The 55,828-nt window shown below is 72.0% G+C and carries 43 protein-coding genes, 2 tRNA genes, 1 other RNA gene and 3 pseudogenes; 23 read left to right on the top strand and 26 right to left on the bottom strand.

Features of this window, described 5'->3' with window-relative positions:
* Positions 1-186 precede the first annotated feature (186 nt).
* The 9 genes from ABZ809_RS30075 to ffs form a co-directional block, all read right to left on the bottom strand.
* Positions 187-1,290: an oligopeptide/dipeptide ABC transporter ATP-binding protein gene (locus ABZ809_RS30075; protein ID WP_357565988.1), complete on the bottom strand. Its 1,104-nt coding sequence runs from the start codon at positions 1,288-1,290 to the stop codon at positions 187-189.
* Complete coding sequence (locus ABZ809_RS30070) at positions 1,287-2,420, bottom strand: ABC transporter ATP-binding protein (protein WP_357565987.1); 1,134 nt, start codon at positions 2,418-2,420, stop codon at positions 1,287-1,289. Before ABZ809_RS30070 ends, ABZ809_RS30075 begins: the two co-directional genes overlap by 4 nt.
* A gap of 53 nt (positions 2,421-2,473) precedes the next feature.
* Entirely contained in the window at positions 2,474-3,436 is a 963-nt protein-coding gene (locus ABZ809_RS30065) for an ABC transporter permease (protein ID WP_357565986.1), read from the bottom strand.
* On the bottom strand, positions 3,433-4,437 hold the full coding sequence (locus ABZ809_RS30060) for an ABC transporter permease (protein WP_357565985.1): 1,005 nt from the start codon (positions 4,435-4,437) through the stop codon (positions 3,433-3,435). Before ABZ809_RS30060 ends, ABZ809_RS30065 begins: the two co-directional genes overlap by 4 nt.
* Before the next feature lie 76 nt (positions 4,438-4,513).
* A complete protein-coding gene (locus ABZ809_RS30055) occupies positions 4,514-6,178 on the bottom strand; it encodes an ABC transporter substrate-binding protein (protein ID WP_357565984.1) in 1,665 nt (554 codons plus the stop codon).
* A 317-nt stretch (positions 6,179-6,495) separates the two neighbouring features.
* Entirely contained in the window at positions 6,496-7,089 is a 594-nt protein-coding gene (recR, locus tag ABZ809_RS30050; RefSeq protein WP_357565983.1) for a recombination mediator RecR, read from the bottom strand.
* A 7-nt stretch (positions 7,090-7,096) separates the two neighbouring features.
* Complete coding sequence (locus ABZ809_RS30045) at positions 7,097-7,405, bottom strand: YbaB/EbfC family nucleoid-associated protein (protein ID WP_233600326.1); 309 nt, start codon at positions 7,403-7,405, stop codon at positions 7,097-7,099.
* Positions 7,406-7,598: 193 nt separating this feature from the next.
* Positions 7,599-10,244 carry a DNA polymerase III subunit gamma and tau gene (locus ABZ809_RS30040; protein ID WP_357565982.1) on the bottom strand — a complete coding sequence of 882 codons (2,646 nt, stop codon included), beginning with the start codon at positions 10,242-10,244 and terminating at the stop codon, positions 7,599-7,601.
* A 107-nt stretch (positions 10,245-10,351) separates the two neighbouring features.
* Positions 10,352-10,441: signal recognition particle sRNA small type (gene ffs / locus ABZ809_RS30035), an RNA gene on the bottom strand.
* Between the two features lie 82 nt (positions 10,442-10,523).
* On the opposite strand from ffs, the gene ABZ809_RS30030 reads away from it, so the two are divergent.
* Positions 10,524-10,608: transfer RNA gene (locus ABZ809_RS30030), tRNA-Ser, on the top strand.
* 89 nt (positions 10,609-10,697) lie between these two features.
* Here the strand turns inward: ABZ809_RS30030 and ABZ809_RS30025 are convergent.
* A pseudogene (locus ABZ809_RS30025) lies at positions 10,698-11,039 on the bottom strand (tyrosine-type recombinase/integrase); the annotation flags it as partial.
* A 3-nt stretch (positions 11,040-11,042) separates the two neighbouring features.
* On the opposite strand from ABZ809_RS30025, the pseudogene ABZ809_RS30020 reads away from it, so the two are divergent.
* Together ABZ809_RS30020 and ABZ809_RS30015 are read left to right on the top strand one after the other, a co-directional pair.
* A pseudogene (locus ABZ809_RS30020) lies at positions 11,043-11,351 on the top strand (GntR family transcriptional regulator); the annotation flags it as partial.
* Positions 11,348-11,863, top strand: a pseudogene (locus tag ABZ809_RS30015) (HAD family hydrolase); the annotation flags it as partial. The pseudogenes ABZ809_RS30020 and ABZ809_RS30015, both read left to right, overlap by 4 nt.
* Before the next feature lie 244 nt (positions 11,864-12,107).
* Here the strand turns inward: ABZ809_RS30015 and ABZ809_RS30010 are convergent.
* Positions 12,108-13,361: a type II toxin-antitoxin system HipA family toxin gene (locus ABZ809_RS30010; RefSeq protein ID WP_357565981.1), complete on the bottom strand. Its 1,254-nt coding sequence runs from the start codon at positions 13,359-13,361 to the stop codon at positions 12,108-12,110.
* Between the two features lie 3 nt (positions 13,362-13,364).
* Positions 13,365-14,954, bottom strand: a complete 1,590-nt coding sequence (locus ABZ809_RS30005; protein ID WP_357565980.1) for a DUF262 domain-containing protein — start codon at positions 14,952-14,954, stop codon at positions 13,365-13,367.
* A 701-nt stretch (positions 14,955-15,655) separates the two neighbouring features.
* On the opposite strand from ABZ809_RS30005, the gene ABZ809_RS30000 reads away from it, so the two are divergent.
* The 7 genes from ABZ809_RS30000 to ABZ809_RS29970 all read left to right on the top strand — a co-directional run bounded on the left by ABZ809_RS30000 (position 15,656) and on the right by ABZ809_RS29970 (position 22,890).
* Complete coding sequence (locus tag ABZ809_RS30000; RefSeq protein ID WP_357565979.1) at positions 15,656-16,492, top strand: NPCBM/NEW2 domain-containing protein; 837 nt, start codon at positions 15,656-15,658, stop codon at positions 16,490-16,492.
* A 227-nt stretch (positions 16,493-16,719) separates the two neighbouring features.
* Positions 16,720-17,520 carry a sulfite exporter TauE/SafE family protein gene (locus ABZ809_RS29995; protein WP_357565978.1) on the top strand — a complete coding sequence of 267 codons (801 nt, stop codon included), beginning with the start codon at positions 16,720-16,722 and terminating at the stop codon, positions 17,518-17,520.
* A 413-nt stretch (positions 17,521-17,933) separates the two neighbouring features.
* Positions 17,934-18,548, top strand: coding sequence for a hypothetical protein (locus ABZ809_RS29990; protein WP_357565976.1), 615 nt, complete (start codon positions 17,934-17,936; stop codon positions 18,546-18,548).
* 32 nt (positions 18,549-18,580) lie between these two features.
* Positions 18,581-19,075, top strand: a complete 495-nt coding sequence (locus ABZ809_RS29985) for a hypothetical protein (RefSeq protein ID WP_357565993.1) — start codon at positions 18,581-18,583, stop codon at positions 19,073-19,075.
* Positions 19,076-19,147: 72 nt separating this feature from the next.
* Entirely contained in the window at positions 19,148-19,699 is a 552-nt protein-coding gene (locus tag ABZ809_RS29980) for a hypothetical protein (protein ID WP_357565975.1), read from the top strand.
* 104 nt (positions 19,700-19,803) lie between these two features.
* Positions 19,804-21,930 carry an NACHT domain-containing protein gene (locus ABZ809_RS29975; RefSeq protein WP_357565974.1) on the top strand — a complete coding sequence of 709 codons (2,127 nt, stop codon included), beginning with the start codon at positions 19,804-19,806 and terminating at the stop codon, positions 21,928-21,930.
* Positions 21,931-22,113: 183 nt separating this feature from the next.
* Positions 22,114-22,890: a hypothetical protein gene (locus ABZ809_RS29970; protein WP_357565973.1), complete on the top strand. Its 777-nt coding sequence runs from the start codon at positions 22,114-22,116 to the stop codon at positions 22,888-22,890.
* A gap of 64 nt (positions 22,891-22,954) precedes the next feature.
* Here ABZ809_RS29970 and ABZ809_RS29965 read toward each other — a convergent pair.
* Positions 22,955-23,041, bottom strand: a tRNA-Ser gene (locus tag ABZ809_RS29965).
* 75 nt (positions 23,042-23,116) lie between these two features.
* Between ABZ809_RS29965 and deoD the strand changes: the two genes are divergently transcribed.
* The 3 genes from deoD (at position 23,117) to ABZ809_RS29950 (ending at position 25,048) form a co-directional block, all read left to right on the top strand.
* On the top strand, positions 23,117-23,824 hold the full coding sequence (deoD, locus tag ABZ809_RS29960) for a purine-nucleoside phosphorylase (RefSeq protein ID WP_357565972.1): 708 nt from the start codon (positions 23,117-23,119) through the stop codon (positions 23,822-23,824).
* Positions 23,825-23,945: 121 nt separating this feature from the next.
* Complete coding sequence (locus ABZ809_RS29955) at positions 23,946-24,584, top strand: TetR/AcrR family transcriptional regulator (protein WP_357565971.1); 639 nt, start codon at positions 23,946-23,948, stop codon at positions 24,582-24,584.
* Entirely contained in the window at positions 24,581-25,048 is a 468-nt protein-coding gene (locus ABZ809_RS29950; RefSeq protein WP_357565970.1) for a thioesterase family protein, read from the top strand. The genes ABZ809_RS29955 and ABZ809_RS29950 overlap by 4 nt, the downstream gene beginning before the upstream one ends.
* A gap of 53 nt (positions 25,049-25,101) precedes the next feature.
* On the opposite strand, the gene ABZ809_RS29945 is transcribed toward ABZ809_RS29950, so the two are convergent.
* From ABZ809_RS29945 to ABZ809_RS29930, 4 genes are all read right to left on the bottom strand, one after another.
* Positions 25,102-25,554, bottom strand: coding sequence for a nucleoside deaminase (locus ABZ809_RS29945; protein WP_357565992.1), 453 nt, complete (start codon positions 25,552-25,554; stop codon positions 25,102-25,104).
* Positions 25,555-25,738: 184 nt separating this feature from the next.
* A complete protein-coding gene (locus tag ABZ809_RS29940; RefSeq protein ID WP_357565969.1) occupies positions 25,739-26,266 on the bottom strand; it encodes a tRNA adenosine deaminase-associated protein in 528 nt (175 codons plus the stop codon).
* A gap of 112 nt (positions 26,267-26,378) precedes the next feature.
* Positions 26,379-26,546 (bottom strand): hypothetical protein, encoded by a 168-nt coding sequence (locus tag ABZ809_RS29935; protein WP_176737346.1) that lies wholly within the window; start codon positions 26,544-26,546, stop codon positions 26,379-26,381.
* 108 nt (positions 26,547-26,654) lie between these two features.
* Complete coding sequence (locus tag ABZ809_RS29930) at positions 26,655-26,993, bottom strand: hypothetical protein (RefSeq protein ID WP_357565991.1); 339 nt, start codon at positions 26,991-26,993, stop codon at positions 26,655-26,657.
* Positions 26,994-27,108: 115 nt separating this feature from the next.
* On the opposite strand from ABZ809_RS29930, the gene ABZ809_RS29925 reads away from it, so the two are divergent.
* The 3 genes from ABZ809_RS29925 to ABZ809_RS29915 all read left to right on the top strand — a co-directional run bounded on the left by ABZ809_RS29925 (position 27,109) and on the right by ABZ809_RS29915 (position 32,189).
* The gene (locus ABZ809_RS29925; protein ID WP_357565968.1) at positions 27,109-27,855 is read left to right on the top strand and encodes a M23 family metallopeptidase; all 747 of its coding nucleotides are present in this window, start codon (positions 27,109-27,111) and stop codon (positions 27,853-27,855) included.
* A 217-nt stretch (positions 27,856-28,072) separates the two neighbouring features.
* Positions 28,073-31,015 carry a glycosyl hydrolase gene (locus ABZ809_RS29920; RefSeq protein WP_357565967.1) on the top strand — a complete coding sequence of 981 codons (2,943 nt, stop codon included), beginning with the start codon at positions 28,073-28,075 and terminating at the stop codon, positions 31,013-31,015.
* 103 nt (positions 31,016-31,118) lie between these two features.
* A complete protein-coding gene (locus tag ABZ809_RS29915; protein ID WP_357565966.1) occupies positions 31,119-32,189 on the top strand; it encodes a PHP domain-containing protein in 1,071 nt (356 codons plus the stop codon).
* Between the two features lie 563 nt (positions 32,190-32,752).
* On the opposite strand, the gene ABZ809_RS29910 is transcribed toward ABZ809_RS29915, so the two are convergent.
* Positions 32,753-33,841, bottom strand: coding sequence for a DMT family transporter (locus ABZ809_RS29910; RefSeq protein ID WP_357565965.1), 1,089 nt, complete (start codon positions 33,839-33,841; stop codon positions 32,753-32,755).
* 124 nt (positions 33,842-33,965) lie between these two features.
* Here ABZ809_RS29910 and ABZ809_RS29905 point away from each other — a divergent pair, with 124 nt between their 5' ends.
* Together ABZ809_RS29905 and ABZ809_RS29900 are read left to right on the top strand one after the other, a co-directional pair.
* Complete coding sequence (locus tag ABZ809_RS29905) at positions 33,966-34,559, top strand: Uma2 family endonuclease (RefSeq protein WP_357565990.1); 594 nt, start codon at positions 33,966-33,968, stop codon at positions 34,557-34,559.
* A gap of 52 nt (positions 34,560-34,611) precedes the next feature.
* Complete coding sequence (locus tag ABZ809_RS29900; RefSeq protein ID WP_357565964.1) at positions 34,612-36,282, top strand: DUF885 domain-containing protein; 1,671 nt, start codon at positions 34,612-34,614, stop codon at positions 36,280-36,282.
* A gap of 89 nt (positions 36,283-36,371) precedes the next feature.
* Here ABZ809_RS29900 and ABZ809_RS29895 read toward each other — a convergent pair whose 3' ends face one another.
* The 4 genes from ABZ809_RS29895 to ABZ809_RS29880 form a co-directional block, all read right to left on the bottom strand.
* The gene (locus ABZ809_RS29895) at positions 36,372-37,457 is read right to left on the bottom strand and encodes a DUF3068 domain-containing protein (RefSeq protein ID WP_357565963.1); all 1,086 of its coding nucleotides are present in this window, start codon (positions 37,455-37,457) and stop codon (positions 36,372-36,374) included.
* Between the two features lie 67 nt (positions 37,458-37,524).
* A complete protein-coding gene (locus ABZ809_RS29890; RefSeq protein WP_357565962.1) occupies positions 37,525-38,370 on the bottom strand; it encodes a class I SAM-dependent methyltransferase in 846 nt (281 codons plus the stop codon).
* A complete protein-coding gene (locus ABZ809_RS29885) occupies positions 38,367-42,779 on the bottom strand; it encodes an alpha-(1->3)-arabinofuranosyltransferase (protein WP_357565961.1) in 4,413 nt (1,470 codons plus the stop codon). The genes ABZ809_RS29890 and ABZ809_RS29885 overlap by 4 nt, the downstream gene beginning before the upstream one ends.
* The gene (locus ABZ809_RS29880) at positions 42,776-44,446 is read right to left on the bottom strand and encodes a substrate-binding and VWA domain-containing protein (protein WP_357565960.1); all 1,671 of its coding nucleotides are present in this window, start codon (positions 44,444-44,446) and stop codon (positions 42,776-42,778) included. The genes ABZ809_RS29885 and ABZ809_RS29880 overlap by 4 nt, the downstream gene beginning before the upstream one ends.
* A 248-nt stretch (positions 44,447-44,694) precedes the next feature.
* Between ABZ809_RS29880 and ABZ809_RS29875 the strand changes: the two genes are divergently transcribed.
* Complete coding sequence (locus ABZ809_RS29875; protein ID WP_357565958.1) at positions 44,695-45,852, top strand: glycosyltransferase family 4 protein; 1,158 nt, start codon at positions 44,695-44,697, stop codon at positions 45,850-45,852.
* 55 nt (positions 45,853-45,907) lie between these two features.
* On the opposite strand, the gene ABZ809_RS29870 is transcribed toward ABZ809_RS29875, so the two are convergent.
* Together ABZ809_RS29870 and ABZ809_RS29865 are read right to left on the bottom strand one after the other, a co-directional pair.
* Entirely contained in the window at positions 45,908-46,072 is a 165-nt protein-coding gene (locus ABZ809_RS29870; RefSeq protein ID WP_357565957.1) for a hypothetical protein, read from the bottom strand.
* A complete protein-coding gene (locus ABZ809_RS29865) occupies positions 46,069-47,787 on the bottom strand; it encodes a hypothetical protein (protein ID WP_357565956.1) in 1,719 nt (572 codons plus the stop codon). The genes ABZ809_RS29870 and ABZ809_RS29865 overlap by 4 nt, the downstream gene beginning before the upstream one ends.
* Positions 47,788-47,923: 136 nt before the next feature.
* Between ABZ809_RS29865 and ABZ809_RS29860 the strand changes: the two genes are divergently transcribed.
* On the top strand, positions 47,924-49,819 hold the full coding sequence (locus ABZ809_RS29860; protein ID WP_357565955.1) for a hypothetical protein: 1,896 nt from the start codon (positions 47,924-47,926) through the stop codon (positions 49,817-49,819).
* Between the two features lie 39 nt (positions 49,820-49,858).
* Here ABZ809_RS29860 and ABZ809_RS29855 read toward each other — a convergent pair whose 3' ends face one another.
* Positions 49,859-50,614 carry an FkbM family methyltransferase gene (locus tag ABZ809_RS29855; RefSeq protein ID WP_357565953.1) on the bottom strand — a complete coding sequence of 252 codons (756 nt, stop codon included), beginning with the start codon at positions 50,612-50,614 and terminating at the stop codon, positions 49,859-49,861.
* A 168-nt stretch (positions 50,615-50,782) separates the two neighbouring features.
* Between ABZ809_RS29855 and ABZ809_RS29850 the strand changes: the two genes are divergently transcribed.
* A complete protein-coding gene (locus ABZ809_RS29850; protein WP_357565952.1) occupies positions 50,783-52,030 on the top strand; it encodes a polysaccharide biosynthesis protein in 1,248 nt (415 codons plus the stop codon).
* A gap of 24 nt (positions 52,031-52,054) precedes the next feature.
* Here the strand turns inward: ABZ809_RS29850 and nudC are convergent, their stop codons facing one another.
* Positions 52,055-52,975 (bottom strand): NAD(+) diphosphatase, encoded by a 921-nt coding sequence (gene nudC, locus ABZ809_RS29845; protein ID WP_357565951.1) that lies wholly within the window; start codon positions 52,973-52,975, stop codon positions 52,055-52,057.
* Positions 52,976-53,154: 179 nt separating this feature from the next.
* Here nudC and ABZ809_RS29840 point away from each other — a divergent pair, with 179 nt between their 5' ends.
* Complete coding sequence (locus tag ABZ809_RS29840) at positions 53,155-54,972, top strand: VanW family protein (protein WP_357565989.1); 1,818 nt, start codon at positions 53,155-53,157, stop codon at positions 54,970-54,972.
* Positions 54,973-55,229: 257 nt separating this feature from the next.
* Positions 55,230-55,682: a hypothetical protein gene (locus ABZ809_RS29835; RefSeq protein WP_357565949.1), complete on the top strand. Its 453-nt coding sequence runs from the start codon at positions 55,230-55,232 to the stop codon at positions 55,680-55,682.
* The last annotated feature ends 146 nt before the right edge of the window (positions 55,683-55,828 follow it).

Below are 55,828 nucleotides of genomic sequence, written 5' to 3'. Positions count from 1 at the left end.
GTACAAGGACGACATCAAGCCGGTGCTCGTCGACTCCGGCTACTGGACGGCCGAGGAGGTCGCCGCCGGGCAGGCCAAGGGCTGACCCCGGCCCGGGGGGGCGGGGGGGGGGGGGCCCCCCCCCCCCCCCCCCGGGGGGGGGGGGGGGGCCCCCCCCCGGGGGGGGGCCCCCCCCCACGACCACGGTCAGACGTACGAGCCGGGCTCGCTGGGGGCGGAGACGGTGTGCGGTTCGTCGCCCTCGCCGACCGGGCGGGTGAGCTGGACGCTGACCTTGTGCGGGCGCAGTTCCCCGCTGGCGATCCGCTCGGCGAAGTGGCAGGCGACCCGACTGCCGCCGATCTCCCGCAGCGCGGGACGCTCGTCGGCGCAGCGGGTCGGCTGCGCCCACGGGCAGCGGGTGTGGAACCGGCAGCCCGTGGGCGGGTTGGCCGGCGAGGGCAGGTCGCCGGCGAGCAGGATGCGCTCGCGGCGGTCCTCCACGTCCGGGTCCGGCACCGGCACCGCCGACATCAGCGCCCGGGTGTACGGGTGCAGCGGCTCGGTGTAGAGCCGGTCGCTCGGCGCCTCCTCCACCAGCGCGCCCAGGTACATCACGCCGACCGTGTCGGAGATGTGCCGCACCACCGCGAGGTCGTGCGCGATCACCAGGTAGGTCAGGCCGAGGCTCTCCTGGAGCTCGTCGAGGAGGTTCACCACCTGGGCCTGGATCGACACGTCGAGCGCGGAGACCGGCTCGTCGGCGACGATCAGCTCGGGCCCGAGCACCAGCGCCCGGGCGATGCCGATGCGCTGCCGCTGGCCGCCGGAGAACTCGTGCGGGTAGCGGGACAGCGCCCAGCGGGGCAGTCCCACCGCGTCCAGCGTCTCGCTGATGATCCGCCGCCGCTCGTCCCGGTTGCCGCCGATGCCGTGGGCCTGCAACCCCTCGGTGAGGATCGACTCGACGTTCTGCCGGGGGTCCAGGCTCGACATCGGGTCCTGGAAGATCATCTGCATCCGGCGCCGCATCGACCGCAGCTTGCCCGCCGGCAGCCCCATCAGGTCGACGCCGTCGAACCTGACCTCGCCGCCGGTGGGCGGGGTGAGCTGGAGCAGCGCCCGGCCCAGGGTCGACTTGCCGCAGCCCGACTCACCGACCAGGCCGTACGTCTTGCCGCGCGCGATGCTCAGGTCCACGCCGTCGACGGCCTTGACGTGGCCGACCGTCCGGTCGAGGATCACCCCCCGCCGGATCGGGAAGTGCACCTTCAGGTCGCGGACCTCGACGAGGATGTCGCTCTCGGTCACGGCTTCTCCTCCTCGCGCGGAGCGGGCACCGGGCCCCCGGTCGCCTCCGCCGCCGGAGCCTGCGCGCCGGTGGCGGCCGGGGTCTCATCCGACAAGGCGGCGGGAGCCGGGGCCTCGCCTGACGGGGCGGTGGCCGCCGGTGGGGGCACGCTGCCGGGCAGCGGCGCCGGGTTGACGCAACGGTAGCTGCGGCCGTCGTGGGCGAGCACCAACGCGGGCGGCTCCCCCACGCACTCGTCCACCCGCCGGGCGCAGCGCGGCGCGAAGGCGCAGCCGTCCGGCCAGGGCAGGAGGTCACGGACCGAGCCCGGGATGGGGTTGAGCCGCTCGCCACGCCCCGCGTCCAGGCGCGGCACCGAGCCGAGCAACCCCACGGTGTACGGGTGCCGGGGCTCGCGGAACAGCGGGCGGCGGCGGGCCGTCTCCACCACCCGGCCGGCGTAGAGGACGTTGATGGTGTCGCACATGCCGGCGACCACGCCCAGGTCGTGCGTGATCATCACCAGGGCGGTGTCGGAGTCCCGGACCAGCTCCTTGAGCAGCTCCAGGATCTGCGCCTGGATGGTGACGTCCAGCGCCGTGGTCGGCTCGTCGGCGATCAGCAGCCGGGGCTTGCAGGCCACCGCCATCGCGATCAGGGCCCGCTGCCGCATGCCGCCGGAGAGCTGGTGCGGGTACTCCTTGAGCCGCCGCTTCGGGTCGGGGATGCCGACGCGATCCAGCAGCTCCGCCGCCTCCTTCTCGGCCGCCGCGCCCTTCATCCCCCGGTGCCGCGTGAGCACCTCGGTGACCTGCAGCCCGATCGGGATCACCGGGTTCAGCGAGGACAGCGGGTCCTGGAAGATCATCGCGACGTCCCGGCCCCGGATGTCCCGCCGGGACCGGTCGTCGAGCTGGAGCAGGTCGGTGCCGTCGAAGACCGCCTTGCCGCCGACGCGCAGGCCCGGCTGCTTGGGCAGCAGGCCCATGATCGCCAACGAGGTGACGCTCTTGCCGCAGCCGGACTCGCCGACGAGGCCGACCACCTCGCCGGCGTCCACGGAGAAGGAGACCCCGTCCACGGCGTGCACGGTGCGCTGACCGCGCCGGGCGAAGGTGACGGAGAGCTCGTCCACTTCGAGCAGTGCCATTATCGTCCCTCCGTTCCCGACTGCGGGGACCGCAAGCTCACACACATGGCAACCTACTTCCGCAGCTTCGGGTCGAGAGCCTCGCGCATGGCCTCACCGAGCAGGGTGAAGCCGAGCGCGGTGATGATGATCGCGACCGCCGGGTAGATGGCCAGCCCCGGCCGCACGCCGAGGTACGGCTGCGCGTCGGCGAGCATCACACCCCACTCCGGCACGGCCGTGTCGGGGTTGCCGAGGCCGAGGAAGGAGAGCGCGGCGGCCTCGATGATCGCCGTCGCCAGGGTCAGGGTGGCCTGCACGATCACCGGAGCCAGCGAGTTCGGCACCACATGGGTGATGGCGATCTTCGACTTCTTGACGCCCAGGGACGTGGCGGCCAGCACGTAGTCGCTGTTGGCCTGGGAGATCATCGAGCCGCGCAGCAGCCGGGCGAAGACCGGCACGGAGACCACACCGACCGCGATCATCACGGTGACCAGGCTCGCCCCGAGCAGGGCGGCGATGCTCACCGCCAGCAGCAGGCTGGGCAGCGCCAGCATCATGTCGATGATCCGCATGAGCGCGGTGTCGACCGCCCGGCCCCACCGGCCGCCGAGTCCGGCGGCCGCACCCGCGACCCCGCCGATGAGCGCGCCGACGGCCAGACCGATCAGCGTGGAGAGCACACCGACCAGAAGGGTCTGCCGGGCACCGACGATCAGCCGGCTGAACTCGTCCCGGCCCTGGTGGTCGTAGCCGAGCCAGTGGTCGCCGTCGGCGCCGGGGATGACGCCCGGCCGGATCAGCCCCTCGCGGATACCGATCGTGTCCGTCGGGCTGTAGGGAACCAGGAACGGACCGACCAGCGCCACCAGGACGAAGAGCGCCAGGATGACCGCGCCGATGATGGCCGCGGGGTTACGCCGCAGCCGGCGGAAGGCCTCCTGCCAGAGGCTGACGCCGCGCTCGTCGTCCCGGGCCGCCAGTTCGGAGAGCCGGTCGATCTTGTCCTTCTTCTTGCCGGTGATGATCGTCATCGGACCCTCACCCTCGGGTCGATCAGGCTGTAGGAAAGGTCGACCAGGAGGTTCACCAGCACGTACACCACCGCGATGATCAGGATGAAGCCCATCAGCACCGGGTAGTCCCGCTGGCCGATGGCGTCGTAGATGAACGCTCCGATGCCGCTGAAGGCGAAGACGGTCTCGGTCAGCACCGCGCCGGAGAGCAGGCCACCGGTGAGCAGGCCGATCGAGGTGACCACCGGCAGCATCGCGTTGCGCAGGACGTGCCGGCGGCGGACCGTGCTCTCGGTGAGGCCCTTCGCCTCGGCGGTGCGGACGAAGTCCTCGTTGAGCACCTCGAGCACGCTGGCCCGGGTGATCCGGACGATGATCGCCAGGGGGATGCTGGCCAGCGCGACACCCGGCAGCACGAGGTGCCAGAGCGCGTCGGCGGCGGCGTCCCACTCCCGGGTCATGATGCCGTCGAGGACGAAGAAGTTGGTGACCCGGGTCGCGCCGAGCGTCGGGTCCTGCCGGCCGCTGGCCGGGAACCAGCCGAGGTTCTCCGAGAAGATCGCCTTCAGCACGTACGCCAGGAAGAAGACGGGGATGCAGATACCGATCAGCGAACCGCCGACCGAGGCGTGGTCGAGCAGCTGGCCGCGTCGGCGGGCGGCCAGGTAGCCGAGCGGGATACCGAGCCCGATCGCGATCACCAGTGCCATGACGGTCAGCTCGACGGTGCCCGGGAAGCGCTCCAGGAACTCGGTGGTGACCGCCCGCTTGGTGTTGGTCGACGTACCCAGGTCCAGTTTGATCAGCCGCCGGACGAACCGGCCGTACTGCACCAGGATCGGCTCGTCGAGGCCCATGTTGCGCCGGATCTGGGCGCGCATCTCGGGCGTCCCGCGCTCACCGAGGATGGCGGTCTCGGGACCGCCGGGCAGTCGGCGGAGCCAGATGAACAGCAGGAGGGAGAGCCCGAACAGCGTGGGTATGAGCTGAAGCAGGCGTCTGACGATGAACCGGAACACGGCGGCCTCGAAAGGGTACGGAGGGTCGTGGGCGGGCGCTGCCGAAACAGCGCCCCCCACGACTCGGAGCGTCAGATCAGGACTTGAACTCGGCGGTGGCGTACCGCTCGTCGGTGAGCGGGCTCGCCTTGATCCCGGTCACGTCCTTGCCGAACACGATCGCCGGCGGCGAGTGCGACACCGGGACACCGGGCAGGAAGTCCATGATGGCCTTGTTCAGGGCCTTGTACTTCTCGGTCCGGGCCGCCGCGTCGGCGGTGGTGTCGGCGTCCTTGAACTGGTCGAACAGGGGCTGGTTGGTGAAGCCCCACTCGTCCTTCTTGCGGTCGAAGAAGGTGCCGATGAAGTTGTAGGCGTCGCCGTAGTCACCGGTCCAACCGAGGAAGTGCAGGTCGTGCTTGTTGCCGGAGGTGGTGGCGTTCAGGTAGTCCGGGCTCCACTTCAGCGGGATGGCCTGGACGTTGATGCCGACCGCCTTGAGGTCCGCCGAGAGCAGCTCGAAGATGTCCTTCGGGCTCGGCATGTAGGGCCGGGTGACCTCGGTCGGGTAGTGGAACTTCAGGGTCAGGTTCGACGCACCGGCCTCGGCCAGCAGCGCCTTGGCCTTCTCCGGGTTGTAGTCGTACTTGGCGACGTCGCCGTTCCAGCCCTCGACGGTGTCGGGCAGGAAGTTCTCGGCGACCTTGGCGCCCGGGGGCAGCTTCGAGTCGACGAGGGCCTGGCGGTTCAGCGCGTGCGCGATGGCCTGGCGGACCTTCACGTCGGCGAGCTTCGGGTTGCCCGACTGGTTGATGGCCAGGTAGAGGACGTTGAACGCCGGGCGGGTCAGGACGTTGAAGCCCTCGCCCTTCAGCGGCTCGACGTCGGCCGGGCCGACCAGGTCGTACCCCTGGATGTCGCCGGAGCGCAGCGCCTGCTTGCGCGCGTTCTCGTCGGAGATGGTCTTGAAGATGATGGTCTTCAGCTTGGCCTTGTTGCCCGCGTAGTCGTCGTTGCGCTCGATGGTGAGCGTCTTGTTGGCGACGTCCCAGGACTTGAACTTGAACGGGCCGGTGCCGGTCGGGTGCGCCGTGGCGTAGGCCGGGTACTTGATGTCCTCGGCGGTGCCGGCGACGTTGCTGGCGTCGTACTTCTCCAGCGCGGCCGGGCTGTGCATGGAGAACGACGGCAGCATCAGCGCGGCCGGGATCTTGCTGGAGACCCGGGTGAAGGCCAGGTCGACGGTCGTGGCGTCCTTGGCGGTGCAGGACTTGAAGAGGCTCGGCGGCAGGTCCGCGCTCTCGTTCTTGGCGAAGCCGCCCATGACGTCCTGCCAGTACGCGGTCACGTCCGGGCTCTGCATGAGGCCCTTGGCGTTGTACCAGCGGTCGAAGTTCTTGCAGACGGCCTCGGCGTTGAAGTCGGTGCCGTCGTGGAACTTCACTCCGGAACGCAGCTTGAAGGTCCACGTGGTGCCCGCGGCGTCCGGCGTCCAGGACTCGGCCAGACCGGGGGTGACCTTGGTGCCACCCTCCTCCGGCCGGACCAGGGTCTCGAAGACCTGACGCGCGACGCGCAGCGACTCACCGTCGCTGGCGAAGCTCGGGTCGAGCACCTTCGGGTCTCCGGCTACGCCGAAGACAAGGGTGTCCTTCTTGCTGCCGCCGGAACTGTCATCGCGGTCGCTCTCGGCACAGCCTGCTACCGCGAGGGCCGCGACCGCGACGGCCGCGATGGCGACCTTCGGCCTGGATGCACGCATGGGTGCTCACCTCGTCCTTGGGGGTACGGACATTCGTGGTGACAGGGGTCACCGATCGCCGTGACCTTAGCCCCCGTTCGGACCGGCGGGAAACCGTCGAGGAACCGGTTGGTACCGGATCGTGTCTTAACCGGTACGCCCCGCCCCAGCGGCCGTTCCAGACCGCCAGCATAGGGGCAGGATGTCCGATTCGACCGATGCCGTTTTGTTACATCGATCGTCGCCGCGATCGTCCACATGTCAGACCCCACAGTGGACGCGCCGGCACCCGAAGCGTCGGCCGGCACCGGGATCCGGCGCCGGCCGTCACGGTCCGGTCAGACGGCGCGGCGGCCCTCGAAGGCCCGACCGAGGGTGATCTCGTCGGCGTACTCCAGGTCGCCGCCCACCGGCAGGCCGCTCGCCAGCCGGGTCACCGCGATGCCCATCGGCTTGACCATGAGCGCCAGGTAGGTCGCGGTCGCCTCGCCCTCGGTGTTCGGGTCCGTGGCCAGGATCAGCTCCCGCACCGTGCCGCCGCTGAGCCGGGTCATCAGCTCGCGGATGCGCAGATTGTCGGGACCGATCCCCTCCAGCGGATTGATCGCGCCGCCGAGCACGTGGTAGCGGCCCCGGAACTCGCCGGTCCGCTCGATCGCCACCACGTCCTTCGGCTCCTCGACCACGCAGAGCACCTCGTCGGTGCGGCGCGGGTCGCGGCAGATCCGGCACTGGTCCGACTCGGCCACGTTGTGGCAGCTGGCGCAGAACCGCACCAGTTCCTTGACCTTACGCAGCGCCCCGGCCAGCCGGTTGACGTCGGCCGGGTCCGCCGACAGGACGTGGAACGCGATCCGCTGGGCGCTCTTCGGGCCCACGCCCGGCAGCCGGCCCAGCTCGTCGATCAGGTCCTGGATGGCACCCTCGTACATCTGCCGCTCAGAAACCGGGCAGGCCGAGGCCGCCCATGCCGCCGGTGACCGGGCCCATCTTCTTCTCGGTCAGCTCCCGGGCCGCCTCGGCGGCGTTGTGCATCGCGGCGACGACCAGGTCCTCCAGCGTCTCCACGTCCTCCGGGTCCACCGCCTTCGGGTCGATCTTGATCGACTTCAGCTCCCCCGTGCCGGCGACCGTCGCGGTGACCAGGCCGCCGCCGGCGGTGCCGGTCAGCTCCGCCTCGGCAAGCTCGGCCTGCGCCTTGGCGATCTGCTGCTGCATCTTCTGCGCCTGCTTCAGCATCTGCTGCATGTTCGGCTGTCCACCTGGGCGCACGGATGGCTCCTTCTCGCACTCGTCTGCTCGGCCGCCGATCAGCCTATCCGCTGTGAGCGGCGGTGCTTCCTCCCCCGCGGGCCCGCCTGAACCGGCCCGCCGGGAGATCTTGGAGCGAATAGGCCCCCGGAAGGGCCGTTTCACGCCAAGATCCATCGCGCCCGCCGGCCTACCGGGCGTCCACCTCGTTGATCTTTTCCGCGCCGAACGCCTCCCGGAGCAGCCGAACCGCCTGCTCCTCGCTGGACTCCCGCGCGGTCTGCTCGTCGATGACCTCGTCCAGCGGCTCGTCGCCCGGATCGAAGCCCTCGAAGTTCGGTGTCGCCGCCGCAGCTCCGCCGGGCCGTCCCCCGCCGCCGCCGCGCACCGGACCGTCGAAATCCGGGTCGTACGGCGGCTCGCCGGCCCACTCGGCGTCCGCGGTCTTCCGGGCCGCCTGGCCGGTACGCGGACCACGTCCCGCCGCGGCCGCCCGTGCCGCCGCGATCGCGCTGCTCACCGGCGCCGCAGTCGTCCGCTGCGGCGCCGCCGACTCGCCAGCCGGCTTCGGTACGCCGGACGCCGCCGTCGCCGAGGAAACAGCCGCCGAAGGGACAGCCGACGAGGCGGGGCCGCTCGCCACCCTGGCGGTCGGCGGGGCGGCCGTCGAGGGGGCGGCGGTCGCACCGGCCGTTGCCGCAGCACCGGCCGGTGTGCTGGTGGCCGACGCGCCACCCGGTCGGACCGGCTCGGGCCAGTCGTCCTCGCCACCGGCCCCGGGTGCCGCACCGCCGGGACGGACGGGCTCGGGCCAGTCGTCGCCACCCCCGGCGACGCCACCTGGCCGGGCCGGCTCGGGCCAGTCCTCGCTCTCCGCGCCGGCAGAAGCGCTGCCCGTCGGGCCGCTGGACGGGCCGGCAGGCGCGCCGCCGGCCGGGCCGCCCGGACCGCTGGACGGGCCACCGCCGGCCGGGCGGGCCCGGGTCTCGGGATCGGGCTCCGCGGGCGGCGGGGACGCCGGGCGGGCCGGGGCGGCGGACCGGGGCCCGCCGAGTGACGCACCGCCCCGCTCGCCGGCCACCTCGCAGCGGATCTGCCAGCGCCCGCCAAGCTCCTCGTAGAGCGCGTCGGTGAGCACCTGGGCGTGGTCGGACATCATCTTGGCCAGCACCGACGACTTCACCGTCACCACGAGCGCGTCGCCGTCGAGGTCACGCACCACCGCGTCGCGCATCAGCGCCGCGATCCGCTTGTTGGTGCGGTTGACCTTGCCGACCACCTCGGGCCAGGCCCGGCGCACCGCGACGGCGTCCAGCGCGCCGGTCGCCTCCGCGCCGGGGCGGGGCGGGGCGGGGGTGGCCGGATCGGGCATCACCGCCGACGGCGGGACCGCCCGGCGGGGCGTACCGGTCGCCGGCTCGGACCCGGCCGGAGCGACCGGGGAGGCACCCGTAGCGGCCGTAGCGGCCCCCGGGGCGGCCTGGGCGGCTTGACGGGCTGGGGCGGCTGAAGCAGGCGACGCCGGGCCGGCTGGGGACACCGGAGCAGGGGATGCCGGGCCGGCCGCAGCGGCGTCCGAGGGTTCCGTCGGGGCGGGGGCGGGCTCGGGTCGTACGGGAGGAGGGGAGGTGACCGGCGCGGGGCCGGCGGCGGCCGGCGGCGCGTCGGTGCCGGCGAGGGTGAGCCGCCGCTCCAGGCGTTCGAGGCGCTGGAGCAGGCCGCCGGTGGCGTCATCGGCGCCGGGCAGCAGCATCCGGGCGCAGATCAGCTCCAGCAACAACCGGGGCGCGGTGGCGCCACGCATCTCCACCAGCCCGTTGTGCACGATGTCGGCGCACCGGGACAGCGTGGCGGGGCCGAGCCGCTGGGCCTGGGCGGCCATCCGTTCGATCTGGTCGGCGGGGCCGTCGATCAGGCCCCTGGCGGCGGCGTCGGGCACCTGCTGGAGCACGATCAGGTCGCGCAGCCGTTCCAGCAGGTCGGAGGCGAACCGGCGCGCGTCGTGCCCGGCCTCGGCGACCCGGTCGACGGTCGCGTACGCCGCCGCGCCGTCCCCGGCGGCCAGCGCGTCGCACATCTCGTCGATCAGGGCGGCGTCGGTCACGCCGAGCAGGGCGGTGGCCCGGGCGTAGGTGACCCCCTCCGGCCCGGCCCCGGCGATGAGCTGGTCGAGCACGGAGAGGCTGTCCCGCATGCTGCCGCCACCGGCGCGCACCACCAGCGGAAAGACCGCCGGCTCGACGGCGACCCCCTCCGCCTCGCAGAGCTGCTCCAGATATGGGCGGACCACCTTCGGCGGGAACAGCCGGAACGGGTAGTGGTGGGTCCGCGACTTGATCGTGCCGAGGACCTTCTCCGGCTCGGTGGTGGCGAAGATGAACTTGACGTACTCCGGGGGCTCCTCGACCAGCTTGAGCAGGGCGTTGAAGCCGGCCGACGAGACCATGTGCGCCTCGTCGATGATATAGATCTTGAAGCGGCTGCGGGCCGGCGCGAAGAACGCCTTCTCGCGCAGTTCGCGGGCGTCGTCGACGCCGCCGTGGCTGGCCGCGTCGATCTCGATGACGTCGATGGAGCCGGTCCCGTCGGTGGACAGCTCGCGGCACGACTCGCACTGCCCGCACGGCTCGGGCGTGGGGCCCTGCGCACAGTTCAGCGAACGGGCCAGGATCCGGGCGCTGGAGGTCTTGCCGCAGCCACGCGGGCCCGAGAAGAGGTAGGCGTGGTTGAGCCGGCCGCTGCGCAGCGCCTGCGACAGCGGCTCCGTCACGTGTTCCTGGCCGATGAACTCGGCGAAGGTACGCGGCCGGTACTTGCGGTAGAGCGCCAGTGCCACTCGTCCCGCCTCCTCTCGACCGAGCCATTCTGCGCCGGCCGGGCGCGGGTGACCACCCACCACCCCGTGACCTGACCCGCAGGGACGTTACCGGGCCCCGGAGACAAAAAGGCCTCCCGTGCACCCGGCAGAGCTCGCTTATCCTTGCTGCCTTCCGGCCCTGGGGAGGTTCACGAGATACCGCCGCACGGGAGGTACCGACAACCCTACCCGACGTCCCGTCGATCTTCAGGGGGTGGTGGGGTGGCCCACCCGGCATGGACCTGTATCCTCGTCTGCGGAGGATTCGCCTAGAGGCCTAGGGCGCACGCTTGGAAAGCGTGTTGGGTTAACACCCTCACGAGTTCGAATCTCGTATCCTCCGCTCTCTTGAGCAGGACAAACGGAAGGGCCGGCCCCGTCAGGGACCGGCCCTCCGCCGTCTCTACGGTCGCTGCCGTCTCAGTTGTCGTCTCACTTGCCCTGTTCCGGCCCCCCTGGCTGCCGCTCGCCGGACTCCCCCGGCCGGCTCGGCGGGTCGCCCCAGAGCAGCCCGCCGAGCTGCTGCGCGATGTCGCGGCGAACCTGATCGGTCATGTGCTGGTACCGGACGGCCATTGCCGAGTTCGACCAGCCCATGATGCCCATCACGGCGCGGCCGGAGACGCCGAGGACCAGGAGCACGGTGGCGGCGGTGTGCCGCGCGTCGTGCAGCCGGCCATCCCGCACTCCGGCGAGCTTGAGCAGCCGCTTCCATTCGTCGTAGTCCGTCGCCTGATGGATCGCCTCTCCGGTTGGCGAGGCGAACACCCACCCGCCGAGCTGGGCGACCTCGGCCTCATTCGGTCAGCCGCAGTTGAGGTGCGGATGCACCGAGCGTCCCCGCTGTTCAAGCTCTACATCCTGAACAGCGAAGAGGTCTTCTACGGCTTCTACCCGGTCGTTGAGCGCACCGTCTCAATCAAGGGTGAGCCCATGGCGATCTACGACCTCATGGGCAAGGACGTGCCGCTGTTCCACTACGCGGTGACCGACGATGACACCTCCCATGGCACCCAGTTCGTGGAGGCGTCCCGCCAGTGGTTCGACTCGGTGTGGTCGACCATCGCCTACCGGTACGACGGATGAGCGCCGACCTCGGCCGGCTGCTCGGTGAGGTCGGTGCGGTGCTGCTCGATTTCGACGGCCCGGTGTGCAGCATCTTTGCCGGGTACCCGGCGCCGCAGGTTGCCGCCGAGTTGGTCGACGTGCTGCGGCGATGCGGGGCCAAAGTGCCGCCAGACCTCGCAGGAGAGCCGGACCCGCTTGAAGTACTTCGCCGCACCGGAGCGACCGGCGACCAGGACGCCACGCGAGCGGTAGAGGACGCGCTGTGCGCAGCCGAACGCCAGGCCGCCGAAAGTGCCGAGCCCACGCCCTACGGTCGGGAGGTCATCGTGGCTGCCCGGCAAGCCGGGCTACCCGTAGCGGTGGTCAGCAACAACTCGGCCGGAGCAGTGACCGCCTACCTAACGGCACACCGGTTGGCCGGGCATGTCTCACCAGTTGTTGGCCGGCCCTACGCCGATCCCGCCCGCATGAAACCTAGCCCGGAACCGATTCTGCAAGCTGTCCGCGCCCTGAAGATGCCGCCGAGCCGCCATGGCAGACGTCGTAATAACGAGCATGAGCGAACTCGCACAAGCGCTCATGTAAGGAATAGCGACCGAGAATCGCGTCCTGAAGGGCGCAGTAGATGCTTTGAACGCACTCCACTCCTGGCTCATCTCCGATGCCTCCGCCAGTCACATCGGGCCGGAAGCACACGAAGCAGGGCTCCTGGCGGCGCGGCGTTTCATCGGTCCACGGAGGTTATCAGCAGGTCAGGGGTAGCCATCGAGCTTCCTAACTCATCCTTACCAACGGCAGCAAGTCCCTACGTGTCGTAAGACGCTGGTATGCATCTTTCGGGAGAAGTTCCTCCAATACTGGCCATTCTTGAATGATCAGATCCACGGCGCGAGCTACCCTCGTGCGGATATGCCTTACCTCAATGTCCGCCCGGTTAGCCATACGATCAAAGCTGACAGGCGTGACCGATCTGAACTCTCTCGAGCCATCCAGCTTGAGCCCTAGGTCGTCATTCTCAATATAAAGGACCGTTGGCACGATGTCATAAGCCGGACTCAATGCTGGAAGAACTCCATTAGGGTACGTTAAAGCCCAGTTCTTTAAGTGCGCATCGCCGTTACCTATCAGCACGTTCAGGACAATCCTATCGACTACGTCGCCGATCGCATCCGGCCCGCAAAGCGCCCCAACCAGGGAAGCTACCGTCTCAAAGTTGGCTCGAACGTACTTTAGTCTTTCGTTCGTTGTGGGCACGTCCAGTACTTGCGCAAGAACTTCAGCATGAACGCGCCCTCCATTTGGCCTCCGATCAAATCGCTTGACCGCCAACGCATCTCCGGGATACGACCGGGCCCAGCCAGGCAGCCCTCCGATATCCGCTACCTTAAACAACATGGCCTCAGGAGTAGGGATACCGATCCTACGGGCTAACTCTAGTCCGGCCAGCTCCGACTGGGGAACGCCGTCGAAACCAGGTCTTCCGTCTGGAAGCTTGACAATCCAATCGCCGGCCTGCCCGCGAGCAGGAATCGTGAGCCCTCGGGCGTTTGTCATGACGACCGAGAACTTTGGCTGCACGCCAGCGAGGCTAAATTTGAGGACAGCATCTTCCGGAGCTTCCGCATTCTCAGACGTTAGAGGCTCAGCAAGCCCAAAATCCGCTGAGGAAGGTTCTGCTAACACTATTCGGACCGCTCCCGGGAGGTCGTTCCTTCCGAGGCGGAGAAGCATCGGAAACTCCCTTTTCGGGTTCACGGCAGTGGCCGAGGCCACTGCCGATCTTAGATAGCCTTCTGGCAAGAGGTGGGAAAACCAAGTCGGAACCGAGACGCGTTGACTAGGACGCCAAGTCGGCTCGTTTTCCTCAAATATCTGGCCAAGTACCATGCGACGGTCCTGACGCCAATACCCGTCGTCGGACTCGAACCGGGTGATCTCGTCATTGTTGACCAAGCGGCCTACGTTCTGCCACTCACCCTCCGGTGAAAGAAGCTGCACTAATCCTACTCGCGCAAGCCTCGATTGCATGACTCAGTCCTCATCCTCAACGATCAGACTGGATAATGCCGGACGCGCGAGGGTCTTCGCCTCAACTCGGGACGATACGTATCGCCCAAGGAGATCTTCAATGTACGCAGTTCGCAGGGCAACGAAATCATCGATCCGGCGCGTCCGCAAGGCCTCCGCAGCTTCAGCAGTTATGCCATGGCTTTCTAGTATTTTAGACGGCTCGAATCCCGTCGGATATCCGGCGTTATTCGGCCAAAATCCACGCGCGCCCACCTGTCCGCGCCGTTTAGGCACCAGTTCAGTAATTGCCTCCACACCCTGCTCCTCCAACCGGGTACCGATGTCGATCGGTCGCCCGTCCAAGTCCAGCGGGTGCAAGGAAGCCAGTGCCAACATAGCCAGCCTCGCTGGAGACGACTCAGTACGGAATGGATGCAGCCTCAAGTTGTACGCATCCTCGTCCACGACACTGGAGATCAAGCCGAGGGCAGCGCGGTCTTCGGGCGGGGCTAGGTCGGGCTTCCCCTTCTTTGGATTGACACTGTAGATCGCCTGGCGCAACGCCGGCGTCTGTCCTTGCCTACCAAAACCATGGACCCATCCGCGCCACAGCCACCGGCCTAGAAGCCGTTGAGTCCAAGAATCTGGCTCAGGGTGGAGATGAAAGAATGCGGCTAGCACGGGGAGCGGGAGGGTAGAGGGCATCAGAAGTAGATGGGGGATCCCTTGCTTCCGCAAGAAGGAGATTGCCAGCGTGAGAGCCTGCTCAGTCTTCTCGTACCATTCGGCGGCATTTTCGCCGTTATCGAATTCATCGCGTAGATCGCGCTGAATGTTGCCTCCCCTCAGCGCGATAAGGCTTTGGACAACCCGGTCGGAATCAACGATTCCGAACCCTAGACGGCTGAGGGCCTCGGTTACAGTCTGAGGGCTACCTGGCTCCGCTTCGCTCGCAAACAATGCGTGGAAGACGTCGGCCCGCCCGATGGGCTTACCGGCCGAGTTGACTCGGTCGAAGATTTTACGGAGAAGATAATCATCGTCGCCGGAAACGATATATGCAGGAACTTGATAATCGCGCAGAGCGCCCCCTAGAGCATCCGCTGCGTCGTAGTCGTCCGGTTCGAGGTCGTCGACATGCTCTCTCAGCCAAGAAAGTAAGGACCTGCTGTCGATTGCTCTGTGCACCGGCAGCCAAGTGGGAGGCACAGAACTACCACCTGTCGCAAATCGCCCTCGCCTCAGATCAAAAAATACCTCAAAGCGTTTGTCGACATTGCGGTGAGTCGGATTGAGGGCCCCGACGAGGGATGTAATACGCTGCTGCCCATCAACAACCCACAGAGCGTCAGTCCGCTCGCGGACAGCGATAGAAAGCGGGCCAAATTCGACTGTGCCAGCCGCCGCGCCCTTTTGCCAAAGAAGTAGCGTGCCTATTGGAAAGCCTCGCCACAGGCTATCAAATAAATCCAGTACGTCTTTTTCGTCCCATACGAAGCTTCGCTGAAAGCGAGGAATCCGTAGTTGACCCTTCAAGCCCTGGTCAACAAGGTCAGGAACGTAAAAATTGGTCGACCGGGGTCGGTTTAGCTGCTCGGCCGCCTGAGTCATCCCGTTCCTCTCAATTTGAGCTGAAAACCCTCCGTCTTGACATGAGACGCAACCAGCATACGCGCGCCTTCGCCAGAAGCTGGCCGACGCCGCTCTCACTGGCCATCTTGGCGCGGCCTGGGCGGCACGTCTGGGAGCCCAGCCTGTCCACCCGTACGGTCGCCGAGGATCACTCGGAGGTCTTGTAGCCGCTCGAACCCGCCAAGGCCCTGTCTCAGTTTCCGTCTCATTCATGCACGTACGAACCCGGCCAACCCCGTTCAGCGAACGGTGCTTCTCTAGGCAGAGGACGCGAGTGGCGTTCACCGTACGCGTGTCAGCAGACTTGGAAAGCGTGTTGGGTTAACACCCTCACGAGTTCGAATCTCGTATCCTCCGCCGCGGAGCAGCACGAACGGCAGGGCCGGCCCCACTCGGGGACCGGCCCTTCGTCGTCTTCCGGCCCTCCCGGCTCAGCCTCTCTCCCCCGCTCTCGGAGACCGCCGACACCCGGCGGCACCTCGATCGCCGCGAGCGCATTCCCCGCACGCTGCCGGCGGGCAAGGATCGACACCCGGAGAGGGTCGGCGCCAAACGCCCCACATCGGTGACCGGCTATCCCGAAGCCAGACGTCCACCCCGCGAACGGATCGGACAACTGGCTCCAGGAATCTAGGATTACGACGACCGATGTCGATCGGCAACCATCGAGAGGGGCGGCCATGTCGTACGCCGACGGAACGCCCGGCCGCCGCACTCCTGACCACATCTGGATCGCGGTCGCGGTGATCGCCGACATTTCGGCAGTGGTCGCCACGGCGCGCTCCGCCATCGGAGTCATAGTCGTGGTCGCGGGAGTCGGCGCCCTGTTGGCCGGCGTCTACCGAATCGCCGTCAGGTGGGGCCAACCCGTCGACTGGCGGATCGCCCTGGCCACCGTCACCATGATCGCTGGATCAGGCGCGCTGATCGTGACGATCGACCGATCCCTGACAGCCGGTCAGCGGCCCCTCGACAACTCTGCCGTGGCCCGCGACCAGAGCAGCGTCGGCAGCCCGCACGGAAGGGAACCCACGCCCCAGGCCAGCGACAGCTTCCCGACGCCCACACCGCCGTCACCTTCCCCGTCGCCCTCGCAGTCGCCCGGCGCGATGTCCCTTCTCGACGCCCAGATGATCAAAGAAGGGGACATCCGTTTCTCCGAGGGCCCCTTGAAGGTCAACGACAAGACGTACGACCAGGTGATTCACGGTTACGGCACCTGCCGGAGCGATCTCGTTTCCACGACCTACCAGCTCGGCCGGAAGTACCGACAATTCGAAGCCGGCGTGGGGCTCGGCGACGACACCGGCTATCAGGCGAGTGTGAGATTTTCGCTCTTGGTGGATGGGAACGTGAAGCACGCCGTGATCGCAGAACTCGGAGAGGTGGTTCCCTTCAAGGCCGACGTCACCGGCGCGTTCCGGATCACGATCCAAGCGGAAGTCCAAACGGACGTCTGCGGAGGCCTGGGGCGGCGGGTCTACGCCGCATGGACGGACCCTGTCGTGACACCGTGATCGCGCCGCGCCCGACCGCCGCCACCGGTCGGGCGGCCGCGCGTCGAGGCGCGGGCTGGCGCGCGTCGAGGCGCGGGCTGGCGCGCGTCGAGGCGCGGAGTGACGCTGGCCGCACGACGATCATCCGGCAGGACGCACGCCATACGCTGACAGCGCATCGGACAGCGAGACAGCCGGACGGCGGCGACCTGCGGGCGGCGACCGGCCCGGAGAGAGCGCAGAAACACGTGAACGTAGCGCTGAGCGTCGCCGAAGGGCTGGCGGTGCTGGCCGCCGGGGCCGCGGCAGGAGCCATCAACGCGGTGGTGGGCTCAGGCACCCTGGTGACCTTCCCGGTCCTGCTCTCCCTCGGCTACCCGCCGGTGGTGGCGAACGTGTCCAACACCGTCGGGCTGGTGCCGGGCTCCTTCTCCGCGGCGTACGCCTATCGCCGGGAACTGGCCGGGCACGGCCGGCTGCTGACGCGGCTTGGCGTGGCAGCCGTGCTCGGCGGGATCACCGGCGGCGTACTGCTGCTGGTTCTGCCTCCCGGTGCGTTCCGGGCCATCGTGCCGGCGCTGATCATCCTGGCGCTGGTGCTGGTGGTCGTGCAGCCGCGACTGGCCCGGGCGCTGGCCCGCCGGCGAGCGGCCCCGGAGGGCGCGGGCACGGCGTCGTCCGGCGACGCGGAGGTACGGCGGGTCGGGCCACTGCTGTTGGCTGGCGTCTTCGGCACCGGCGTGTACGGCGGCTACTTCGGCGCCGCCCAGGGCGTGCTGTTGCTGGGGCTGCTCGGGGTGCTGCTCTCCACCGACCTGCGCTGGGTCAACGGGGTGAAGAACGTGCTCGCCGGCCTGGTGAACGGGGTCGCGGCGGTCCTGTTCGTGGTCGTGGGGAACGTGGCGTGGTTGCCGGCGCTGCTGATCGCGGTGGGTTCCGTGCTGGGGGGCCTGGCCGGCGGCCGGTGGGGACGCCGGCTGCCGCCGGTGGCACTGCGCGCCACGATCGTGGTCGTCGGGCTCGCCGCCCTGGCCAACCTGCTGCTCTGACCACCAAGCCAACCCAACTCGCCCCGCCCGCGCCCGCGCCCCCGCCCGTCGATACACCTCGTCGATCTTGCACTTTGCGCCCAGGCAAAGGTCACATTTCGCCCAATCACGGGGCCGGAAGTGCAAGATCACGGGGGCCAGCCCGCGCCGCGACGCGACGCGCCGCGGCCCGCCGCCGATCTTGCACTTACCGCCCCGACAAAGGCCACATCTCGCTCAAAAAAGGGGCCGAAAGTGCAAGATCGCGCGGGGCGGGGCGGGGAGGGCGGGGCGGGGCGGGAGGGCGGGAGGGGGTGGGAGGGCGGCCGGCCCCACGCCAGGGCGCAGGTTCGTTAGGGTGGGCGGACGCGTAGGGCGGGGGAATCCGTCGTACACATGTTCCATCCACAGGGTGTGGATGGCGGAGGGCTCGGATGGGTTACCAGCTCAGCGCGGTCGTGGCGGACGCCGAGTTGCTCCGCGAGCGGACCGTCGACCTGGACCACGCCGTCCTCGGCGAGCTGCGCCAGGACTTCGCGCTGCTGCCGGTCACCCCGCAGCTCGTCGAGGAGTTGACCGGGGCGCTGCCCGACTATTCGACGGTGGAACGATCCCCGGACGAGCCGTTTCACCTGGCGCTCTCGGCGGCACTCGCCGAGGTCCTCGCGGGTTGGTCGCGGTCGGGGCCGTTGGCGTACCTGGAGGCGGAGTTCCTCGGCGGAGCCGGCTACCAGTCGGCGGTGGTGTGGCACGGCGGCGAGACCACCTGGGGGCCGGCGTTCGACCGCCGCTTCGACGGTCCGCGCCCGGAGTGGCCGGTGAACGCTGCGCTCATCCGGCTCGGGGCGGAGCCCGGCGCGTGGATCGACCCGTTCGCCGAGTTGGGCCTGCACGTCGAGCGGAGCACCGCCGGTTGGCTGGCGCACGGGCGGCGACGGTTGAGCGCCGACTACTGGGACGAGCTGGCCGAGGAATGGGAAAACCGGCAATCTGACGCCGGGCAGCAACCTGAACGCGCCAGTCCCGTTGGGGACTGGGGGATTCCATGAAATTGCGACAATTTGCCTTTATCGCGACGCTGCTGACGGCTGCCTGGATCACGAGCAGTGGCGCGCACCCGCCGTCACCCGCGCCGGACGGCCGGCCCGTCGGCGTCGTCGAGGTGGTCGATCTCAACGGCCTGCGCAACATCGAGTTCGGCGACACCGAGGACGAGTTGACCCGGCGGGGCATCCTGCGCTCCGACGTCGATGCCTGCGGCCCGGCCCTGACCGGGCACGACGCCATCAGCCCGATCTTCGTCGACGACCGACTGGTGCTGCTCTGGCTCGACGACGCGACGCGCACCCCGCAGGGCATCACCACCGGAATCCCGATCGAGGAGGTCCGCGCCCGCTTCCCGTCCGCCCGCGAGCTGGACGCTCCACAGGGGATGCACCGGTTCGACGGGCTGATCGCCCGGCAGGGCGACCGGGCCTACCTCTTCCTGCACGACGGGTACGCCGTCCGAAAGATCATCGCCGGGTACGCCGACTGGGCCCAGCGCCTCTTCCACGAGGGCCACAGCCCCTGCTGAGGTCGACCCTCCTGGGCCGTCGTGCACCGGCGCCCGAAGCATGAGGCCGGCGGTGCCGGGTATCCGCCGGGCATGGCGCGGTACACGAAGCCCGAACTCAGGGAGCAGGTCAAGGAAGAGATCACGGCCTCCGACAAGGGCGGCCGGCCGGGTCAGTGGTCGGCGCGCAAGGCGCAGTTGGTCACCCAGGAGTACAAGAAGCGCGGCGGGGGCTTCGTCGGCCCGAAGGACGATCGGCAGAAGTCCCTGCAACGCTGGGGCGGCGAACGCTGGCAGACCAAGGAGGGCGGCACCCGGGCGCGGCACGGTGACGAGACGAGCCGTTACCTGCCCGAGCGCGCCTGGAAGCAGCTCTCCGAGGACGAGAGGCGCGCGACCGACGCCAAGAAGCGGAAGGCGTCGAAATCCGGCAAACAGTTCGTGGCCAACACCGGGCCGGCCAAGCGCGCCCGCCGCAACGTCACCGCGGCCGAACAGCTGTCGGAGTTGCCGGTCGCCGAGGCGGCCAAGCTGGTGCGTGGCCTCGACACCGGCCAGCTCAAGACGGCCCTGCGACGCGAGCGCGACGGCAAGGCACGCAAGACGCTCCTCCAGCGGCTGGAGTCGGAGCTTCGCCGGCGCTGACCGTCGGCCACGGTGGAAGGCGGGAGAGCGGAGCGCGGCTTGTGCGGCGCGTCAGGGGACTGTAAAGACAACGCATGCGTCGGGTAGCCGTAGCGGCTTTGTCCGTGATCGTCGTGGCCCTACTGGGCGTCGCCACGAACGTCGCCACGGGAGCCCTGCCCGACGGGTGGACCCCGTACCTGTGGTTGGCCTGGCCGTTGCTCATGCTGCTGGTGTCGGTCCTCGTGGTGGTCGAGGTGCAGCGCGGCCGGGAGCCCCGGCGCGCAGCCACCGCCGTGCCGGCGCGGAGCCGCCGGGTCATGTTGGACCGGGTACGTCGCTACTGGATCGTCAGCGTCCTCGACCGCTCCCTCTACGAGGAGGCGCGCATCGAGTTGGGAGTCGCCGCGACCGCGGATGACCGCCGGCACCCGTGGAGTCTGCGGGCCGTTCATCGGGATGGCTTCGCCACCTCACTCGACGACCGCACCTCCATCTCGACCCTGTTCGACCAGCTCGACGAGACTGTGGTCATCATCGGCGCACCCGGGGCCGGTAAGACCACCACGTTGTTGGAGCTGGCCCGGGACCTGCTCGACCGCGCCGACCGCGACCCGGACGCGCCGATCCCGGCGGTGTTCAACCTCTCCAGCTGGGCGACCCTCCGCCGGCCGCTCGACCAGTGGCTCGTCGAACAGTTGACCGAGCGGTACGGCATACCGGCCGACCAGGCGGCTGCCTGGGTGGCGGCGGGGCAGATCCTGCCGCTGCTCGACGGTCTCGACGAGGTCGCCGAGCAGCACCGCGACGCCTGCGCCGAGGCGATCGCCGCGTTCCATGAGCGGCAGCCGTTGACCCCGATCGCCGTCTGCTGTCGGCAGGCGGAGTACGAGGGGCTCCGTTCCGAGCTGCCCCTCTACGGCACTGTCGCCATCCAACCGCTGGACCGGTCGCAGATCGAGCGCTACCTCGACCGGCTGGGACCGGGCGGCCTGCGAGACGCCGTCGACGCCGACCCTGAGCTGTGGAAGCTCGCCGACTCTCCGCTGATGCTCAGCATCATGGCGCTCGCGTACGCGGACGGGACCGGTGTCCGGCCGCTCGCGGCCGGCGAAACCTCACCCGGCTCCGGCCGCGACCGGCTGTTCGCCCGGTACATCGACACCATGCTGGGACGCCGACCGCACCCGCGCTGGGCACCCGCGCAGACGGCTCGCTACCTCTCCACCCTCGCCCAGGCGCTGCGCCTGCGGAACCAGACGGTCTTCGTGTTGGACATGGTCGACGAGTCGTGGTCGGCCCGGGAATCCGCATCCGGGTGGCCCATGACTTGGAACACCATGCTGCTCAGCTGGACCGCCATCGCCGCCGTCCTCGGTGCAGCGGCCTGGACGTGGGATTCGCCGCCCGGCGCGGTGCTTCTCAGCGGCCTGCTGGTCCTGGCCGGCCTGATGTACGCGAACAGGTACGACGGCCTTTTCGATCTGACCTGGGGCGTTCGAAGGCGGAACGAGTCTCGGCCCCCGAGGAGCTGGTTGCAGGACTGGGCCCTGGATCTCGTCGACAGCGCCTACCTGGAGCGGTTCGTCCTCGTCTCGGCGGCCGTCGCCGGCCCGGTCGTCGGAGGGCTTGCCGGCTGGTTCGCCCCCGGCGGTGCCAGTTGGCCCGCTGGCCTCGGCTACGGCGCCGGGTTCCTCCTCACCACGGTGGTGGCCCTCGTCGCTCTCGACAGCGCCCAGGTGACCCTCTACTTCCTGCCACCACCGCCTCGCGCCGGCCGACGTGAGCTGCCGAGCCCGCTGGTGGGGCAACGGCTGTCCTTCATCGCCCGGGGGTTGCCCGGGTTCGGCCTCGTCGTGGCCGTGCTCACCTACGTGCCTGTCGCGGTGGCCCGCGACTCCGCCGAGGCGCTCCGTGCCGCCATGCTGCTCGGCGGGGGCAGCATGCTGCTACTCGTCGCCGTGGCCGCGCTCTCGCCGATGGTCGAGCAGATCCTCGTTCGGCGGCGACTCGCCCGGGAGGACCTGGTGCCCTATCCACTGTTGCCGTTTCTCGACCACGCGGTGCAGTGCCTGTTCCTCCGCCAGGTGGGCGACGGCTACATCTTCGTGCACCGGGAGTTGCTCGACCACTTCGCCGACCGCGCGGAGGCGGACATGCCGCTGCTGCGATTCCGCGCCACCGCGCATGCCGCGCGGGAAAGGTCGGATCGAGTTGCCCCGGCGTCGAACGAGCCGGAACCGGCGTCTTGAACACCACCTGAGACCAGAACGACCATCCCGGTACGGCTCGGCCTCGCCGCGCCCAGGGAGGCTAGCCTGATCGCAGGCTCAGGCTGCCCCGGACCACCGTGGACCAGGTCTGGGGCCGACCGGCGCTGGCCGGCCAACCGTTTCGAGGAGACGACGCTGAGAAGAGACATCCTGCGGCGGCCGATGTCGATCATCGCGCTCGCGCTGGGCATGACCCTGATGACCGGCTGCGCCATCGACAAGGGCACGGCCCTCGAGACGGATTTCGTCGACGACTGGGCCGGCACGCCGGACGTCGCGAAGGTCGAAACCACCGGGAACAACACCCTGCCCTTCCTAGGAACGGCGACCGGCACCCTGATCGTGAAGGACGGCACGTCGGCCGACCGCGTGGCCGCGTTGGCGAACGAGCTGCGGGACTATGTCGCCCGGCACGGCTCGACCACCGGCCGGATCGCGGCGGATGGCATCACCTTCACCGTCGTCGCGGACAAGGGACGCACCAGCGAGGCACAGACGCTGTGGCGGTCGCTGACGGCCGATGCCCGGGTCGTGGACGGCGACATCGACGACGCGTCCAGGAAGGAGACCGACCGCTGGCGGGTCCAGCTCACGGCAGCCGATTCCCGTAGCGCGATGGCGGTGTTCAGGGACATGCTCGCCGCCGGCGACCGGCACCAGCCACTCTCGGACGTGACGCACCTGGAGGTCGACACGAAGCGCGACGTACGGCCCGCGCTCAAGGTCGAGACCGACCTCGACGGCGGGGTGCCCGCCGAGGCGATCGCCGCCTACGAGGCGGTGGCCGCCCAGTATCCGATCGCTGGCGCGTCGCTGAGCGCCAAACGGGCGAGCATCGTCGTGGCGGGGAACGCGGATCAGGACCGTGCCGGCGAACTCGCCAGGAGAGCGGCGCCGAACCTCGGTGCCGTCTCGGTCACCAGCGACAGGGGAAACTGAGACCACAAGCGGAACGCCCGGTGCGATCCTCGCGGATCGACCGGGCGTTTTCGCTGTTCACGAGCGGTGGCGGCGGGATTTGAACCCGCGGAGGGCGTAAACCCTCACACGCTTTCGAGGCGTGCTCCTTAGGCCACTCGGACACGCCACCGCCGAGAAGGGTACATGACCCCGGCTTCGGACGCCGAACCGGTATCGCCGGGAGCGGCCTGGCAGGATCCTTCCCATGAGTACGCACATCGGCGCTAAGCCGGGCGAGATCGCCGAGCGGGTCCTGATGCCGGGCGACCCGCTGCGGGCCAAGTGGATCGCGGAGACCTACCTCGAGGGCGCCACCTGCTACTCGACGGTCCGGGGCATGCTGGGCTTCACCGGTCGCTGGAACGGCGTCGAGGTCTCCGTCCAGGGCTCCGGCATGGGCATGCCCTCCGCCTCCATCTACGCCCACGAGCTGGTCAACGAGTACGGCGTGAAGACGCTGATCCGGGTCGGCTCCTGCGGCGCGCTGTCCGAGGATCTCCGGCTGCGCGACGTGATCGCCGCGATCGGCTCGTCGACCGACTCGAACATGAACCGGATGCGCTTCGACGGGCTGATCGACTACGCCCCGGTGGCCGACTTCGGGCTGCTGCGTACGTCGGTGGAGGTGGCCGAGCGGCGCGGCATCGCGATGCGGGTCGGGCCGATCCTGGCGGCGGACGCCTTCTACACCGACCGCCCGGACCTCTACGACGCCCTCGCCGACTACGGCGTGCTGGCGGTGGAGATGGAGTCGGCGGCGCTCTACACGATCGCCGCCCGGTTCAAGGCCCGCGCGCTGACCGTGCTGACCGTCAGCGACCACATCAAGACCGGCGAGAAGACCACCTCCGAGGAGCGCGAGCAGACCTTCAGCCAGATGGTCGAGATCGCCCTGGACACGATCATCGCCTGATCCTCGTCGGCTCCGGCGCCGCCCGTCATCCCCCCGGATGGCGGGCGGCGTCGCGTTTTCGTGACCACCGTCACCCGGCAAATTAATACGACCGGTCGTGCTTTTTGATTAGCCTCTCCCCATGACAGTCGACGGACGCGTCGCGCGGGGGGACCGGACCCGCACCGCCGCGCTGGACGCCGCCGTGGTCCTCGCCACCGAGGTGGGGCTGCACGGGCTCTCCCTCGCCCAGCTCGCCGACACGCTCGGGGTCAGCAAGTCCGGCCTGTTCGCGCACTGGCGTTCCAAGGAGGCGCTCCAGCTCGCCACCGTCGACCGGGCGGTGCGCCAGCAGCAGGAACGGGTCGTCCAACCGGCTCTGCGCGCACCCCGTGGCGTACGACGGATCTGGGCGCTGCACCAGGCCCGGATCGACTTCTTCGCCGCCCGGGTCCTCCCCGGCGGCTGCTTCTTCGCCAGCGCCGACTTCGAGTACAACGCGCGTCCCGGCCCGGTCCGGGACCGGCTCGCCGAGGCGTTCGGCGAGTGGACGGCGTTCCTCGAACGCCTCGTCCGGGAGGCGGTCGCCGCCGGCGAACTGCCCGCCGACGTGGACGTCCCGCAGCTGGCGTACGAGATCGACGCGCTCGGGGTCACCGCCGCGATGCGCTCCCGGCTGCTGGACCCCGACACCACCTACCGGCACGCCCGACTGGGCCTGCTGAACCGCCTGCGGGCGCTGTGCCCCGATCCGACCCTGCTACCGGAAGGCATCTCATGAGCCACGCCATCATCGACCAGCCCGCCGTCGAGTTCGGGCACGTCGCGCACGTCGCGGTGCACTTCGACGACCTCGACGCGTTCGGTCTCCTGCACAACTCCCGGTACGCGCTACTGCTCGAACGGGCCCTGACCGGCTACTGGGCGGACCACGGTGTCGCGTTCCAGGCCGGCCAGCGGAGCGCACCGGACGTGTTCCACGCCGTCCGCGAGTTCACCATCACCTACCGGGCCCCGGTCACCGGGACCGGGCCCGTGGCGGTGCACTTCTGGCTCGACCACTTCGGCACCAGCAGCGCCCGGTACGCCTACCGGTTCCACTCGCTGGACGGCCGCGTCGTGCACGCGGAGGGCCAGCGGTCGATCGTCCGGGTCGACCCGGCGACCCTGCGACCCGCCCCGTGGACCGACACCGCCCGCGCGGTGGCCGCGAACCTGCTCCGGCCCGCCCCGGCCGACGCCTGAGGGGTTAGGAAGGGGCCCTTCCTATACCGCAGACGTTAATAGGGTGCCCTTCCTTACACCCGGAAGAAGGCGCGCAGCAGGGCCGCGCTCTCCGGCTCCAGGACGCCGCCGTAGACCTCGGGGCGGTGGTTGAGGCGGCGGTCGCGCAGCACGTCCCACAGCGAGCCGGCCGCCCCGGTCTTGGGCTCCCAGGCCCCGAAGACCACGGTGGAGACCCGGGCCAACACCAGCGCGCCCGCACACATCGTGCAGGGTTCCAGGGTGACGACCAGCGTGCAGCCGTCGAGCCGCCAGCGGCCCAGCCGTTCGGCGGCCCGGCGTACCGCCAGCACCTCGGCGTGCGCGGTCGGGTCGCCGGTCAGCTCCCGCTCGTTGCGCCCGATCGCCAGCTCGGTGCCGTCCGGTCCGTAGAGCACGGCACCCACCGGGACGTCGTCGGAGCTGTCCGGGCCCGCACCGGCGGGGCTGTCCGGGCCGGTGACGGCGACCTCCAGCGCGCGGCGCATCCACAGCTCGTGCCGCTGCCGCCGGCCGGCGCCGTCCGGGTCCGCCAGCCCCTCGTCGGCGCCGGGGCCGACCCGGCCGGCCGCGCCGGGGGTCGGTTGCCCGGGGCGTACGGTCCCCAGGGTCGGATCGGTGGCGTCGGCCGGCTCGACGCCGCCCGCCCCGGCTCGCCCCGGCCCGGACGGGTCAGATCTCACGCAGTTCCTCGACCTCGTCGGCGCAGCCGAGCGCCTGGCACACCTCGGTGGTGACGTCGGCCGGCATCATGCCCTCGTGCGCGCTGAGGTCGAGCAGCTTCTGCGCGGAGATGCCCAGGTCGGCCAGGATGTCGGCGTCGCCGACCGGATCGGCCTCCGGGTCGACGGCCGGCTGCTCGGTCTCCTCGCCGCCACCACCGGACGGGCGCGGCTCCTCGGTGTCCTCCAGGCCGGTCACGGAGGTCTTCAGGTCCCCGACGAGCACGGCGCCCAGCCGGGACTCCTCGGCGTAGGCGGAGTCGGAGCCGAAGACCCGCAGGTCCTCCCCCTCGTCCAGGCGCATGATCACCAGGTAGGCGTCGTCCGCCTCGACGAAGAGCAGCGACAGGTCGGCGTCCTGGTCGACGTCGCGCAGCCGGTCGGCCGCGTCCTCGATGTCGGTGACGCCCCGCAGGTTCACCTCGGCGGCCGTCCAACCGCTGTCGTCACGTACGACCGCCGCAGCGAAGTACGACACGGTTCCCCCCAAAAAGAAGCCTCGGCAGGCCGACCCGTTACGCGTGCACGTTAGCCGGTCGGGTCGGCAGAAGACCGGCCAACGCCCCGAAGGACCGGTCAATCCTGGAAAGTCAGCCGGCGATCCGGCGGCGGGTGGCGATCAGCTCCCGGAGCCGCTCGCTGCGCACCCGCTGTGGCCGTTCGCGCTGGCGCACCGCCCGGGCGCCCGCCAACTCGGCGAGGAGCTGCTGGCGACGGCGGCTGCGCTCGGGATCGAGCCGCGGAGTGGTCCAGGCCATACCGCGAGGGTGCCGAGTTCGGACGGCCACGTCAAGCTGGGCTTCGCTGCGCAGCCGGCCGGCGACTCAGCGCAGTCGGGCGGCCGGCCGACGGGCCGGAGCGCAGCTCTACCAGAGCGGCCAGTCCCCGCCCGACGCCCAGCGCACCGCCACGATGGCGGCGGCGATGCTCCATCCACCGGCGGTGACGATGGCGATCCCGACGGCCACCCCGCGGTCGCCGGAACGGACCAGCAGCAGCGCGGCCAGCCAGGCCAGCCCGCCGGCCAGCACCGTCCACCAGGCGTAACCGGACACACTGCGGCCGAGCAGGCCGAACAGGAGCAGCCAGGCGGTCGCCGCGGCACCGCCGACCGCCACGCCCGCGCCGGTGACCGGGTGCGGCTCGCGGTAGGTGGGCCGGGACGGCGGCCCGGACGGGAAGAGCCCCGAGGGGGCACGCGGCACCGGCCGGTAGCCGGCGTCCGGATCGGGCGGGAAGGCGTAGCCTCCGGTCGTCACCGACCCCTCCCCTCTGCCGTGGACGTTCGTCCCACCGTACCGACTCTGTCAGGATGACCGGATGCCCTCGCCGACGATCGGACACCGCCGCGCGCGTCCGGCGTACCCGGTCCTGCTGGTGCTCGTGCCGGTGCTGGCCGCCGGCTGCGCGACGACCCGTCCCGGGACGGCGCCCGGCACCCCGCCCCCGACCGCGCCGGCGACCGCAGCCCAGCCGGCGCCGCCGGCCGCCACGCCGACCCCCGCCGCCCCCAGCGGCCCGGCCGCGGCGCCGACCCGCGCCGGGCTGCCGCACGTCTTTCCGGTACGCGCGGCGAACGTCGCCTACCACCCGACCCACTCGGCCTACCCGGGGACGGACATCTTCGCGGACTGCGGCGAGCCGGTCGTGGCGGTGACCGACGGCGTCCTCCTGGAGGTCAGCCGGGTCGACCGGTTCGACAAGTGGGGGCCGAGAGGGCCGCACAACGGCGGGCTGTCGGTGTCGCTGCTCGGCGACGACGGGGTGCGCTACTACGGCTCGCACCTGCGCCGGATCGCCGACGGGATCGACGCCGGGGTGCGGGTGCGCGCCGGGCAGCGGCTCGGCGAGGTCGGCCGGACCGGAAACGCCAACAACGTCTGCCACCTGCACTTCGGCATCTCCCCGCCGTGCCAGGGGCGGGACGGCTGGTGGATCCGGCGGGGCGTCGTCTGGCCGGCGCCGTACCTGAACTCGTGGCGCCGCAAGGGCAACAAGGAGCCGGCCGCCGAGGTGGCCGGCTGGCACCGCAAGCACGGCTGCCCGAAGGCACCCGCGACCGGCTGACGGGGGCGGCCGGAACCGGTCGGCTCACGCCCGCCGGCGGGGTCTAGCCGGTCCCGTATTGCCGGCATCAGCGGTTCACCGCTCGGAAACATTGACGTGGGTCTTGCCGCTCGGTTAGCGTCCGGTCCCAAGAGAGCGCTCTCTGAAGTCACTATCTTCGCAATTCGCCTTGCCGGTCATGCTCCGTCCCGACCGGCGCTCCCCGACCGGAGGCACCGTGAAACCTCCCGCGACACGCCGCACCTGGGCCGTTGCGGCCACCTCCGCCCTGGCCCTCGCCCTGGGCACCCTGGCCGTCGTCACCACCGCCCCCGCGCAGGCCGCCACCGTCGGCGCCGGCAGCTACACCACCGACCGGGTGGGCCCCCTGCCCACCGGCTGCGGAGACATGACCACCAACCCCCGGCAGTTCGCCACCGCCGCCGCACCCGCCGGGCCGGTCCCCACCAACGACTGGTGGTCGTCGCTGCTGTGGAAGCGGACCAACTGCGCCTTCAGCGAGCCGCTGCACGCGCACCCGGCCTCCTACCAGCCGGCCGGCGACGGCCTCGGGATCTCGGCCACCTCCACCCCGACCATCAGCGGCACCGCGACCGGGGTCGGCGAGTTCAAGTACACGTACTCCGAGGACATCCGGGTGGGCGTCGCCGCGCTCGCCGCCCCGGTCGTCAGGGTCGACGGCTGGAGCGACTGGACGGTCACCCCGTACTGGACCGACGGCACCCGGACCATGCGGGCCACCATCGGCCACGGCCTGCCGTTCGCGTACTTCCGCACCAGCGGCGGCGACGCCCTGATCAACGCCACCGGCGGCAGCCCCACGGTCTGGTCGAACAGCGGCGCCACGATCGGCTTCACCGTCCGTGGGCACGACTATGTCGCGTACGCGCCCACCGGCGCCACCTGGGCCGTCAACGGGGGACGGATCACCTCCACCCTGGCCGGCAAGGGCTACTTCTCCGTCGCCCTGCTGCCCACCACCCCGAGCACGGACGCCGCCACCCGCGCCGGGCTGGCCGGCACCTACGGCCAGTACGCCCACGCCCACGTCACGGGCACCCGGGTCTCGTACGCGTACGACCAGGCGAGCAGCACCGTCACCACCACGTACGGGTTCACCACGACCGCCCGCGAGGGCAGCGCGAGCCGGACGGTGGTCAGCCTCTACCCGCACCAGTGGCGGTCGCTGGCCGGCGCCACCCCGCTCACACTCACCTACCCGTCGGCGCGCGGCCGGATGAAGGTGCTCGCCGGCGTCGACCAGTTCCGCACCTCGATGAAGTTCAACGGGGTACTGCCGGAGGTCCCCGCCGTGGCGACCGGCACCGGGGCGGACCTGACCACGCTGCGCAACCACCTCGCAGCGGCCCGGGCCAACCCGATGGACCAGCGCGGCGCCGACACCTACTGGACGGGCAAGGGCCTGGGCCGGGCGGCCCGGATCGCCGAGATCGCCGACCAGGTCGGCGACGCCGAGACCCGGACCGCCGCGCTGAACGCCATCCGGAGCACGCTCACCGACTGGCTCACCGCCACGCCCGGCGAGACCGACGGCGTCTTCCACTACGACCGCAACTGGGGCACCCTGATCGGCTACCCGGCCTCCTACGGCTCCGACCAGGAACTCAACGACCACCACTTCCACTACGGCTACTACATCGCCGCCGCCGCCACGCTGGCGAAGTTCGACCCGACCTGGGCCCGGCAGGACCAGTACGGCGGCATGATCGACCTGCTGATCCGGGACGCGAACAACTACGACCGCGCCGACAACCGCTTCCCGTACCTGCGCGACTTCGACATCTACGCCGGGCACGACTGGGCCTCCGGGCACGGCTCCTTCAACGCCGGCAACAACCAGGAGTCCTCGTCCGAGGGGATGAACTTCGCCAACGCCCTCATCCAGTGGGGGCAGGCCACCGGCAACACCGCCGTACGGGACGCCGGCATCTTCATCTACACGACCCAGGCCGCGGCGATCCACGAGTACTGGTTCGACGTGACCAACGAGAACTACCCGTCGGCCTTCGGGCACTCCACGGTCGGCATGGTCTGGGGCGACGGCGGCGCGTACGCCACCTGGTTCAGCGCCGAGCCGGAGATGATCCAGGGCATCAACATGCTCCCGGTCACCGGCGGGCACCTCTACCTGGGCCAGTACCCCGCCTCCAACCGGGCCAACTACCAGGAGCTGGTGCGCAACAACGGCGGGGAACCGACGGTGTGGCAGGACATCCACTGGCAGTTCCTGGCACTCGGGGACCCGGCGTCGGCGCTGGCGAAGCTCACCGCGAACCCCGGTTACACGCCGGAGGAGGGCGAGAGCCGGGCGCACACCTTCCACTGGATCCGCAACCTCGCCGCGCTCGGGCTGGTGCAGACCGGCATCACCGCCAACCACCCGCTGGCGGCGGTGTTCCAGCGCGGCGACGGCGCCCGCACGTACGTGGCGAGCAACATCACCGCCACCGCGCTGACTGTCACGTTCTCCGACGGCACCCGGCTCAACGTGCCCGCCGGCAGGACGGCGACCAGCGGGGCGTACACCTGGAGCGGCGGCACCGCCACCGGCGGGGTGTCGGGCACGAACCCGCCCACCACCCCGCCGCCCACCACTCCGCCGCCCACCACCCCGCCGCCGACGACGCCCCCGCCGACGACGCCGCCGCCCACCACCCCGCCGCCGTCGTCGGACTCGCCGACCCGGTACCTGCTGCCCGGCGGTGGGCTGGGCACGGCCGGCGGCGCGGCGACCGCCACAGTGGCCAGCGCCGGCGGCGTGAACCGGGACGGCACGCCGACCAACCCGCAGGTGTTCACCGCGACCGGCCTAGACCTGACGTACGCGGGCGGGCAGACCACCTTCGACCTGTTCCTCGACGCCGGCAGCGCGGTCGGCAACGGGGTGCAGGTGCGGGTCTCCTACGACCTGACCGGCAACGGCGGCTGGGAGCGGGTGGAGACCTACCGGTACTTCGCCACCGACCCCGTCGCCGGCTACGAGCGCTACACGCAGCAGAGCGGCCTGCACTCCGCCACCGGCACCCTCGGCAACCTGTCGAACGGCACGGTACGGGTGGAGGTCTGGTCGGCGATCGGGACCAACCCGACCACCCTCGGCATCGGCGACAGGTCGTTGGTCAAGCTGCCGCACTCCTGATTCCGTGGCCCTCCGCTGATTCCGTGGCCCTCCGCTGATTCCGTGGCCCTCCGCGCCGTCGGTCGTCTGACGACCGGCGGCGCGGAGGCGTATTTTCCATGGCATGAGCGCCCGGGACCCCATCGCCGACCTGCGCCGGATCGCCTTCCTCCTGGAGCGGGCGAACGAGGCGACCTACCGGGTCCGGGCGTTCCGGTCTGCGGCCACGGCCCTCGCCGCGCTGCCGGCGGCGGAGTTGGCCCAGCGGGCCCGCACCGGCAAGCTCACCGAGCTGTCCGGGGTCGGCGACGTCACCGCCCGCTGCGTGGCCGAGTCGCTCGCCGGCGAGGAGCCGGTCTACCTGCGCCGGCTGCTCGCCACCGAGGGCACCGACCTGGACGCGGCGGCCACCGCACTGCGTACCGCCCTGAAGGGCGACTGCCACACCCACTCCGACTGGTCCGACGGCGGCTCGCCCATCGAGGAGATGGCGCTCGCGGCGGTCGAACTCGGCCACGAGTACCTGGTGCTGACCGACCACTCGCCCCGGCTGAAGGTGGCCCGGGGCCTGACCGCCGACCGGCTGCGCCGGCAGCTCGACCACGTGGCGGCGGTCAACGAGGCGCTGCCGGAGGGCTTCCGGATCCTGACCGGCATCGAGGTGGACATCCTCGCCGACGGTTCGCTCGACCAAGAGGAAGAGCTGCTGGCCCGCCTCGACGTGGTGGTCGGCTCGGTGCACAGCGGCCTGAACGACGAGCGGGCGAAGATGACCCGGCGGATGCTGACCGCGATCGCGAATCCGCACCTGGACATCCTCGGCCACTGCACGGGGCGGATGGTGTCGTCCCGGCCGGCCGGGGTGAAGGGGCCGGGTGACCGGGCGCACCGGCCGCGTACCCGGGCGGAGAGCGACTTCGACGCGGACGCCGTCTTCGCCGCGTGTGCCGAGCGTGGGGTGGCCGTCGAGATCAACTCACGGCCGGAGCGGCAGGACCCGCCGAAGCGGCTGATCCGCCGGGCGCTGGAGGCGGGCTGCGACTTCGCCATCAACACCGACGCGCACGCGCCCGGCCAGCTCGACTGGCAGCGGTTCGGCTGCGAGCGCGCCGCCCTGTGCGGGGTGCCCGCCGAGCGGGTGATCAACACGTGGGACGCCGACCGCCTGGTCGCCAGGACCCGCTCCGCCCGCTGAGGTCCTGGCTCCTCGACCTGGTGGACCGGGCCCTCGCCGGGCAACCCGCCGGCGACCAGGGGGATGGCAGCACGGACGCTGTCGAGCTGCCCCGTTCATGAGACCGCACCACACGAACGCCGGCGGCCACCGGGCGCGGCCATCACAAGCGACCAGCCATCACAAGCGCCGGCCGTCGCACGCGCCGGCCATCACAAGCGCCGGCCATCACAGGCGCCGGCCATCACAGGCGGCCCGGCCATCGCACGCGCCGGCCATCACAGGCGGCCCCGGCCATCACTGACGGGCGGCGGAGCGGTGACCGCGCCTGGACGGGTGCGAAGCGGCGGCGCGTGCGGCGCCGGGCCGCGCCGCTCCTGAAGGTCGCCGGCCCACGGCATATCCCGCCACGTTCACGGGTGGAACACCATGGCTGTCAAAGGCGGGCGTTGACACCCATGGTGTTCCACCCGTCCGCCGGGCGACGGGCAACGAGCGAAGGCCGGGCAACGAGCTAAGGCCGGGCAACGAGCTAAGGCCGGGCAACGGGCGAAGGCCGGGCAACAAGCTAAGGCCGGGATCGCTCAGCGGCGGGCAACCGGCACGGACGGCGCGGCCTGCACGGCGACACCAGCCGGCACGACGACACCAGCCGGCACGACGACAGCGGCCGGCGCGACGACAGCGGCATCGGCCGTGGTCGACCCGGTCACGCCGACGGGCGCGGACGGCTCGGTGAGGCCAGCGAACTCGGGCCGGCGGCGACCGATCAGGCCCTGCGAGACGGCGACGCCGAGCAGCACGATCAGCGCGCCGACCGGCTGGTGCCAGTGCAGCCGCTCGCCGAGGGCCAGGGCGCCGATCAGCACCGCGAACAGCGGCACCAGGTAGGTCACGGCGGAGGCGGTGCTCGCCCCGGCGATCCGGATGTTGCGCAGGTTGATGACGAAGGCGAGACCGGTGCCGAGCGCGCCGAGCGCGAGCACGCTGGCGAGCACCTCGGCCGAGAGAACGGTCGGCACCGGCGGCGCCCCGGCGACCAGCGGCGCCACGACGGCGAGCTGGGCGGTCGCGACCAGCAGCTGCGCCGCCGAGAGCGACAGCCCCGAGTGGGCGCTGCCGGCGACGAACTTCTTCTGGTACGGGATGGCGACGCCGTAACAGGCCGCCGCGCCGAAGCACATCAACTGCCCGGCGAAGTGCGCCCCACCCACGCCCTGCCAGACCCCGAGCACCACCAGTACGCCGACGAAGCCCAGCGCCATCCCGACCGCCCGGCGCGCGGTGAGCCGCTCGGTGCGGAACACCAGCACCGCCAGCGGCAGCACGATGAGCGGGGTGGTGGCGTTCCAGATGCCCGCGAGCATCGACTCCACGCGCTGCTCGCCGTAGCCGAAGAGGGTGAACGGCACGGCGACGCCGAAGGCCGCGACCACGGTGAGGTGCGCCCACACCCGGGGCTCGGCGGGCAGCCGGTCGCGGAGCACGGCGAGCACCAGCAGCAGGGTCGCCGCGCCGGCAGCGACCCGGTAGAGGGTGAGGTGCAGCGGATGCAGTTCCCCGATGCCGATCTTGATGAACAGGAAGCTGGAGCCCCAGATGGCGGCCAGCGCCAGGAACCCGGGCAGCCAGCTCCGCAGCGCCGCCCGGTCAGGAGTGGAATCCACTGTCACCCCTGACACTCTGCCCCAGCCGTACGACGAAGTCCCGCGACTTTCTCCACGCCGTGTCGACCACCACAGGAACCGCCCACGCTGGTGACGCGTTGACCACCCCGAGGAGGTGCACGCCGTGGCGATGCCGATGCGTTTCGACCCGCTCGTCGACCACGACGGCCTGTGGACGACCCAGTTCGCCGACCGGTACCTCCCGTTGCCGGAGCTGCCCGATGCGCGCTACGAGTGCATCGACGGGAGGTTGGTCATGACACCCGCCGAGGTCGGCACGGACAGCTACGGCGAGATAAAGCTCGCCCGCATGCTGTCACCCGCCGCGGAGACCCACGGGTTCTACGTGTTCGGGCAGATGAACCTGACCTTCTCACCGCGGCGCTGGATCCAGCCCGACGTCACCGTCCTGCACGCGCTGCCGAAGACCGACGAGGAGGACCGGTGGATTTCGGCCCACCTCTGCACGATGGCGGTCGAGTTCGTCTCGCCCGGCAGCCGCCGGCAGGACTTCGTCGACAAGCCGATGCGGTGCGCGGAGGGGCGGGTGCCGTACTTCCTGCGGGTCGAGCTCACCCGCCGGCTGGGGCATGCCCAGGCGGAGCTCTTCACCCCCGGCACGTTCGGCGGCTACGACACCGTCGCGAGGGCGGTCGGCGGTCGGCGGCTCTCGGCCGACCTGCCGTTCCCGATCGACTTCGACCCCGCCGAACTGCTGCCCTGAACACGGCTGACACGGTCGACAGGCGGGGCCCCAGGTCACGTAGGGTCGCGGGGTGGGACGAATCGATGACCTCGCGAACCGGTACGTGGCCGAGTGGGCGCCGCTCAGCCCGATCGGCGCAACCTACGTCGGCATCGCCGGCTACGACGACCAGCTCGACGACCTGTCGCCCGACGGCTACGTGGCCCGGGCCGAGCTGACCCGGCGGACCCTGGCCGACCTGGACGTGACCGAGCCGGAATCCGAGGCGGAACGGACCGCCAAGGACGCCATGCAGGAGCGGCTCGGCCTCGACCTCGCCCGCTACGACGCCGGCGAGGCGACCAGCGAGGTCAACGTGATCTCCAGCGGCCTGCACGAGCTCCGCATGGTCTTCGACCTGATGCCGACCGAGGGCGACGACGCCAAGGCCAACGTGGCCGCCCGCCTCAACCGGTTCGCGGGCGCGCTGGAGGGCTACAAGACGACGCTGCGCGAGGCGGCCTCCGCCGGCCACGTCAGCCCCCGGCCGCAGCTGGTCGAGGTCGCCAAGCAGTGCGACGTCTGGACCGACCCGGACGGCGACAACTTCTTCCACGGGCTGGTCGAGCGGCTGGGCGCCGACGGCACCCTCGGCGCCGAGCTGCGCCGGGGCGCGGCGGCGGCGACCGCGGCGACTGCCGAGTTCGGCCAGTTCCTCCGCACCGAACTCGCACCCCTGGGCCGGGAGAAGCAGGCCGCGGGGCGCGAGCGCTACGAGCTGGCCTCGCAGTACTTCCTGGGTGCCCGGGTCGACCTGGACGAGACGTACGCCTGGGGCTTCGAGGAGCTGGCCCGGCTGGAGGCCGAGATGCGGGCGGTGTCCGCCCGGATCGTCGGCCCCGGCGCGACCATCGACGAGGCGGTCGCGGCGTTGGACGCCGACCCGGCCCGGACCATCCAGGGCAAGGAGGCGTTCCGGGACTGGATGCAGACGCTCGCCGACAAGTCGATCAGCGAGCTGCACGGCACCCACTTCGACATTCCCGAGCAGGTACGCCGGATCGAGTGCCGCCTCGCCCCCACCAGTGACGGCGCGATCTACTACACCGGCCCGAGCGAGGACTTCTCCCGCCCGGGGCGGATGTGGTGGGCGGTGCCGCAGGGCGTCACCGACTTCTCCACCTGGCGCGAGGTGACCACCGTCTTCCACGAGGGCGTGCCGGGTCACCACCTCCAGGTCGCCCAGACCGCCGTCCGGGCCGAGCTGCTGAACCGCTGGCAGCGGCTGCTCTGCTGGGTCTCGGGGCACGGCGAGGGCTGGGCGCTCTACGCGGAGCGGCTGATGGACGAGCTGGGCTACCTGGAGGACCCGGGCGACAAGCTCGGCATGCTGGACGGCCAGGCGTTCCGGGCCGCCCGGGTGATCGTCGACATCGGCATGCACCTGGAGCTGGAGATCCCGAAGGACAACCCGTTCGGCTTCCACCCCGGCGAGCGCTGGACGCCGGAGCTGGGCTGGGAGTTCATGCGGGCGCACTGCCGGGTGCAGGAGGAGAACCTGCGCTTCGAGCTGAACCGCTACCTCGGCTGGCCGGGGCAGGCCCCCTCCTACAAGGTGGGTGAGCGGATCTGGCTCCAGGCCCGCGACGAGGCGAGGGCCCGCAAGGGTGCCGACTTCGACCTCAAGGAGTTCCACCGCCAGGCGCTCGACCTCGGCTCGCTGGGGCTCGACCCGCTGCGCAAGGCGCTCGCCCGCCTCTGAGTCGGCAGGGTCGGCGGGACCGTCCGACGCCGAAGGGGTGGACCAGACCGGTCCACCCCTTCGGCTCCTGCTGCCCGGTCAGGGCCTGGTCAACGCTGGTCGACCTCGCCGGACACCCGGCGCTGGCCCGGCACCGACCGGTCGTCGCGCGCCACCGGCTGGTCCGCCCGCGTGTCGTCGAGGGACCCCGCGTCGGCCCGGTGGCGTGCCTCCGCAGCCGGCTGGACCGCGCCCCGCCGGGCCACCAGCAGGCCCGCCGCCACCAGCACCAGGCCCAGCAGCACGAGGCCGACCGGCACGTAGACGCCGAGGAGGGTCAGCTTCTGCCGGCTTTCCTCGGCCCGCTCCACCGAGGCGTTGACGGTGTCCTCGTTGTACGAGAAGTCCGCGTCCAGCAGGGTCGCCGGCGCGCCGACATCGGGCACCAGGGTCTTGCGCTGCACCTCGCGCACCTTGAGGAACGAGCCGGTCACCGGGTCGATCCAGACGGTCCGGGTGTTGCTGTAGACGACCTTGCCGGTGGTCGCGCCCGGCGCCAGCGTGCCGAGCAGCAGCTTGACCCGCTCCTCCGCCAGGTTCAGCTGCTCGTCGGTGATCACCTGCTCGAACCGGTAGGACTCGATGCCCTTGATGTCCTCGGTGCCCTTGAACTCGGCCGGCCGGACGTCCCGCAGGTCGCGGTCGAAGATCTGGTGCGTCTTCTGCTCCGCGTTGAACGGGAACTTGTACATCTGGCCGGAGAACTGCACCTTCTCCCGCGTGCCGGTGTCGTCGAGGTACTGGTCGTTCCACTCCAGCGCGGCGCCGGAGACCCGGTCGAGCGCCAGCGCGGCACCGTAGGCGCTGACCAGTTCCTTGGTGTCCGTCCGGTCCACGGTCTGCCCGACCTGCCAGACGACGGCCTTGCCGTCGAGGTCACCGGAGAGCTTCTCGGTCGCCACCGCGTCGGGCGAGACCTGGACCGTCGACTTCAGGTCACCGCGATTGATCGCAATGCTGCCGTTGGTGATCTGGAGGAAGGTCGCACCCCGTGCCTCGGCGACCGAGGTCGACACGTCCAGATCGTAGGGCAGCTTCGTCATCGCGGGCTTGACGACGAGCACGAGCCCGGCGGCAAGTGCCAGGAGCAGTACGCCGCCGCCGAACAGCACGGCACCTATGGCGCGGTGCTTCATGTTTCCTCCCCGGAGGAGCTAATTTTCGCTGCTGTCGATGAGAGATGGCCGCGAGGTTACTCCTTGGTTACATAGCAACGCGACCCCCGGTCAGCTCAGTTTTTTCCGCCGCGCCGCCGGGTTCGACGTCGACGCCACCGGGTTCGGCGTCGACGCGGCGCAGGACGAGCAGAAAGTTCCAGGCCGCGACCTCCCGGACGCCGGGAATCCGGATCACCCACTGCCCCCACCACGGGTGGTAGCGCGGCAGGGCGTCCAGCACCTCGACGTCGTCGTTGCCCCTGGCCCACCGCAGTGTCTGGGCTATCGAGGTCGGGAAGAGCGTCTCCCGGAACCGGTTCTTCGGGGGCCGGCCGGTACGGCGCTGGTACCGCCGCCGCGCCCGGTCACCGCCGAGGTAGTGCCAGGGCGCGGTCTCGTGCCCGCCCCACGGCGACAGCCACGGGGTGAACGACACGAAGAGCACCCCGCCCGGGCGGGTCACCCGGACCATCTCGTCGAGCATCCGGGTCGGCTCCGAGACGTGCTCCAGCACATTGGACGAGAACGTCACGTCCACCCCGCCCGAACGGACGGGCAGGGCGGTGCCGCTGCCCCTGAGCATGCCGGCGACCGATTCCCCGGCCGCCGAGAAGTCGCCCACGTCGGGGTCGAGCCCGACGTAGTGGGCCCCGGCGGCACGGAAGGCCGCCGCGAAGTAACCCGGCCCGCCACCGACGTCGAGCACCGTCCGCCCGGCGAGCGGGGTGTAGCCCGCCACCTGGCGTACGGAGTCCTCGGCGAGCAGGCCGTAGAAGTGGTCCGGGTCGGTCTGCTCGACCAGGAAGGCCCGGAACAGGGCCACCGACCGGCCCAGCGTGGCGAACCGGCGGTGGGACGCCCGCCCACCGGCACCGTCGACTGCTGTGCTCACCGCGCCACCGTCCCGTCCTCGTTCCGATCCGGGGCTCCGGTCGGCCGCCCGTCGCCCGTGCCCGGCGTCACATCATCCGGGTCCGTCGCGCCGGGCCGCGCGCGGGGCACCGCCGCAGCCCCGCCGGGCCCCGGGACCGCCCCGTCCGGCGCGGCGACCCGCCCACCGGCCCGCGCGTCCGGAGTGGCGGCGTCCGGCCACGCGTCCGGAGTGGCGGCGTCCGCCCGCGCGTCCGCAGTGGCGGCGTCCGGTGGCACACCGGGCACCGGCAGGACCGCGGCCACCACCGCGCCGACGGCGACGAGCATCGCCCCCTGCACCCACGGGCCGTACGCCCACTCCTGGCCGTGGCCCTGCAACCGGCCGGCCACGGCCGTCACGGTGGCGACGGTGAGCGCGCCGAAGACCACCACCGGAAGTGCCCGGCGGGCGAACTGCCGCAGCAGCATGGCAGCCAGCACGATGGCCACCGGCAGTACGCCGCCCAGCGCGGCCAGCAGCACCACCAGCGAGACGCCCGTGACCCAGGCGGGGCCCTCGGCCGGGATCGGGCCCGGCAGGGCCGGCGCGGCTCCGGTCGTCGCACGGCGCCGAACCGGCACGACGGCCAGCAGCAGCACCGCGAGCGCCGCTCCCGCCCCGGCCGCCAGCCCGCCCCGGTACGTCCGGTCCGGCGCGAACACCAGGTGGACCTCCCCGTCGCCGCCGGCCGGCAGCACCCATGCCTGCTGCCAGCCGTCGACCCGGGTGGCGGTCAGCGGCCGACCGTCCAGGCTCGCCGTCCAGCCGGCGTTCGCGTTCTCCGGCACCACCAGCAGCGCCGCCCCACCGGCCGCGACCCGCACCCGCCGGTCCGTCGGATCCCAGTCGAGCACGCGCACCTCACGGTGGCGGGGCGCGGCGGCAGCCGCCTCCGGGCGCAGCGAGGCGTCCTGCACGACGAAACCGGCCGACGGCGAGGTCGCCAGGTGGTGCCCGCCGGCCGCGAGGTCCACCACCGCACCGGTGTCGCCGCAGACGGTGACCGGCAGCGGCCGACCGGCGAGCACGTCGGCGAGGGTGCCGGCGACGGAGGTGTCGTAGCGGAAGCCGTCCAGCTCGACGGCGGGCCCCGAGCCGCACCCTTCGACGACGCGCGTGGCCCCGGCGAGCGGACGGAGCAGGTCGTCCAGGCCCGGGATCCGCACCTCGGCGATGCCGGGCGTCGCCGTCCAGCCGTTGCCGCGCCGGTCGGCCACCCGCGCGGCGGACTCCCGCACCACGATCTCGATCCGGTCCGTCCGTACCGACGGGAAGCGGACCACGCCGTCCGCGCCGACCGGCAGCTCCCGGCTGACGCCCGGGGTGCGCACCTCGACCGACCGCGGCAGCGAGCCGACGGGCAACTCCGCGGGCAGCAGCCGCAGCTCGCCGATCCGGCGCGGCCCCGACCAGCTCAGCCGCAGGGTGGGCCGCAGGTCGCCGGTGTCGGCCAGCCAGGCCGTCCCCGGGTCGCCGTCGACCGCCGCGTACGCGGCGACGGCCGGGTCGCCGGCCAGGTACGAGGAGGCGGCGGCGCGGACCGGCAGCCCGGCAGGCGTCCACGACCCGCCCGGCCGGGGCACGGCGGTCAGGGCCAGCCGGTACGTACCCGGGTTCGTGCTCTGGAACACCCGGTCCACCCCGAGCGGCTCCTCGCCGGAGCGGGCCAGGAACCTGTCGCACCGGATCACCGTCCCGGCGGGCCGGACGCCGGCGGTGGCGGACGGCGTGGCGTCCGGGCCCGGGTCTGCGGCGACCGGAAAGCAGGCGGGCCGGTCGACCGGCCCTCGACTGAACGACCAGGAGACCGGGCCGGCGAAGCCGGCCGGCAGGTCCGTGGGGGTGCGCAGCGCACGGCGCGGGGTGGTGTCCGGAATGGCCAGCTCGCGAATGCCCACCCCGCCGTCGACGCGGTTGCCGGCCACCGCCAGCACCGTGACCCGCACCCTGCTGGTCGAGCCCGGAAGCGTGTAGTAGGGGTGCGCGCCGAACGTGCGGGCCACCTCGTGGTCCACCGAGCCCCGGTCCGTGGTGAGCCGGAACCGCGTCACCGGCCACCCCACCCCGAGGTCGTCGACGAAGGCGAGCGTGACGCGGTCGACCTCGCGCGGCGTGTCCAGGTCCACTTCGAGCCACTGCCCGACGGGCCCGACCAGCGGCGCGGAGTGCCAGGCGGTGCGGTCGTCGCCGTCGACCGCCGCGAACGGCAGGTGCGACGGGTCGGCGGGGGCCAGGCTGTCCACGAAGCTGGCCGCCGTGGAGGCGGTCACCTCGCGTACGCCCTGGTAGGTGGCGACCGTCTGGTGCCGGTCGCCGGAGAACGGCAGCAGGTCGAGAGCGACACGCCCCTGCCGGCTCGCCTCGGCCGCCGTCAACGTCTGGCTGAGGTTGTCCCGGACCCGGCCGATGTCGCGTTCCCGGCGGCGCAACCCGTCGGTCACGATCCACGACTCGTCGTCGCGGGCGCCGGCCCGGTCGCCGGCCAGCACGACCGGCCGGTCCCGCTCCACCAGCCCCTGTTCCAGCAGCGGCAGCAGCGACTCCGGCCCGCCGCTGACCGTCGGCACGTCGGCGGCGAGCACCGCCGAGGCGGCCGGCACCGGGCGCTGCACCTCGTACACCTCGACGGCCGGCAGCGGGCCGGCGGCCTCGTCGACCGGGCTGCCGGGCGTACGGCCGAAGGTGGTGGTGCTGCCGAAGGTCGCCACCCGCGCGATCCCCGGCGACCCGGCGAGGGCCTGGCGCAGCACCGCCACCGGCGGCGCGTCCACCTGCGTGCGGTCGATGTCGTTGCGCAGCAGCAGATGCCGGAACCCGGAGCGGGCCAGGAAGTCGGCCAGGCCGGCCGAACCCCGGCCGTGGGACAGGACGGACTCGACCGTGTCCATCATCCGGGTGTTGCCCGCCGAGCCGAGCGGAATCTGGTGGCGCACCGCCCAGGGCGCCCCGGCCAGGGCCTGGAGCGGCTCGTCGACGGACCGTCCCCACTCGTACTGGCCGAAGCCGGAGCCCGGCACCATCAGGGTGCGGGCCAGCGCGTCACGCTCCGCCAGCCACGTCGCCGCCGCCCGCCAGTGCGGCGGCAGGTCCGACCAGCCGGGTCCGGGCCGCAACTGGCCGAGCCAGGCCGGCGCGGCGGCCCCCAGCACCAGCAGCAGCACCGGTACGTACAACAGCGGGCGCAGCCGGAGGGCGGGGCGGCGGCGGGCGGTGGCCCGGTGCAGCCGGGTGACCCACGCGTCGACGCCGTGCGCGAAGCCGAGCATCAACGGCAGCCGCAGCACCGGATCCAGCTTGTGCACGTTGCGGAACGGCGCCAGCGGGCCGTCCAGCAGGTCCCGCACCGGCGCCGAGAGCGGGCTGTCCAGGCTGCCGACGTAGCCCATGGTGAGCAGGGTCAGCCCGGTGAGGAAGCCGAGCACCAGGAAGCGCCGCTCGGGCAGCAGGTTGCCGGCGAGCCCGGCCAGGCCGACAAGCGCCACCACCGCGGTGAGGGTCATCAGCACCGGGTGGTCGATCAGCAGCCAGCCCGCCGGCCACCACGGGTCGCCCTGCACGATGTACGCGACCCACTGGTTCGTGCCGCGCACCGCCTGGAAGAGCGAGGCCACCGCCGTCGTGGTGGTGGACGACTCGATGTAGTCGAGGAACGGCAGGCTGTACTCGCCGAGCAGCAGCAGCGGCACGATCCACCAGAGGCAGACCCCGACGACGCAGAGACACCACCAGCCCACCAGCCGCAGGTGCTCGCGGTCCCAGCGGCGGCTGAGCAGCCAGACCCCGGGCAGCAGCAGGGCGAGCAGCACCACCGCCGCGTTGATCCCGCCCATGCCGAGCACGGCCAGCGCGGAGAGCGCGGCGGCCCGGCGCGGCGACCCGATCCGGCGCACCAGGACCAGCGGCAGCAGCACCCAGGGCAGCATCGCGGCGGCGAGCGTCTCGGAGGAGAGCGCACCGATCTCGGTGAGCATCCGGGGGGCCAGCGCGTAGCCGAGCGCGGCCGCGTACCGGGTGGGTTCCGTGCCGACGCCCAGCGCCCGGGCCAGCCGCAGCAGGCCGTAGAACGCGGCGGCGAGCAGCAGCGCGGTCCACGCCCGCTGGGTGATCCACGGCGGCACGCCCAGCAACTGCCCCCCGCCGAAGAACGGCCCCATCGGGAACAGGTAGCCGTACGCCTGGTTCTGCAACTCCCCGGAGGTGGCCTCGGGGTTCCACAGGTGCAGCGCCCGGGCCATGAAGTGCAATGGGTTCGCGGCGAGGTCGAGCTTGGTGTCGAAGGTGACCTGACCGGGCCGCTGCCCGAAGGCGAGCACCGTGAGCAGCAGCAACGACAGCGCTGTGCCGGGCGCCTCGCGGGCCGGCCGGAGGAGCCGACGGGCCAGGGTCACCGCCGGCACTCCGGGGGCAGGCAGCTCAGGTCGGCGAGCGCGGAGAAGAAGATCTGCCGGATGCCGCTGGGCTGTTCGGTGCGGAACACCTGCCCACCGGTGACCTCGGCGATCGTCTTCAGCTCGTCCGGGTCGATGTCCCTGCCCAGCCCGATGAAGACGATCGGCAGCGGCCGGCGCGGGTCCTGCAGGCCGGCCAGCTCGGCGAGGAACCGGGACCGCCCGATGCTCTCCTCGTCCTCGTCGCGGCCGTCAGTCATGATCAGCACCAGGTTGATCCGTCCCGGCGTCCAGTGCCGTCGGGCCTCCCGGTACGCGGCCAGCGTCGTGTCGTACAGCCCGGTGCCGCCCCGGGGCTTGACCCGGACGGCGGCCAGCCGCTCGGCCAGCCGCTCCCGGTGCGCCGCGTCCAGCGGGCCGACGGGCAGGATCTCCCGGTGGTCCCGGTCGCCGTCGACCTTCGTGGCGAAGACCCACATGCCGAGTTCGCTGTTGTCGAGCAGCAGGCCCGATCCCTCCCGGGCGGCCTTGATCGTGGCCCCGAGCCGGGTCTCGTCGGAACCGGGCACCTTGGCCGCCATCGAGCCGGAGATGTCCAGCACGGTCAGGATGCGGGCACTGCGCTGCACACCGCTCCAGCCGGTCAGCGCCTCGGTGACGACCTCCTCGGCGGGCAGCGGCACCGGTTCGCGTACCTCCGGCGACAGCCGGCCGTCGCGGGGCACCGCGGGCGGGAAGCCGGCCGCGGTGCGGAAGCCGTACCCGGTCAGCGTGTCGCGGGCCTCGACGGTGAGCAGGTTGGTGAGAAAGTCGGCGGCGGCCTTCCGGACCGGGCCCTGGGCGGCCGGCAGCACCGCGTACGGCAGGTCCAGCGAGGGAACCGCGACCTCCGGGTACGCGGCGACCAACTTGTCGGCGCCGGCGAGCGCGTTGTGCCCGAGCACCGCCTGCTCGCTGGTCGCCACGGCGTCGGCCCGCCCCGGCCGGCCCGTCCCGGCCGGCACGGTCCCGCCGTCGCCGGGAGCGAACGTCCGGTCCGCGAGCCGGCGCAGCACCGCCGCCACCGCGCCGGCCGGGTCCCGTTGCCCGGCCGTCAGAGCGCGTGCCCCGAGCACCGCCCCGACGCCCGCCGGGTCGGCGGCCGGATCGGGCAGCGCCACCCTGGCGGCGCGGGCCGCCGGGCCGATCAGGGACCGCCAGGTCAGCGGCTTCGCCGGCCAGCCCAGCCGGCGGGCCGCCGGCTCGGTCACCGCGAGCACGACCGGGGTGCTCGCCAGCGACGTGCCCTGACCGGGCACCTCGAAGGCGCCGGCGGCGCGGGCCCGGCGCAACCAGAACGTGGACTCCGGCACCCAGGCGTCGGCGACGTCCCCGCCGTCGGCCACCTCGGCGGCGACGGCGGCGGACTCCCGGGCCTCGACCGCGATCGAGACGCAGGGCTGGGTGCCGACGCTGGCCCGGACGATCCGGTCCAGGGCGGGCGCGACCACCGGGGCCGCGACCACCCGCAGTCGGACCCGGTCCAGGCACTCCGGGACGCCACGGTCCGACCGCACGTACGCCACCGCGGCCCAACCGGCCAGCAGCAGCGCCAGCGCGGCGCTGAGCAGCACCACCGGCGACCGCCGGAAGAGTTGCCGCAGCGCCACGGGACCGTCGCGCAGCACGCCCGGTCACCTCCTCGTCGTCGCCGGAGCGAAGCGTCCGGCCGCAGGTCGCGCCGCAGGACGCCGAAACGGTGTCGGCTACCGTACGCGGTCGCGCTGCACACCCTGCCAAGGTTTTCCGCCGCCGGCAAACCCCCACCCGACCACCTGTCGCCGGACCCCCGGCACCGATGCGGCCCATTGCGAATGTGACCCACGTCGCCCTAGGGTGGCGCGATCGTGCTCACTTACTCGTCGGTAGGAGCAGCGTGGACAACTCCGGCACCCCCTCGCGCCACGTTCTCTTCCTCAACTGGCGCGACACGACAAACCCGGAAGGCGGCGGCTCCGAGGTCTACATCGAGCGCATCGCCGCCGAACTCGTCGCCGCCGGGCACCGGGTCACGCTGCTCTGCGCCGCGCACGACAACGGTGGCCCGACCGGGACCACGCCCGACGGCGTGGCCGTGCTGCGGCGTGGCTCCCGGATGACGGTCTACGCCCGGGCGGCGCTGACCTGCCTCGCCGGCCGGCTCGGTCTCGGTCCGCTGAGCCGGCGCGGTCTCGGCCGGCCGGACCTGGTCGTCGACGTCTGCAACGGGGTGCCGTTCTTCGCCCCGCTGTACGCCGGCCGCCCGGTGCTCGCCCTCGTGCACCACGTGCACCGGGAACAGTGGCCGGTGGTGTTCGGCCCGTGGATGGCCCGGCTGGGCTGGTGGATCGAGTCGTGGCTGGCGGTCCGGCTCTACCGCCGCTGCCGCTACGTGACGGTGTCCGAGGCGAGCCGGGCGGAGCTGGCCACCCTCGGGGTGGACGCGACGCGGATCGACGTGGTGCCCAACGGAACGCCACCGGTGACCGGCCCGCCGCTGCCCCGCACCCCGCACCCGTCGCTGCTGGTGCTCGGCCGGCTGGTGCCGCACAAGCGGGTGGAGATCGCCCTGCGCACCGTGGCCGAGCTGGTCGCCGAGCTGCCCGACCTGGAGCTGGTGGTGGCCGGCCAGGGCTGGTGGGAGCAGCCGTTGCGGGAGCTGTCCGTATCGCTGGGCATCGCCGACCACGTCCGGTTCACCGGCTTCATCAGCGAGGACGAGAAGCACGAGGTGCTCTCCTCGGCGTGGCTCGCGCTCACCCCCTCACTGAAGGAGGGCTGGGGGCTGACCATCGTGGAAGCCGCCGCCCGCAGCACCCCGACCGTCGCGTTCCGCTACGCGGGCGGCGTCGCCGAGGCGATGGTCGACACCGAGACCGGGCTGCTCGTCGACGACGAGCCGGAGTTCACGGCCGTCGTACGCGAGTTGCTCGCCGACGACGTGCGACGCAAGGCGATGGGTGAGGCCGCGCTGGTGCACGCGTCCCGCTTCACCTGGGCGGCGACGGGTGCCCGGTTCGCCCGCCTGGTGACGCGCGTGGCCGCCGGGGCCTGAGCCATGGGAACGACGAAGGGCGCCCGCGGGGCGGGCGCCCTTCGTGCGTGTGGTTTCAGCGCGTGCCGTACAGCGGAGCCTCGGTCCCCTGCTCACTCACCTTGGTGGTGGCGGCCTCCTTGGCGGACGGGCTGAGCGCATTCGCCAGTCCGACGCTCCCGAGCAGGCCGAGCACGACCCCGAGTACCCCGACGGCGACGAACGCGGGCAGGTTCCTCATCCACCTTCTCCTTCCGCGGGACTCGCGTGCCGGGACGCTACCACGCGGTAGCGTCCCCGCGCAGCGCCCGAAAAAACGATTCCCAGCACCACCGTTCCGGCCAACAGATGGGCCAGTCCCACCGGTCCGGGCCGGGCCGGCGCGGGCGGCGGCGACCAGTGCGGACTCTCGTAGAGCGTCAGCTCCGGTCCCGCGTGGACCGTCCGCAGCCCGGCCAGCGCCGCCGGGGCCGGCGCCGGGCCGGCCGCCCGTTGCACCAGCACCCACCGCACGCCCGTCGCCGACAGCGGCGCACCGGCGGCGAGCACCTCCCGCACCCGGGCGGCGCGCGGATCCTCGCCCGCCACCGCCAGGCCGCCCACCCGCAGCGTGTCGTCGATCAGCACCGGCACGGCGAGATACCGGGGCGCCGGGTCGATCACCACCTGGCCGTGGTTCCAGGGGTGACTCTGGTATTCCTGGAACGGCAACGAGATCACCTCGCCGGGACGCTCGGCCGTCAACCGGGCCACGGTCGCCCAGTCCTGCGGCCAGCTCACCGGCCGGAGCCGGCCGGCGCCGCCGAAGGCCAGGTCGGGCAGGATCGCCACTGGCAGCAGCGCCGCGCCGACCAGCGCCACGGCTGCGGTTGTCGCGTCGAAGCGGGCCGCCAGCCGGTCCGCGATCCGTTCCACGCCGAGCGCGCCGGTCACCGCCAACGCCAGCGCGTACGGCACCAGCAGCTTCTGCCCGTCCCGGAACAGGCCGGCGCCGGGCACGGTCGCGACCAGCCAGCCGAGCAGGTCCGCGCCGCCGGGCAGCACCCCGAGCGCCGCCGCCAGCCACGAACCGGCGGCGAGCAGGCCGAACCGGCCGGCGGCCGACGGCGGCCAGCGCCGGCGCAGCAGCGGCACGCCGTACCCGGCGACGGCCAGCAGCAGCGCGGTCGCCAGCGGCACCAGCACCACCGCCCGCGACGCGGGGGTGGTCTGCCCGTTCCAGATGCCGCCGGTGCCCGCCAGCGCCACCAGCGGGCCGGCCCAGTTCTCCGCCCGGGCCGAGAACGCCACCACCCCGGCCGGATCGGACCGGCCGGCGTCGCCGCTGGCGAGCCCGGCCACCAGCCACGGCGCGTTGAGCAGCACCGTCAGCCCCACGCCCAGCGACGTCGACCGGACGGCCGTCGGATACCGCCCGGGCAGCAGTACCGCGACCGCGACCAGGGCAAGCACCCCACCGGTGGGCGTGATGGCCGACGCCGCCGCCGCGAGCAGCAGCCGGGGGAGCGCACCCCGCCGGCCCGCCCGCACGTCGAGCGCCGCCCGCACCAGCCAGGGCAGGGCGGCGTACGCGACCAGCAGCCCCCACTGCCCGACGAGCAGCCGCTCGGCCAGGTACGGCGTCCAGGCGTACCCGACGGCGGCCACCACCCGGACGGCGACCCGGTCCGTCGGCACCAGCCGGGCGGCGCCCAGCGCAGCCAGGTACACGATCGCGCAGAGCACCAGCCGTTGCAGCAGCCAGCCGGGCACCACCTGGCTGGCCAGCGCGACCACCGCGTCCTGCGGGACGGCCCGGGGCAGCGCCGAGGCCGGGGCGATCGCCTCCCAGCTCAGCGCCTGCCGGGGCACGAAGACCATGTCGTAACGGAGCACGTACCCGGGCAGCGCCAGCGGGGCGAGCACCACCGCCGTCACGGCGGCGGCCACGCCGTGCGGCACCAGCCGTTCACGCATCCGCTCGACCTCACCAGACACCCTGACGCGACGGCCGCCGCGCTGGTGGCGGTCACTGTACGCGGGCCCGGCGCGACGCCCGAACCATCCGTTGGCCTGATGGGTCACCGGTCGGCGGTATGGCAGTCTTCCCGCCATGGCATCGACGGGGGCACGCGTGGCCGAGGCGCGCGCGGAGGAGAACGAGCGGGCAGGCGGCTGGTTGGGCGGGAACCCGCTCCGTACGGTCGCGCTCGCGATGATCGCGCTCAGCGTCCTGTGGCGGACCCACCTCGCCGCACGCGGCTTCCTGGCCGCCGACGACTACGTGCTGATCACCCAGGCCGCCGAGTCCGACCTGACTCCCGAGCACCTGCTGAGCCTGTACAACAACCACCTCATGCCCGGCGGGCGCCTGGTGATGTGGCTGGTGACGCAGGCCTTCGGGATGGCCTACTGGCCGTACGTGTTGTTGATGGCGATCTGCCAGGCGCTGCTCGGCGTCCTGTTCTTCCGGTTGCTCCGCCGGTTGCTGCGGCCGGGTTGGCTGCTGCTCGTCCCGCTCGGCATGTTCTTGTTCAGCCCGTTGACCCTGGAGGCGACGTCCTGGTGGGCGGTGGGCGTCAACATGCTCCCGATGCAGCTGGCCATGGTGCTCGCGATCGGCGCCCAGGTCAGCTACGTCCACACCCGGCGCGCGCGGCACCTCGTCTCCCTGGGCCTGTCGGTGCTCCTCGGCCTGTTCTTCTTCGAGAAGGCGCTGCTGGTCGTGCCGCTGGTCTTCCTTCTCACCGCCCTGCTCTTCGCGCAGGGCGGGGTGGTACGCACCGTGTCCACGACGGTGAAGCGGTGGTGGGCGTCCTGGCTCGTGCTGACCGTCGTCTCACTCGGCTTCCTCGCCGCCTACCTGACCCGGTCCGAGTCGTCGCTGCGGCGGCCGGACTCTCCGGTCGAGGTGCTCTCGTTCCTCCAGCAGATGCTCGGCTCCACCCTGGTGCCGGGTCTGCTCGGCGGGCCGTGGCAGTGGCTGGGCGCGGGCGACGGCGCGCCGGTGGCGGCACCACCGGAGATCGGCACGTGGGGCGCCTGGGCCGTCCTCGTGGCCCTGATCGTGGTGACCGTACGCCGGCAGCGCGTCGCCGGTCGGGCCTGGCTGCTGCTCGGGTTCTACCTGCTGATGGTCGGGGCGATGCTGGCCGCGACCCGACTCGGTTCGGTCTTCAGCGCGGTGGCCGGTGGGGTCCCCCGCTACGTCAGCGACGTGGTCGTCGTCGCCGCGCTCTGTGTCGGAGTCGCCCTGCTCGGTCTGGCCCGCCCGACGTCCGAGCCGGTGTCACGGCCACGCTCCACCGCGTCGCCGGCGGAGCCGCCCAGCCTGCTCGCCCCGCTGCCGGCGCGCTACCGCGAGATGGCCACCGCCGGGCTCGTCGTCGTGTTCCTGGCCATCTGCCTGGGCACCGCCTGGACGACCTCGCGCTACAGCGACGAGTGGTCGAGGAAGTCCGGCCGGTCGTACATCGACACCGTCCGGATCGAGATGGCCAGCGCCCCGCCGGGCACGGTCTTCTTCGACCAGCCGGTCCCGGACAACGTCGTGCCGACCCTCTCCTTCCCCTACAACCTCCAGTCCCGGTTCTTCCGCGCCTTCGGCACCCGGCCGACCTTCGTCGACGAGGCCGAGAACCCGTCGGTCCTGGACGCGCTGGGCCGCATCCAGGTGGCCACCGTCCAGGGCAGCACGAACCGGCCCGGCCCGCAGGAAGGCTGCGGCTACGTGGTGTCCAGCGGGCAGACGGTCCGAATTTCGCTCAACGAGCCGAGGGACGACTGGTACTGGGTGGTGCGCATCGGCTACCTGAGCTCGGCGGACGGCACCGCCGTTCTCCGGCTCGGCGACGGCACCGCCGTGTTCCCGGTCAGGAAGGGCCTCAACCAGCGGTTCTTCCGCATCTCGGGTGGCGGGGACACCGTGGAACTGTCCGTGACGGGGACCGAACTGACGCTGTGCACGAACGAGATCGCCATCGGCAATCCCGCCCCGAGGCCGGAGTAGGGCGCCTCGACCCGCGTGACCGGGGCTGCGCGCGGGCCCTCACTCGGGGCGGAACAGCACCGAGTTGACGTAGCGCGGGCGCGGCCAGAGCACCCGGCGGGCGAAGCTCTGGCCGACCCGGGCGATCGCGGCGCGCTGGTGCCCGCCGAGGTCGAAGTCAGCCAGCGGCACCCAGTCCCGCCCCGGCAGCACGTACCCGTGGTAACCCCAGTCGGCGAGCAGGTCCAGCAGCGGCCCGACCGGCTGGATACGCTCCTCGACCTCGATCAGCAGCACCGGGCGGTCCCGGCGGATCGTCTCCGCCGCCCCCCGCAGCGCCGGCAGCTCGTGCCCCTCGATGTCCAGCTTCACGAAGCGCACGTCGGTGAGGCCGAGCGAGTCGAGCGTGATCCGGCGGACCTCCACCGGGCTGCCCTGCCGCGGATCCTCCAGCGACGAGGTACCGACGATCGCCCCGCCCTCGGGCAGGTAGAGCGACGCGGTGCCGTCGTGGTCCGACACGGCCGCCTCGACCACCTCGACGGTGGGGAACGCCGCCCGCAGCTGTCGGGCCAGGGGCGGGGTCGGCTCCACCGCGACCACCCGGTCGGCACGCCGGAGCAGCCGCGCCGTCCACGGGCCGTACCAGGCGCCGACGTCCACCGCCGTGCCGCCACGCGGAACGAATCCGGCGAGCCGGGCCAGCTCCGGTTCGACCCGGGGATAGACCCGGCGGATCGCGCCCGCGACGAACCGTTCGGGGAGGACCGCGGCCAGACCGGAGGTGGCCGCGGATGTCACATGCGTCGACGCCATGGGCCAGCACACTAGACGCATCCCGCGTCGGTTGGCAGGGGTCGCGGGTGCGGGACTGACGAGCCGCCAGGCCGACCGGTACCGTCACCCCGGGTCGGGCCACGGTCCCGGCGTTCCGCCGGGGCGGTGCGCACGGCCGCGCCGGACAGCGACGCGACATGGGGTGACATGACCCGGAGCACGGGCAGGGACGCCGGGGTGGTCCGCCTCGGCGCGGCGGGTGCCGCCGTCACCGTCGCCACCATGCTGACCAACGCGCTGGCCTACCTGGTCCCGGTCCTCGGGGCCCGCCGGCTGGCCGCCGCCGAGCTGGGCGCGCTGGCCACCGCGCTCGCCCTCGCCGCCATCGCGGCCGTGCCCGGCTTCGGCCTCCAGATCGCGGTGGCCGCCCACCGCGCCCGGTGGGGTGCCACCAGCGGCAGCACCCGCCTCGCGCTGCGCACCGCAGCGCTCACCGCCGGGGTGACGGCGCTGGCCGCCCCGGTGCTCAGCGCGGCGCTCCGGCTTCCGGTGGCGCTGACCCTGCTGCTCGCGGCGACCACGTTCGCCACCGTGCTGGCGGGCAGGTGGCTCGGCGAACTCCAGGGCGACCAGCGGTTCCTGCGCCTCGCCGCCGCGATGACCGTGCTCGCCGCGGGCCGCTACGGCGGGCTCGTCCTCGGGCTCGCCCTCGGCCGGGGGCCCGTCGCCTGCCTGCTGCTCGCCACGCTCACCGGGCTGGCCGCCCTGCCGCTGCTGGCCCACCTCGCCCGGCCGGACCCGGCCGCCGCGCCGGCCCCGCCCAGCACGCCCGCCGGCGGTGCGGTGGACCGCCGGCTGACCGCCCGGCACGTGCTGACGGCGTGCGGCGCGTCGCTGGCGATGCTCACCATCTCGTACGCCGACCTGATCCTCGCCCGCCAGTTGCTCCCCGGCGACGCCTCCGGCGGGTACGCGGTCGGTTCGGTGCTCACCAAGGGCGCGCTCTGGGCGCCGCAGGTGGTCACCGTGCTGGTGCTGCCCCGGCTCGCCCAGGGCGACCGGCGGGCCCGGATCGCCGCGTTGACACTGATCCTGGCCTGCGGCGGGGTCCTCGTCGGCGCCTCCGCGTTCGCCGGCGAGCTGGCGTTCCGCCTCGCCGGTGGCGCGGGCTACCTGCACCTGGCCGGTGAGGCACCGCTCTTCGCCGCCGTGGGCGCCCTCTACGCGGTGGTGTTCATGCTGGTCAACGACCGGGTGGCGACGGGGGCCCGATGGCCCGCCGCGCCGCTCTGGGCGGCCACCGCCGGCCTCGCCGGGGTTGCCCTGCTCGCCGCCCCCCGCACGGTCGAGGGCATCCTCGTCTGCGCGCTCGGCACCGCCGTCCTGACGGCCGTGCTCATGGTGTCGCTGGCCTTCCGTCGCACGTCCGGCCCTTCGCCGATCGGCACCCCCTGAGCGAGCCCACGGCCCCGGCGGCGGTCAGGTGCCGGCGGCGAGCCACGAGTGCAGCAGGTGGTGGTCGATCGAGTCGACCCGGCCGAGCGGGCGTCCGGCGGCTGTCCGCTCGCGCAGCTCGTCCCGGGTGAACCAGCGCGCCTCCAGCAGCTCCTCGCCGTCCACCCGCACGTCCTCCGACGCGGCGGTGGCCCGGAAGCCGACCATCAGGCCGGCCGGGAACGGCCACGCCTGCGAGCCCACGTACGCGACGTCGGTCACCGTCACCCCGGCCTCCTCGGCCATCTCCCGCCGGACGGCGTCCTCCAGGCTCTCGCCCACCTCCACGAAGCCGGCGAGCGTCGAGTACGCCCCCTCGGGCGCTCCCGCGTGCCGGGCCAGCAGGCAGCGCTCCGGGGCGCCGGGCGCCTCGATCAGCACGATGACCGCCGGTTCGATCCGGGGAAAGAGGAGCCGCCCGCAGTCCGGCCGCGCACACGCCCGGACGTGCCCGCCGCCCCGCGCGTCGGTCGACGCCCCGCACGTGCCGCAGAACCGCTGCTGCCGGTGCCAGTGCAGCAGCCCCCGCGCGTACGCCTGGACGGCCGCCTCGGCCGGTTCCAGCCGGCCGACCAGCGCGCGTACGTCCACGGCGGCGCCCGCCCCGGTCACCTCGACGGCGGCGGCCTCGGGCAGGCCGGAGAGGTCGACGGCGAAGACGGCCGAGCCGTCGTGCATGCCGAGGAACACGGTCTCGTCGGCGACGGCGAGCGCCCCGGCCGCCCGGTCACCGGTCAGCCGCACCGGCAGGTCGGCGGCGACCAGGCAGTGGTCCCGCCAGAGGGGCAGCAGGGTGCTGGTCGGCTCCGCCAGCAGGGTGGCGAGCCGCGCGGGATCGGCGCGCAGTTGCCCCGCCCGGTCCAGCCACCCGCCGCCGTACGTCAGTACCGCCTCGACCGCTCGCATGGCCCTACCGTGTCACGCCCACCGTGCGCGCCGGCAGCCGGCCGGTGAGCGCCGGGACGCCGGGGGACACGCCGTGCCGGAACGGGTGGGCGCGGACTGCCGCCCCGCCGGGCCGCCGGTTACCGTAGGTGTCTTCCGGGCGGAGGCGCGCTCCCCCCGTTGTGGCACGTCCGATCGAGGTGACCGTGACGCTGTACGGCGAGAAGACTCCACCCGCCGACGACCGGCCCACTGTGCAGGTCACGGCCGTGACCTGGCCGGGCGACGAGCCGCAGCCGGTGACACCGGCGGGCACGCCGGGCGGCGGGGGCCGGTCCCGTCGGGTCCGGCTGCTGCTGGCCGCCGGGGTCGTCACGGCGGTGCTGGCCTCCGTGGCCGGGGTGGGCGCCTACGCGTACGCCGGTGACGTGCCACGCGGGACGACGGTGCTCGGCGCGGAACTCGGCGGCCGGAGCCGTGCGGACGCCGCCCGGGAGCTGCGGGCGGAGCTGGACCGTCGCGCCACCAGCCTCGCCGCCCCGCTGTCGGTGCGCGTCGGCGAGCAGACCGCCACGATCGACCCGGCCGCGGTCGGCCTGACGGTCGACGTGGACGCCACCGTGGCGGCGGCGGCCGAGGCCGAGGCGCACCCGGTCGACCGGCTCGTCGGGTCCCGCACGGTGCAGCCGGTGGTGGCCGTGGACGCGGCCCGGCTCGACGCGGCGCTGGAGAAGGTGGTCGGCGACCAGGGCCGAAAGATGACCATGCCGGCGATCACCTGGAAGGGCACCACGCCGAAGGCGGTGCACCCGAAGCCGAGCCTGGCGCTGGATCCGGAGCGCTCCGCCCAGGTGGTGCGGGAGGGCTGGCTCAGCGGCCAGCCGGTGACGGTGCCGCTGGTCGAGACGCACCCGGCGACCACCGCCGAGGAGGTGGACCGGATGGTGGCCGAGCTGGCCAAGCCGGCGGTCGCCGCGCCGGTCACGCTGACCACCGGCAAGGGATCGGTGCGGATCCCGCCGCAGGCGATCGCGCGGAGCCTCCGGTTCACCGCCGACAAGGCCGGCAAGCTGACCCCGCAGGTGGACGTGAAGCGGCTGCGCACCGCGCTCGGCAACGACCTGAACACGGTCGAGGTGCCGCCGAAGGACGCCCGGATGACCATCTCCGGCGGCAAGCCGAAGATCGTCGACGGGAAGCCCGGCCAGCAGCTCGACAGCGCCGCCCTCGGCCGGGACCTGCTCGCCGTCCTGCCGCAGGCCGACGACCGGAAGGTCACCGGGGAGCTGAAGCCGGCGGAGCCGGAGCTGACCGCCGCGAAGCTCGGCGAGCTGGGCATCAAGGAGCGGGTCTCCACCTTCACGACCCGGTTCACCGGCGGGCTGTCCTCGCCACGCAGCCAGAACATCGTCACGATCGCCAAGGACGTGGACGGCACCGTGGTCCTCCCCGGCGAGACCTTCTCGCTCAACGGGCACACCGGCGAGCGCGGCTACGCCCAGGGCTACCGGGACGCCCCGGTCATCCTCGACGGCAAGCTCGTCCCCGGTGTGGGAGGCGGCACCTCGCAGTTCACCACCACCCTGTTCAACGCCACGTACTACGCGGGGCTGGAGGACGTCGAGCACAAGCCGCACTCGTACTGGTTCAGCCGGTACCCGGCGGTCATCGAGTCGACCATCTTCTGGCCCGACCTGGACTTCAAGTTCCGCAACAACACCGAGCACGGCCTTCTGATCGACACCTCCTACACGTCGGGTTCGATCACGGTGTCGATCTGGAGCACCAAGATCTGGGACAGCGTGAAGACGGAATACAGCCCGCGCCGCAACATCACGCAGCCCAAGACGGTCTACCTGGAGCCCGGTCCGACCTGCATCCCCGCCAGCGGCAGCCAGGGCTTCACCCAGGACGCCTTCCGGGTCATCAAGAAGGACGGCAAGGTCGTGAAGCGGGAGAAGTTCACCTGGCGCTACTCCGCGGAGCCCCGCTTCATCTGCGCCCGTGAACCGTCCTGACCATCGTCCCACTTCCGCACGTCGCTGCCCCGCCGGCCTTCCGGCGGGGCAGCGCCTTTCCGGGGTACGCGCACCGAGTTCACCACTGAGGCGCCCCGGCTCCGGTGCGTGGGGGATCAGTGGGGTGACACCGCGCCGCGACGGTCGTGGCCGCCAAGTAGCGTGCGGGCAACCACCGACTCGTCCTCGACTGCCCGTCTGAGCTGCCGGAGCACCTGCGGCAGGCTGGGGCGGGTCGGCGGATCATCATGCACGGCATGCACTCGGTCGCGGACTGGCTCGGTTTCGCGGTCTGGGAGGACGGTGTGCTGGTCCGGTCGCTGAGCCTGTCGCCGGACGGCGGGATCCAGGAGAGCATCGGCGAGCCGTACGGCTTCGAGCTGCCGTACTGGGCGGGCGCGCATCCGGTCGAGCCGGTGCCCGGCTGGCACAGCCAGGATCCCTACCCGTTGCCGTTCCATCCCCTCGCCCTGGGCGAGGAAGCGTTGCGCGCGCTGTTCGGCTTCGTCATCGAGGGCCGTCCGTCCGCAGCCGACGTCGATGCCGACGCTGTTCGCCTGCACGGCTTCCGTGTCATCGACCCGTCCGGTGGGGACCAGGATGCCCGCGACGCCGCCTGTGCGGAGGCGCTACGGACCACGGGGCCGCCGCGAAGGTCCCGCATGGGTCCGGGCGGGACGCTGCGCGGGGTCGGCCCCGGCAGTTACTGATCCGTCGTCTCTGCCGAAGGCCCGGCAGAGGCATGTCGCGGGCCGGCGCGAAAATGGTCTGGAATGCAGTTCAGGGCCACCCCGCAAGGGGTGACCCTGAACTGAAAGATGTCCGGCGGCGTCCTACTCTCCCACACCCTCCCGAG

The sequence above is a fragment of the Micromonospora sp. NPDC047074 genome (genome assembly GCF_040643815.1).
Taxonomy (GTDB): domain Bacteria; phylum Actinomycetota; class Actinomycetes; order Mycobacteriales; family Micromonosporaceae; genus Micromonospora.
Note: the sequence above shows the minus strand (reverse complement) of the source record. Positions and strands in the feature narration are given on the sequence as shown.

Excerpts from the sequence above, each read along its gene's own strand:
- ABZ809_RS30070 (WP_357565987.1), bottom strand. The coding sequence starts at position 2,420 with ATGGCACTGCTCGAAGTGGACGAGCTCTCCGTCACCTTCGCCCGGCGC.
- ABZ809_RS30065 (WP_357565986.1), bottom strand. The coding sequence starts at position 3,436 with ATGACGATCATCACCGGCAAGAAGAAGGACAAGATCGACCGGCTCTCC.
- ABZ809_RS30055 (WP_357565984.1), bottom strand. The coding sequence starts at position 6,178 with ATGCGTGCATCCAGGCCGAAGGTCGCCATCGCGGCCGTCGCGGTCGCG.
- recR (WP_357565983.1), bottom strand. The coding sequence starts at position 7,089 with ATGTACGAGGGTGCCATCCAGGACCTGATCGACGAGCTGGGCCGGCTG.
- ABZ809_RS30045 (WP_233600326.1), bottom strand. The coding sequence starts at position 7,405 with ATGCAGCAGATGCTGAAGCAGGCGCAGAAGATGCAGCAGCAGATCGCC.
- ABZ809_RS30010 (WP_357565981.1), bottom strand. The coding sequence starts at position 13,361 with ATGCAATCGAGGCTTGCGCGAGTAGGATTAGTGCAGCTTCTTTCACCG.
- ABZ809_RS30005 (WP_357565980.1), bottom strand. The coding sequence starts at position 14,954 with ATGACTCAGGCGGCCGAGCAGCTAAACCGACCCCGGTCGACCAATTTT.
- ABZ809_RS30000 (WP_357565979.1), top strand. The coding sequence starts at position 15,656 with ATGTCGTACGCCGACGGAACGCCCGGCCGCCGCACTCCTGACCACATC.
- ABZ809_RS29990 (WP_357565976.1), top strand. The coding sequence starts at position 17,934 with ATGGGTTACCAGCTCAGCGCGGTCGTGGCGGACGCCGAGTTGCTCCGC.
- ABZ809_RS29980 (WP_357565975.1), top strand. The coding sequence starts at position 19,148 with ATGGCGCGGTACACGAAGCCCGAACTCAGGGAGCAGGTCAAGGAAGAG.
- ABZ809_RS29970 (WP_357565973.1), top strand. The coding sequence starts at position 22,114 with ATGTCGATCATCGCGCTCGCGCTGGGCATGACCCTGATGACCGGCTGC.
- deoD (WP_357565972.1), top strand. The coding sequence starts at position 23,117 with ATGAGTACGCACATCGGCGCTAAGCCGGGCGAGATCGCCGAGCGGGTC.
- ABZ809_RS29955 (WP_357565971.1), top strand. The coding sequence starts at position 23,946 with ATGACAGTCGACGGACGCGTCGCGCGGGGGGACCGGACCCGCACCGCC.
- ABZ809_RS29950 (WP_357565970.1), top strand. The coding sequence starts at position 24,581 with ATGAGCCACGCCATCATCGACCAGCCCGCCGTCGAGTTCGGGCACGTC.
- ABZ809_RS29945 (WP_357565992.1), bottom strand. The coding sequence starts at position 25,554 with ATGCGCCGCGCGCTGGAGGTCGCCGTCACCGGCCCGGACAGCCCCGCC.
- ABZ809_RS29935 (WP_176737346.1), bottom strand. The coding sequence starts at position 26,546 with ATGGCCTGGACCACTCCGCGGCTCGATCCCGAGCGCAGCCGCCGTCGC.
- ABZ809_RS29925 (WP_357565968.1), top strand. The coding sequence starts at position 27,109 with ATGCCCTCGCCGACGATCGGACACCGCCGCGCGCGTCCGGCGTACCCG.
- ABZ809_RS29915 (WP_357565966.1), top strand. The coding sequence starts at position 31,119 with ATGAGCGCCCGGGACCCCATCGCCGACCTGCGCCGGATCGCCTTCCTC.
- ABZ809_RS29905 (WP_357565990.1), top strand. The coding sequence starts at position 33,966 with ATGCCGATGCGTTTCGACCCGCTCGTCGACCACGACGGCCTGTGGACG.
- ABZ809_RS29895 (WP_357565963.1), bottom strand. The coding sequence starts at position 37,457 with ATGAAGCACCGCGCCATAGGTGCCGTGCTGTTCGGCGGCGGCGTACTG.
- ABZ809_RS29870 (WP_357565957.1), bottom strand. The coding sequence starts at position 46,072 with ATGAGGAACCTGCCCGCGTTCGTCGCCGTCGGGGTACTCGGGGTCGTG.
- ABZ809_RS29865 (WP_357565956.1), bottom strand. The coding sequence starts at position 47,787 with ATGCGTGAACGGCTGGTGCCGCACGGCGTGGCCGCCGCCGTGACGGCG.
- ABZ809_RS29860 (WP_357565955.1), top strand. The coding sequence starts at position 47,924 with ATGGCATCGACGGGGGCACGCGTGGCCGAGGCGCGCGCGGAGGAGAAC.
- ABZ809_RS29855 (WP_357565953.1), bottom strand. The coding sequence starts at position 50,614 with ATGGCGTCGACGCATGTGACATCCGCGGCCACCTCCGGTCTGGCCGCG.
- ABZ809_RS29850 (WP_357565952.1), top strand. The coding sequence starts at position 50,783 with ATGACCCGGAGCACGGGCAGGGACGCCGGGGTGGTCCGCCTCGGCGCG.
- nudC (WP_357565951.1), bottom strand. The coding sequence starts at position 52,975 with ATGCGAGCGGTCGAGGCGGTACTGACGTACGGCGGCGGGTGGCTGGAC.
- ABZ809_RS29835 (WP_357565949.1), top strand. The coding sequence starts at position 55,230 with ATGCACTCGGTCGCGGACTGGCTCGGTTTCGCGGTCTGGGAGGACGGT.